This is a genomic window from Paenibacillus sp. FSL E2-0190 (genome assembly GCF_037992965.1).
Classification (GTDB): domain Bacteria; phylum Bacillota; class Bacilli; order Paenibacillales; family Paenibacillaceae; genus Paenibacillus_AQ; species Paenibacillus_AQ odorifer.
The window spans coordinates 6,574,052-6,631,722 of the sequence record NZ_CP150306.1 but is presented as its reverse complement, the minus strand read 5'-3'; the positions used below and the strand labels follow the sequence as shown (position 1 = coordinate 6,631,722).

The 57,671-nt window shown below is 45.8% G+C and carries 53 protein-coding genes and 1 riboswitch (2 of these 54 running past the window's edge); of the genes, 47 read left to right on the top strand and 6 right to left on the bottom strand.

Annotation, left to right across the window (positions count from 1 at the left end):
• Together NST25_RS29190 and NST25_RS29185 are read left to right on the top strand one after the other, a co-directional pair.
• Positions 1 to 123, top strand: the final stretch of a protein-coding gene (locus tag NST25_RS29190) for a GNAT family N-acetyltransferase (protein WP_339813027.1). Its footprint begins 408 nt before the window's first position; only the last 123 of its 531 coding nucleotides appear in the window; the start codon falls outside the window, past its left edge; its stop codon occupies positions 121 to 123.
• Complete coding sequence (locus tag NST25_RS29185) at positions 104 to 748, top strand: MOSC domain-containing protein (protein ID WP_340393025.1); 645 nt, start codon at positions 104 to 106, stop codon at positions 746 to 748. Before NST25_RS29190 ends, NST25_RS29185 begins: the two co-directional genes overlap by 20 nt.
• A gap of 94 nt (positions 749 to 842) precedes the next feature.
• Here NST25_RS29185 and NST25_RS29180 read toward each other — a convergent pair whose 3' ends face one another.
• Positions 843 to 1,391: a GNAT family protein gene (locus tag NST25_RS29180; protein ID WP_036681941.1), complete on the bottom strand. Its 549-nt coding sequence runs from the start codon at positions 1,389 to 1,391 to the stop codon at positions 843 to 845.
• A gap of 230 nt (positions 1,392 to 1,621) precedes the next feature.
• Here NST25_RS29180 and NST25_RS29175 point away from each other — a divergent pair, with 230 nt between their 5' ends.
• Complete coding sequence (locus tag NST25_RS29175) at positions 1,622 to 3,328, top strand: glutamine--tRNA ligase/YqeY domain fusion protein (protein WP_340394478.1); 1,707 nt, start codon at positions 1,622 to 1,624, stop codon at positions 3,326 to 3,328.
• A gap of 85 nt (positions 3,329 to 3,413) precedes the next feature.
• Here the strand turns inward: NST25_RS29175 and NST25_RS29170 are convergent, their stop codons facing one another.
• Positions 3,414 to 4,649 (bottom strand): MFS transporter, encoded by a 1,236-nt coding sequence (locus NST25_RS29170; RefSeq protein ID WP_305953522.1) that lies wholly within the window; start codon positions 4,647 to 4,649, stop codon positions 3,414 to 3,416.
• A 362-nt stretch (positions 4,650 to 5,011) separates the two neighbouring features.
• Here NST25_RS29170 and NST25_RS29165 point away from each other — a divergent pair, with 362 nt between their 5' ends.
• The 3 genes from NST25_RS29165 to NST25_RS29155 are packed head-to-tail and all read left to right on the top strand — an operon-like array spanning position 5,012 to position 8,524.
• Positions 5,012 to 6,868 (top strand): ABC transporter ATP-binding protein, encoded by a 1,857-nt coding sequence (locus NST25_RS29165; protein WP_076192341.1) that lies wholly within the window; start codon positions 5,012 to 5,014, stop codon positions 6,866 to 6,868.
• Positions 6,798 to 7,475, top strand: coding sequence for a response regulator transcription factor (locus NST25_RS29160; protein WP_036681932.1), 678 nt, complete (start codon positions 6,798 to 6,800; stop codon positions 7,473 to 7,475). Before NST25_RS29165 ends, NST25_RS29160 begins: the two co-directional genes overlap by 71 nt.
• The gene (locus tag NST25_RS29155; protein WP_340393023.1) at positions 7,472 to 8,524 is read left to right on the top strand and encodes a HAMP domain-containing sensor histidine kinase; all 1,053 of its coding nucleotides are present in this window, start codon (positions 7,472 to 7,474) and stop codon (positions 8,522 to 8,524) included. Before NST25_RS29160 ends, NST25_RS29155 begins: the two co-directional genes overlap by 4 nt.
• A 263-nt stretch (positions 8,525 to 8,787) precedes the next feature.
• Here NST25_RS29155 and moaA read toward each other — a convergent pair whose 3' ends face one another.
• Positions 8,788 to 9,789: a GTP 3',8-cyclase MoaA gene (gene moaA / locus NST25_RS29150; RefSeq protein WP_076192346.1), complete on the bottom strand. Its 1,002-nt coding sequence runs from the start codon at positions 9,787 to 9,789 to the stop codon at positions 8,788 to 8,790.
• A 416-nt stretch (positions 9,790 to 10,205) separates the two neighbouring features.
• On the opposite strand from moaA, the gene NST25_RS29145 reads away from it, so the two are divergent.
• Positions 10,206 to 10,898, top strand: coding sequence for a molecular chaperone TorD family protein (locus NST25_RS29145; RefSeq protein WP_076123947.1), 693 nt, complete (start codon positions 10,206 to 10,208; stop codon positions 10,896 to 10,898).
• 666 nt (positions 10,899 to 11,564) lie between these two features.
• Here the strand turns inward: NST25_RS29145 and NST25_RS29140 are convergent.
• Both NST25_RS29140 and NST25_RS29135 read right to left on the bottom strand, forming a co-directional pair.
• Positions 11,565 to 14,747: an efflux RND transporter permease subunit gene (locus NST25_RS29140; protein ID WP_340393021.1), complete on the bottom strand. Its 3,183-nt coding sequence runs from the start codon at positions 14,745 to 14,747 to the stop codon at positions 11,565 to 11,567.
• Between the two features lie 115 nt (positions 14,748 to 14,862).
• Positions 14,863 to 15,780, bottom strand: coding sequence for a TetR/AcrR family transcriptional regulator (locus NST25_RS29135; RefSeq protein WP_076276923.1), 918 nt, complete (start codon positions 15,778 to 15,780; stop codon positions 14,863 to 14,865).
• Between the two features lie 226 nt (positions 15,781 to 16,006).
• Here NST25_RS29135 and cls point away from each other — a divergent pair, with 226 nt between their 5' ends.
• Positions 16,007 to 17,515 carry a cardiolipin synthase gene (gene cls / locus NST25_RS29130; protein WP_076123942.1) on the top strand — a complete coding sequence of 503 codons (1,509 nt, stop codon included), beginning with the start codon at positions 16,007 to 16,009 and terminating at the stop codon, positions 17,513 to 17,515.
• 51 nt (positions 17,516 to 17,566) lie between these two features.
• Here the strand turns inward: cls and NST25_RS29125 are convergent, their stop codons facing one another.
• Positions 17,567 to 19,102: a phospholipase D family protein gene (locus NST25_RS29125; RefSeq protein WP_340393020.1), complete on the bottom strand. Its 1,536-nt coding sequence runs from the start codon at positions 19,100 to 19,102 to the stop codon at positions 17,567 to 17,569.
• Positions 19,103 to 19,386: 284 nt separating this feature from the next.
• Here NST25_RS29125 and fni point away from each other — a divergent pair, with 284 nt between their 5' ends.
• The 39 genes from fni to csaB all read left to right on the top strand — a co-directional run.
• Positions 19,387 to 20,526 (top strand): type 2 isopentenyl-diphosphate Delta-isomerase, encoded by a 1,140-nt coding sequence (gene fni, locus NST25_RS29120; RefSeq protein ID WP_081391782.1) that lies wholly within the window; start codon positions 19,387 to 19,389, stop codon positions 20,524 to 20,526.
• A 36-nt stretch (positions 20,527 to 20,562) separates the two neighbouring features.
• A complete protein-coding gene (locus NST25_RS29115) occupies positions 20,563 to 21,033 on the top strand; it encodes a GNAT family N-acetyltransferase (RefSeq protein WP_232061473.1) in 471 nt (156 codons plus the stop codon).
• A 167-nt stretch (positions 21,034 to 21,200) separates the two neighbouring features.
• On the top strand, positions 21,201 to 22,568 hold the full coding sequence (locus tag NST25_RS29110) for a S41 family peptidase (RefSeq protein WP_139329814.1): 1,368 nt from the start codon (positions 21,201 to 21,203) through the stop codon (positions 22,566 to 22,568).
• A 100-nt stretch (positions 22,569 to 22,668) separates the two neighbouring features.
• On the top strand, positions 22,669 to 23,769 hold the full coding sequence (ychF, locus tag NST25_RS29105) for a redox-regulated ATPase YchF (RefSeq protein ID WP_036681604.1): 1,101 nt from the start codon (positions 22,669 to 22,671) through the stop codon (positions 23,767 to 23,769).
• A gap of 233 nt (positions 23,770 to 24,002) precedes the next feature.
• Positions 24,003 to 25,079: a peptide chain release factor 1 gene (gene prfA, locus NST25_RS29100; RefSeq protein ID WP_036681601.1), complete on the top strand. Its 1,077-nt coding sequence runs from the start codon at positions 24,003 to 24,005 to the stop codon at positions 25,077 to 25,079.
• A 25-nt stretch (positions 25,080 to 25,104) separates the two neighbouring features.
• A complete protein-coding gene (gene prmC / locus NST25_RS29095) occupies positions 25,105 to 26,034 on the top strand; it encodes a peptide chain release factor N(5)-glutamine methyltransferase (RefSeq protein ID WP_340394476.1) in 930 nt (309 codons plus the stop codon).
• Positions 26,035 to 26,174: 140 nt separating this feature from the next.
• Complete coding sequence (locus NST25_RS29090; protein ID WP_076123938.1) at positions 26,175 to 27,359, top strand: FtsW/RodA/SpoVE family cell cycle protein; 1,185 nt, start codon at positions 26,175 to 26,177, stop codon at positions 27,357 to 27,359.
• A gap of 531 nt (positions 27,360 to 27,890) precedes the next feature.
• Positions 27,891 to 29,078, top strand: coding sequence for an FtsW/RodA/SpoVE family cell cycle protein (locus tag NST25_RS29085; protein WP_076123936.1), 1,188 nt, complete (start codon positions 27,891 to 27,893; stop codon positions 29,076 to 29,078).
• 83 nt (positions 29,079 to 29,161) lie between these two features.
• On the top strand, positions 29,162 to 29,920 hold the full coding sequence (gene spoIIR / locus NST25_RS29080) for a stage II sporulation protein R (protein ID WP_081382511.1): 759 nt from the start codon (positions 29,162 to 29,164) through the stop codon (positions 29,918 to 29,920).
• A gap of 105 nt (positions 29,921 to 30,025) precedes the next feature.
• Positions 30,026 to 31,387: an L-threonylcarbamoyladenylate synthase gene (locus NST25_RS29075; RefSeq protein WP_076301562.1), complete on the top strand. Its 1,362-nt coding sequence runs from the start codon at positions 30,026 to 30,028 to the stop codon at positions 31,385 to 31,387.
• 104 nt (positions 31,388 to 31,491) lie between these two features.
• Positions 31,492 to 32,064, top strand: a complete 573-nt coding sequence (locus NST25_RS29070) for a manganese efflux pump MntP family protein (protein WP_076182070.1) — start codon at positions 31,492 to 31,494, stop codon at positions 32,062 to 32,064.
• Between the two features lie 45 nt (positions 32,065 to 32,109).
• Complete coding sequence (locus tag NST25_RS29065) at positions 32,110 to 32,697, top strand: low molecular weight protein arginine phosphatase (RefSeq protein WP_036681588.1); 588 nt, start codon at positions 32,110 to 32,112, stop codon at positions 32,695 to 32,697.
• A gap of 48 nt (positions 32,698 to 32,745) precedes the next feature.
• Positions 32,746 to 32,828: riboswitch (ZMP/ZTP riboswitch) on the top strand.
• A gap of 74 nt (positions 32,829 to 32,902) precedes the next feature.
• Entirely contained in the window at positions 32,903 to 33,487 is a 585-nt protein-coding gene (locus NST25_RS29060) for a TIGR01440 family protein (RefSeq protein ID WP_076099682.1), read from the top strand.
• A 115-nt stretch (positions 33,488 to 33,602) separates the two neighbouring features.
• A complete protein-coding gene (gene glyA, locus NST25_RS29055) occupies positions 33,603 to 34,850 on the top strand; it encodes a serine hydroxymethyltransferase (RefSeq protein ID WP_038573642.1) in 1,248 nt (415 codons plus the stop codon).
• 422 nt (positions 34,851 to 35,272) lie between these two features.
• Positions 35,273 to 35,902: a uracil phosphoribosyltransferase gene (upp, locus tag NST25_RS29050; RefSeq protein ID WP_036681583.1), complete on the top strand. Its 630-nt coding sequence runs from the start codon at positions 35,273 to 35,275 to the stop codon at positions 35,900 to 35,902.
• Between the two features lie 58 nt (positions 35,903 to 35,960).
• Positions 35,961 to 37,118: a UDP-N-acetylglucosamine 2-epimerase (non-hydrolyzing) gene (wecB, locus tag NST25_RS29045; protein ID WP_340393017.1), complete on the top strand. Its 1,158-nt coding sequence runs from the start codon at positions 35,961 to 35,963 to the stop codon at positions 37,116 to 37,118.
• A 182-nt stretch (positions 37,119 to 37,300) separates the two neighbouring features.
• The gene (locus tag NST25_RS29040) at positions 37,301 to 37,534 is read left to right on the top strand and encodes an AtpZ/AtpI family protein (protein ID WP_036681579.1); all 234 of its coding nucleotides are present in this window, start codon (positions 37,301 to 37,303) and stop codon (positions 37,532 to 37,534) included.
• On the top strand, positions 37,527 to 37,904 hold the full coding sequence (locus NST25_RS29035; RefSeq protein ID WP_036681578.1) for an ATP synthase subunit I: 378 nt from the start codon (positions 37,527 to 37,529) through the stop codon (positions 37,902 to 37,904). Before NST25_RS29040 ends, NST25_RS29035 begins: the two co-directional genes overlap by 8 nt.
• A gap of 29 nt (positions 37,905 to 37,933) precedes the next feature.
• A complete protein-coding gene (gene atpB, locus NST25_RS29030) occupies positions 37,934 to 38,701 on the top strand; it encodes a F0F1 ATP synthase subunit A (protein WP_036681575.1) in 768 nt (255 codons plus the stop codon).
• Positions 38,702 to 38,806: 105 nt separating this feature from the next.
• Complete coding sequence (gene atpE / locus NST25_RS29025; protein WP_036681574.1) at positions 38,807 to 39,019, top strand: F0F1 ATP synthase subunit C; 213 nt, start codon at positions 38,807 to 38,809, stop codon at positions 39,017 to 39,019.
• 97 nt (positions 39,020 to 39,116) lie between these two features.
• Positions 39,117 to 39,605, top strand: coding sequence for a F0F1 ATP synthase subunit B (gene atpF / locus NST25_RS29020; protein ID WP_076123930.1), 489 nt, complete (start codon positions 39,117 to 39,119; stop codon positions 39,603 to 39,605).
• Entirely contained in the window at positions 39,602 to 40,153 is a 552-nt protein-coding gene (locus NST25_RS29015) for a F0F1 ATP synthase subunit delta (protein ID WP_076123928.1), read from the top strand. Before atpF ends, NST25_RS29015 begins: the two co-directional genes overlap by 4 nt.
• Before the next feature lie 11 nt (positions 40,154 to 40,164).
• Positions 40,165 to 41,676, top strand: coding sequence for a F0F1 ATP synthase subunit alpha (gene atpA / locus NST25_RS29010; RefSeq protein ID WP_036681566.1), 1,512 nt, complete (start codon positions 40,165 to 40,167; stop codon positions 41,674 to 41,676).
• A gap of 191 nt (positions 41,677 to 41,867) precedes the next feature.
• Positions 41,868 to 42,737, top strand: a complete 870-nt coding sequence (gene atpG / locus NST25_RS29005; protein WP_036681564.1) for an ATP synthase F1 subunit gamma — start codon at positions 41,868 to 41,870, stop codon at positions 42,735 to 42,737.
• A 238-nt stretch (positions 42,738 to 42,975) separates the two neighbouring features.
• Positions 42,976 to 44,376, top strand: a complete 1,401-nt coding sequence (gene atpD / locus NST25_RS29000; RefSeq protein ID WP_036681562.1) for a F0F1 ATP synthase subunit beta — start codon at positions 42,976 to 42,978, stop codon at positions 44,374 to 44,376.
• A gap of 102 nt (positions 44,377 to 44,478) precedes the next feature.
• Positions 44,479 to 44,895 carry a F0F1 ATP synthase subunit epsilon gene (locus tag NST25_RS28995; protein WP_036681559.1) on the top strand — a complete coding sequence of 139 codons (417 nt, stop codon included), beginning with the start codon at positions 44,479 to 44,481 and terminating at the stop codon, positions 44,893 to 44,895.
• A gap of 195 nt (positions 44,896 to 45,090) precedes the next feature.
• The gene (locus NST25_RS28990; RefSeq protein ID WP_036681556.1) at positions 45,091 to 45,348 is read left to right on the top strand and encodes a DUF1146 family protein; all 258 of its coding nucleotides are present in this window, start codon (positions 45,091 to 45,093) and stop codon (positions 45,346 to 45,348) included.
• Positions 45,349 to 45,547: 199 nt separating this feature from the next.
• Positions 45,548 to 46,924: a UDP-N-acetylglucosamine 1-carboxyvinyltransferase gene (gene murA / locus NST25_RS28985; protein ID WP_076123926.1), complete on the top strand. Its 1,377-nt coding sequence runs from the start codon at positions 45,548 to 45,550 to the stop codon at positions 46,922 to 46,924.
• Between the two features lie 216 nt (positions 46,925 to 47,140).
• Complete coding sequence (gene spoIID / locus NST25_RS28980) at positions 47,141 to 48,283, top strand: stage II sporulation protein D (protein ID WP_076307535.1); 1,143 nt, start codon at positions 47,141 to 47,143, stop codon at positions 48,281 to 48,283.
• Between the two features lie 61 nt (positions 48,284 to 48,344).
• Entirely contained in the window at positions 48,345 to 49,088 is a 744-nt protein-coding gene (locus NST25_RS28975) for a M23 family metallopeptidase (RefSeq protein WP_076123922.1), read from the top strand.
• A 272-nt stretch (positions 49,089 to 49,360) separates the two neighbouring features.
• A complete protein-coding gene (gene spoIIID, locus NST25_RS28970) occupies positions 49,361 to 49,648 on the top strand; it encodes a sporulation transcriptional regulator SpoIIID (protein WP_036681548.1) in 288 nt (95 codons plus the stop codon).
• 129 nt (positions 49,649 to 49,777) lie between these two features.
• Complete coding sequence (locus NST25_RS28965) at positions 49,778 to 50,776, top strand: rod shape-determining protein (protein ID WP_036681546.1); 999 nt, start codon at positions 49,778 to 49,780, stop codon at positions 50,774 to 50,776.
• Positions 50,777 to 50,823: 47 nt separating this feature from the next.
• A complete protein-coding gene (locus tag NST25_RS28960) occupies positions 50,824 to 51,702 on the top strand; it encodes a flagellar hook-basal body protein (protein ID WP_038573634.1) in 879 nt (292 codons plus the stop codon).
• Positions 51,703 to 51,753: 51 nt separating this feature from the next.
• Positions 51,754 to 52,575 carry a flagellar hook-basal body protein gene (locus NST25_RS28955; RefSeq protein WP_076099680.1) on the top strand — a complete coding sequence of 274 codons (822 nt, stop codon included), beginning with the start codon at positions 51,754 to 51,756 and terminating at the stop codon, positions 52,573 to 52,575.
• 10 nt (positions 52,576 to 52,585) lie between these two features.
• Positions 52,586 to 52,810: a DNA-directed RNA polymerase subunit beta gene (locus NST25_RS28950; RefSeq protein WP_036681538.1), complete on the top strand. Its 225-nt coding sequence runs from the start codon at positions 52,586 to 52,588 to the stop codon at positions 52,808 to 52,810.
• A 263-nt stretch (positions 52,811 to 53,073) separates the two neighbouring features.
• Positions 53,074 to 53,496 (top strand): 3-hydroxyacyl-ACP dehydratase FabZ, encoded by a 423-nt coding sequence (gene fabZ, locus NST25_RS28945; RefSeq protein ID WP_036681536.1) that lies wholly within the window; start codon positions 53,074 to 53,076, stop codon positions 53,494 to 53,496.
• A 42-nt stretch (positions 53,497 to 53,538) separates the two neighbouring features.
• Positions 53,539 to 55,260 carry a phospho-sugar mutase gene (locus tag NST25_RS28940; protein WP_076219973.1) on the top strand — a complete coding sequence of 574 codons (1,722 nt, stop codon included), beginning with the start codon at positions 53,539 to 53,541 and terminating at the stop codon, positions 55,258 to 55,260.
• A 128-nt stretch (positions 55,261 to 55,388) separates the two neighbouring features.
• Positions 55,389 to 57,425, top strand: a complete 2,037-nt coding sequence (locus tag NST25_RS28935; RefSeq protein ID WP_076307534.1) for a DUF5693 family protein — start codon at positions 55,389 to 55,391, stop codon at positions 57,423 to 57,425.
• Positions 57,401 to 57,671 carry the beginning of a polysaccharide pyruvyl transferase CsaB gene (gene csaB, locus NST25_RS28930; RefSeq protein ID WP_340393010.1) on the top strand. 863 nt of this gene lie beyond the right edge of the window, so only the first 271 of its 1,134 coding nucleotides appear in the window; its start codon is at positions 57,401 to 57,403; its stop codon lies off the right edge, out of view. Before NST25_RS28935 ends, csaB begins: the two co-directional genes overlap by 25 nt.

The window sequence follows — 57,671 nt, the reverse complement described above, 5'->3', positions numbered from 1 at the left end:
TGCGGTTTTGTGGAAGAGGGACGTCTGCGGGAGGAGTTTTATCTTGGCGGCCGTTATGTGGATGAGATATTTATGAGCTGTATGCTGACAGGAGGAACTGGATATGGAGATCGTCTCGCTTAATGTCGGTCGGCCGGTGACGGTGGATTATCGGGGAAAACCTTTGGAGACCGGAATTTATAAAACGCCTGTAGAAGGATCGGTTCAGCTTCATACCAATGGATTTGTTGGAGATGGTCAGGCAGATCTTATACATCATGGAGGTCCTGACAAGGCGGTGTGCGCCTATCCCATTGAGCACTATCCTTATTGGGAACAGCAGCTGGGAAAGAAACTGGAGTACTCGGCTTTCGGAGAAAATATCACCACAACGGGTCTGCTGGAGACAGAGGTGTGTATTGGCGATGTATATGAAATAGGCACCACTCTGCTTCAGGTTAGCCAGCCAAGATATCCTTGCTTCAAAATCTCACAAAAGCATGGACCCGCAGATCTTCCGGCTCAAGTTCTGGATACAAGGTATAGCGGATTTTACTTGCGTGTACTTCGTGAAGGAATGATTTCAACCGGCGATGCAATTGTCAAAAAAGAAAACGGAGACAGCAATGCTTCCGTGGCGCATGTACTGCATTTAATGCAGGTTGGGCTGCAAGAGGAAGCTGCTCTGGCAGAGCTTGTGGAGCTGGAAGCCCTCTCAGCCGTAGTACGGAACAAGTTTCGAAAACAGCTGGGTATGCCAGAGATCTAATCTTGGTCTGCTCAATAAAATAAACCTGGGGGCGTATGCCAGCCAGGTTTATTTCTGCTTGCGTGTTTGTTCAACTTTGCTTTGCTTAAGTAACTTAGCCGAGCAGCTGCCACTCACTACGTAATAAACCATATACGGCGTGATTCACGTAGCCATCGGGCAGCTTTTCTGCCTGTCTGATCACACCTTCGAGCACAAAACCAAGCCGTTCAGGAATTGCCCGGCTAGTTACGTTGGCGGTCGCGCAGCGAATTTCTACCCGCTGCAGCTCCATTTCCAGCAGTGCGTAGTCTACTAGAACTCGGCAGGCACTGGTCATATAACCTTTGCCTTCATAGCCATCACCAAGCCAATAGCCAATCCCTACCGAACGGTTATGCCAGTCAATCTGGTGATACCCAATGACGCCAGCGAGCTCGCCGCGGACCCAAAGTCCAGCAGTGAAGGCGCCATTGTCAGTGCCTTGTTTTATAGCATTTTTAATGAAATTAAGGGTGTGATCCTGTTCCGTAACGGCATCAACCCAAGGAAGCCATTGCCTAAGTCGTTCCCGCGAGCGCTCTACTAACGCGAATATGTGCCTAGCATGCTCAGGCATGAGTGGCTTTAAGATAAGCTCTTCGTCGATGACATAATTAAACAAGCGGTTGCCTCCTTTTCGGCACAAGGCCTTATGTATGATTATGGATTTTTTCTTATGATTATCATGCTACTCTATCGCCCGCAGAGAAGTCAAAAGGTCTAAAGATGCTAAAAATTGATCCAGGCCATGTGCCCCCTTTTATTGAACAATCTACAGTTAACGGGTATATTAGTAGGAAACATGTTTATACAAGAAGTAGTGTAACACTACAGAACGAAAGGTTGATAGCTGTGGAGAACCGTACTACCCCCTCCAATTTTATTAAAAATGTCATTACCGAAGACCTCCGTACGGGTAAAGTAAAAGAAGTTGTCACACGCTTTCCGCCGGAGCCGAACGGTTACTTACATATCGGACATGCCAAGGCGATTTGGATTAACTTTACACTGGCGGACGAGTTCGGTGGCAAGACTAACCTAAGATTTGACGACACGAATCCTGCCAAAGAAGATACGGAATATGTGAACTCCATTCAGGAAGATGTAAAGTGGCTGGGCTATGAATGGGAAGAGCTGCGTTTTGCATCGGATTATTTTGAGGAAATGTACAAACGTGCCGAATTATTAATTACTAAAGGTAAAGCTTATGTAGATGACCTCAGCGCGGATGAAATTCGCCAATTGCGGGGAACGCTGACGGAGCCAGGACAGAACAGCCCACATCGTGAGCGCAGCATCGAAGAGAATTTGGATCTGTTCCGCCGTATGCGGGCAGGGGAATTCAAAGATGGTGAGAAGGTTCTTCGTGCCAAGATCGATATGGCTTCACCAAATATTAATCTGCGTGATCCTGTCATCTATCGGATTACTCATGCGCATCACCATAATACAGGGGATAAATGGTGCATCTACCCGATGTACACGTTCGCTCATCCACTTGAGGACGCCATTGAAGGTGTAACTCACTCCCTTTGTTCGCTTGAGTTTGAAGATCAACGCCCATTTTATGATTGGGTCGTAGCGGAATGTGAGATGCCTTCTGTTCCGCATCAATATGAATTCGGCCGTCTGAATCTCGCTCAAACCATGACTAGTAAACGTAAGCTGAAGCTGCTGGTAGACGAAAAACATGTGGATGGCTGGGACGATCCGCGGATGCCAACGATCTCCGGCCTGCGCCGCAGAGGATATACGCCGGAAGCGATTCGTAAATTCGTGTACGAAGCAGGGATCTCCAAGAGTCAGGGTCTAGTGGACCTGCAAATGCTGGAGCACTTTATCCGGGAAGACCTTAAGTTAACTGTGCCTCGCACCATGGCTATACTTCGTCCGCTTAAGGTTGTTATCACCAATTATCCGGAAGGCCAAACAGAATGGCTTGAAGCGGAGAATAATACAGAGAATGAAGAAATGGGTGTACGCCAAATTCCGTTCTCTCGTGAGATTTATGTTGAGCGCGACGACTTTATGGAGAATCCGCCCAATAAATATTTCCGCTTGTTCCCCGGCAATGAAGTACGTCTGAAGCATGCTTATTTCATCAAATGTAATGAAGTCATTAAAGATGAGAATGGCGAGGTTGTTGAACTGCATTGTACGTATGATCCGGAAACAAAGAGTGGCAGTGGATTTACAGGCCGTAAGGTAAAAGGTACTCTGCACTGGGTAGAAGCTAGTCAAGCTGTGCCTGCAGAATTCCGTTTATACGAGCCACTGATTTCTGCTGAAGAAGTAGATGAAGCTGCAGAAGTTGAAGGTCTGGATTCCACGGTAGAGAAAGCGGAGCCTAGCTTCTTGAATCAGCTTAATCCTAAATCCATTGAAATCTTACAAGGTTTTGTGGAACCCGCGCTTAAGGACAGTGTGGCTCAGGATAAATTCCAGTTCTTCCGTCATGGCTATTTTAATGTAGATAGCAAATATTCGGCGCCTGGGCATCTCGTATTCAATCTTATCGTTTCACTGAAGAGTTCATTTCAGCCTCCAAAACAAGGCTAACACTTGATTCGTTCAGGTTCTTTATAATAAAACAGGCACAAACGTCCCGTTTAGGTACGTTTGTGCCTGTTTTTTATATTTTCGCTTATAATATTTCGATGTGAGAGAGTTCTTCCTCATCCTCTGTAGGGGGCCGGTAGCCTCCACGGTTTACAAAGAGCCACATGAAAGTAAAGCCTAGCGTTCCAAACAGTGTCAAGAAGACACCCGCTTGATACATGCTCTGTGCCCCTAGATTTTGATACATCCACCCGCCGAGAACTCCTCCAACAATACCGGCTATACCGCTCCAAGTCAGTGTGTAGAGCGCTTGTCCTGAAGCACGGTAAGGTCTTGGAATAAGAAGCATGGTCAGTTGAGTGCCTACATAGAAGAAACCCCCAAATGTTATGCAGTGTAAAATTTGAATGAGCACTACTTGGAGGGCTGTAGTCGCGTCCGCCATGAACCACCATCGTAGTACGAATAAAGCGCTAACCAGCGCAAGCCAGCCGAGCAGAACAGATATTTTACGTTTAAGGAATCGGTCGCAGAGAACAAATACACCCACTTCCAAAATAGAGGAGAGGAATACTGCGAGACCAATCATTCCCTTGGAGCCGCCTAGGTCCGTAATATACAAAGACATGAATGTAGTGTTCATGGTGTTCGGTATGGAAACTAGGATACCAAACAATATGAAACACAAGAAAAAGGGATTATAAATTAGTTTGCTGAAGCCTCTATACGGCATAGGAGCCATGCCAATGGTATGGTTAAGTTTCGGTAATGCAAGAATGGATAACATTGATGCACATAGTAAGCCTGCAAACAGATAGGACAAGATAGATACACCAGCCCAATCAAGGACCAATCCGGCGGCAATTGCAATTAGTGCCCACCCCAATGAACCCCAAAGCCGAAAAGAACGGAAGCGATAGTTAGTTCCGTCAATATAGCTGAGAATCATCGTATTGCTCTGAGCAAATAACGGTCCTTGGAAGAAATAGAACAAAAGAATGGAGATGTAGATCATCTCATATGTATTTGCCCGAAACATAAGCTGGGATAACACTAACGTTCCGATTAACATAAGCAAAACGATTCTCCGGATATTCTGGTATCGGTCAGTCCAGATTGCCCAGAATGGATTTGCAAAGATGGATACTAGCGCACCCATAGAAAATACGGCACCGATCTCTAATTTGTTCATCCCTACATCCAGCAGGTATAGTTGAAAGAAGCTGGAGAAGAGGACCATGGTTCCGTATACAAAAAAATTGAACCATTTTAAAGACGTGAAAGAAGATGGATAGTTAACGCCTTTCCGCAAATGCGTCACTCCTTTCCCACTAGATGTCTTGCATGGATATACTGACCAATATTAGGCCCTTCTATCACTGTAACACGTGTTGAAAAGGGATACAAACTTCCTTTTTTACTTTTTTACATTTTTTTAACGTTTATTTAAATTTGATCCGCTAAGTGACAAAAAACGCATATAACAAGTTTGCAGGTGGTAGAAATGTTAAGAGTTCGCTCCTCCTTATTAGGAATATGCCTGAGGATTATCTTATCTACGTTTGTATAAAAGAGAATCAATGGGTTTAACTTCAGTTTACAATTCAGGGCTAGGATGGGGTTAAGCGAAACAGAGAAGATACATTCTTCTCGCAGATTCACCAAGAAAAGGGGAGTTTTTGCATGAAAAAATCCGAAGCTAAGGGGAAAACGGCGCTGAAGCCATTCCTCACATTATTAAAAGAAACCAAGCCTTCATACGGCTTATTGGCAATAGCCATTGCACTAAGCATGATCTCGACATTGGTTAGTCTGGTGATCCCAATGTTTACCAAAAATCTGGTGGATGGCTTTTCTTTGGCTTCTGTCAGCAAGCTGCAAATTGCAGGCATAGCGGGTGCTTTTATCGCGCAGACGATCGCCGGGGGAATCTCTATCTATCTGCTGAATTATGTAGGCCAGAAGATGGTTGCAGGTCTTCGTGACCGGTTATGGCGTAAATTTTTAGTGTTGCCAGTAGCTTATTACAATGATAATCGGACAGGAGAAAGCGTCAGCCGGATGACGAATGATACAGGGATCATCAAAACGCTGATCTCTGAACATCTGGCCAGCTTATTTACCGGAGTGATTTCCATTGTGGGCTCCATTGCTGTGCTGTTATTTTTAAACTGGAAGATGACCCTTGTTCTGTTCACCGTTCTTCCACTATCTGCGTTGATTTTGGTGCCACTTGGACGGCAGATGTACAAAATCTCCAAAGGCATGCAGGACGAAACAGCTTCTTTTACCGCCACACTTAGTGGTGTATTGTCAGAGATCCGTCTGGTGAAATCCTCGGGTGCAGAGAAAAAAGAGTACGAAGCAGGCAAAACCGGAATTATGAACCTGCTCTCCTTTGGTATTCGTGAAGGCAAAATCAGCGCTATGATCAGCCCACTGGTCTCTTTTGTCTTTATGATGTTACTTGTGGTCATTATCGGTTATGGCGGAATGCAGGTATCTTCCGGGGCTTTGACAGCTGGAGAGCTGGTAGCCTTTATCCTGTATCTTATTCAGATTATTATGCCGCTTACTCAATTGACCACGTTCTTTACACAGATTCAGAAAGCTAAAGGGGCATCAGAGCGCATTATTGAAACCCTGGCAGCAGAAGAGGAGGTATATGAGGGCCAGGAAGAGGCGAACGGTGCAGAGGGTCCTATCTCGGTAGAAGATCTAAGCTTTGGATATAAAAATGGTGAGAATGTGCTAACCGATGTAAGCTTCCGGATGCTTCCGGGTCAGGTGACGGCTATTGTTGGACCGAGCGGGGGAGGCAAGACTACATTATTTTCACTGCTCGAACGATTCTATGAGCCTCAGAAAGGTATGGTTAAGCTAGGCGATAAACCAGTGTCAACCTTCTCATTACGCTCATGGCGGAAACTGATCGGGTACGTCTCACAGGAAAGCCCATTGTTGGCAGGTACGATTGCTGAGAATTTAACCTATGGATTGGATCGAGACGTTAGCATGGAGGAGATGCGCGCAGCAGCAGCAATGGCTTATGCAGATGGCTTTATCGATGAGCTTCCTGAAGGATATAATACGGATGTCGGTGAGAGAGGTGTGAAGCTCTCGGGTGGACAGCGGCAACGGATTGCTATTGCTAGAGCGCTGCTGCGGAATCCAAAGATTCTTATGCTTGATGAGGCGACCTCCAGTCTGGATAGCCAATCAGAGGCCGTAGTGCAGAAGGCACTGTCCAATTTGATGAAGGGCCGGACTACGATTGTAATTGCGCACCGTTTGGCTACTGTTGTAAATGCTGAGCAGATTATTTTTATGGAAAAGGGCCAGATTACCGGGATGGGAAGACATGAAGAACTGCTGGAAAACCATGAGCTATATCGTGAATTTGCCACCCAGCAGCTGCAGATGAATAACCTTGAGATTCAAGACAATAAAGAGGAGGCTCCAGTGATACATGACAAAAATACTAGTAGCGGACGACGATCCGCACATCCGCGAATTGGTAGAAGTATTTCTGAGAGCTGAGGGGATGGATGACATCTATGGAGCTTCTGATGGACTGGAGGCTCTTCAGATTCTGGAGAGCCATAACATAGACTTAGCCATTATTGATGTGATGATGCCCAATTTGGATGGCTGGGAGCTGTGCCGGAAGATGCGCCAAACCTATGATTTTCCGATATTGATGCTGACGGCTAAGGGAGAGACCTCACAAATTGTGAAGGGCTTTGAGCTGGGAAGTGATGACTATCTCGTCAAACCCTTTGAGCCAGTGGTGCTTATTGCGCGAGTAAAGGCGCTGCTCAAACGCTACCAAATCTCTGCTGCACAAAGTGTGGGGATTGGCCGGCTGCGAATGAATCGTAAAACCTACGAGGTATCCTCAGAGTATGGAGAAGTCACTTTGCCGCTTAAGGAATTTGAGCTGTTATTTAAGCTGGGCAGCTATCCGGGGCAGACATTGACTAGAGACAGGCTAATCGAAGAGATATGGGGTTATGATTTTGAAGGGAATGAGCGGACGCTCGATGTGCATATCAACCGTTTGCGCGAACGGTTCGCTCCTGATAAATACGGGTTTGTTATTCGTACCATCCGCGGATTAGGCTATCGGCTGGAGGCAGAGGCATGAACCGGTTTAAGGAGCTTCTTAAGCGGATTGGGATGACTTTTATTTACTTCGGTGGTGTTGGGATTAGCTGGAGTGCAGCTTATTTCTTGATGAACTGGATATATGGCAGGGTTGGACGCCCCTCTTCGGAGTATTTGACCCAGTTAATCGGCGTGATGGTCGGAATTGTGATTTTGTTTTTGATGGCATTGGTAACCTCCAAGTTATTCCGGGGCTGGGAACGTGTTTTTTATAAATCAATTATCGAAGGTTTAGGGCGGATTGCTAAGGGTGATTTCAATGTGGTACTTGATAATACAAAGGACTACGGTGATTTCGGTGAGATTGTAGAGAGTATCAACGTAATGGCCAGCGAACTGAGCCAGATGGAGACCATGCGTCAGGATTTTATCTCTAATGTATCGCATGAAATTCAATCTCCGCTAACCTCTATTCGGGGGTTTGCTCTTGCGCTGCAGGATGAAACTCTGAGTGTGAAGAGCAGGAGGCACTACCTTAATATTATAGTGGCTGAGAGTACCCGCGTATCTGGGCTCAGTGATAATTTATTGAAGCTGTCCGCGCTTGAATCGGGCAATTTTCCGTTTGAAAATCAGATTTACCGCCTGGATAAGCAGCTTAGAGATACGATTCTGGCTTCTGAACCACAGTGGTTGGAGAAAAAAATAGAGGTAGAGGCTGAACTGGAAGAAGTGAATGTATCTGCTGTAAAAGATTTAATGAGTCAGGTTTGGACTAATCTGCTGCATAACAGTATCAAGTTTACTCCGCAGAACGGTTGCATCCATATTAGCCTTCGCATGGTGGATGAGCAGGTAGAGGTGGAGATTCAAGATAGCGGGATTGGCATCTCGGAGGAAGATCTGCCTCGGATTTTCGAGCGTTTCTATAAGGCAGATAAAGCTAGAACCGCAAGTGGTGGCGGTAGTGGACTAGGTCTGTCATTGGTTAAAAAAATCGTTGAGCTGCATGAAGGTAAGGTAACTGCAAATAGTCGCCCGGGGGAAGGGACAGCGTTCAAGGTGAGCTTGCCAGTACGAATGAAATAAACTTGCTGTATGTGAAAAACAGCTGAAGCCGGTATTCTGGGTGGATTCGAAGACAATACCTTCCGTCCTGAGAAAAAGGCTACAAGAGCCGAGGCGGCGGCGACTATTTCTAAGCTGCTCGAAGCTCTATCTCTCTAATAGTGATTGAATAGCTCATCGCTAAGCTTTAAGCACAACGCCGCTTTCCCAGATCGTTCAGTGGGAAAGCGGCGTTTTTTGTATTTATGCAATTAAAAGAGGAACTATAATACCGGGATGGACGTTTATCCACCAATTTGAGACATGCGCCGAGCTGTCGGCGTGTGGCTCTGTGCTTTTTTCTCCAGAGCTAAGGCCATTTCATGGTTATGGGGTTTGTTGCCCAGCGCTTTCCGGAATAAGGCCTGCACAGCAGCAGGATCGCTTATTAAAGGACGGACATTGTATTCATCTGCCCAATACAGGCAAGCTTTGATGTGCCCATCTGCGGTAAGTCTCAGGCGGTTGCAATTATCGCAGAAGTGCTCGCTCACCGGATGAATCAGGCCGAATGTACCAAGGGCTCCGACAACCCGCCGATTCTGGGAAGGGCCATTCCCGGAGGGCATTTCTGCCGCTTCCGTTTCCCAACCAGCCTCAGTACAAGCTTCTACAACCCTTTCCAGAGGCAGATAAGTTTGGCGCCAAGCATCAGTAGCACTGCCAATCGGCATGTATTCTATAAAGCGTACATTTAGAGGACTCTCCAGCGTAAGGGAGATGAAGTCTTTGATTTCGTCGTCATTAATTCCTTTCATCAATACAACGTTAAGCTTTATCGGTTGAAGTCCGGCGGCTTGTGCGGCCTCGATCCCCTTTAATACCTTGGCGACTTCGCCGCCACGAGTAATCATAGAAAATCGATCCTGCCGTAAGGAGTCTAGGCTGATGTTTACCCGTGACAGACCGGCTTCTTTTAGCTGTGCTGCTTTGGCTGGAAGCATTAAACCATTTGTAGTCAGCGAAATATCTTCTATACCTGGGATCGCAGATATCATAGCAACAAGCTTTTCCAGATCTTTGCGGACAAGAGGTTCTCCACCAGTTAGTCGTACTTTACGTAATCCAAGAGGGGCTAGCGACTTAACGACTGCGGTAATTTCCTCGTAACTCAGAATCTCGTCCTGCGGTTGGAATTGCATCCCTTCCGCTGGCATACAATAGATGCAACGCAGGTTGCAGCGGTCGGTAACCGAAATGCGGATGTAATCGTGTAAACGTCCAAAAGGGTCCGTCAGCGGCTCCATGGCGTTGCTCCCTTCCTTTAAATCTGGCTGATAAATTGCTCTTATACTTTCTCGTATACACGCATAACGTCCCTAATAGGACAGAACGCAAAGTTGTTTATACTTGTTTAGAATTTTAAAGATCGCTTGGATTCACGTCAATGAGCAAAGTTCTGGACGACAGGGTTTCATTACATAAAACTGGACAAACTAGATAAGAAGATAACGCATATTGAACAACGGAAAGTGTGACAAAAGTACGACAAATAAAGTTTTTAGACATAGAATGCTCACGGAAAGCGCTTTTAATATCCGATATAATCTAGGTGCGGATTAGTTTTAACGTTCACTTTTGCGAAAACAGATAGGATACCGGAAACCGCACGTCGGTAATGTGACGGAGAGTGACCGGGAAACCATTGAGGAGGATTTGCAAAATGAGTACACATACTGTTCCATCGCTCACCGTTCCGGAGGCTTTTAGCCGTTGGTTGGAAAGTCGGGGATTAATATATCAGCTTTTAGTGGATTTTTTGGGTAGAAAACCATCACTCTCTCTAGTGGCTCAATGGAGCCGCAATCGCCAGATGAGTGTAGCGGCTGAGATGACGGAAGGCGGTCGGGAGCTGAAGCGCTATTTGAGTCAGGAACCGAACAAGCTGCCAATGATATGCGAGAAAGAGAGCAAAGAATATAAACGGCTTATGCAAGAACAGTCCGTTAGTTCTTTTAAATTGCGCGAAGCAGCGATTTTAGGACGCTCGGAGGATTTCTGTAACGTGCTTGCGGATGTGTACACCTCCGCTGGAATTGTATTCAATAAGTGTAATGGTGAAGCCGATGATCATATTGCTATTGAGCTCGAATTTATGGCAGTCATGCATGAGCGTATGCTTTACAATAGCTTTTCAATAAGAAGTGCTATGGAGCTGCTTGATATTCAGGAGTCCTTTTTGGAAAAGCATCTACTGCAATGGACACCGCAGTTCTGTCAGAAACTGAATGCAGCAACGGATAGTCCGCTATATCTAGGCCTCTCACATATGCTTGAGGAATTTCTGCCACTTGATCTGCAAATGCTTCGTTCCTGGAGAGCTTCACTGGAGAGCAGTGCAGCTACAAGCATTTAATATTAGAAAGCCCGGCCTAATTGATAGGTCGGGCTTTTGCGTGCTGGTCAAGTGGAAAAGAAGCGTTGTGTGAAGCACTAAATGATGATTAAATGAAGCACCAACTGAAGTAGTAATTGAAGTACCAACCGAAGCGCCTTATTGTTGCCTAACTCAAGCGCCGATAGAATAATTGGGCAATTTCTCCCTGAAATTCTAGAGTTTCTGGTCATTAGACTAATAATTAGGGAAAACCTCCCTAAAATATAGCTGATTCGGCGGTAATTAAAGAAATCCCCCTTATTATCAGGGAGGAATTCCCTAATTTCGTTCATTTAGAGCGAATATTGGCTTTTTTCAGGGATTTTTGCCCTAATTAGTTTAAGATCCACTCCGCACATCGCCCACGGTACTTCGTCCACCGTTCATAGCCCACTGCATATCGCATATCATACAGCACCCACAGTACATCAGCTATCACTCATCACTTATTTTTCACCGCTCAACTCTCCCTACTCACCACCCAACCTAATGGCGTTGAACATTGGCACAGCACACAGTCTATTGGCTAAAGCAAGAATCCGCTGTGCAGCCTTTTACTAAAAAAAGAAGCTGCCTCATAAGTAGAATTCACTACTTTGGAGACAGCCTCTCGTGTGAGCCTATTTACTTGTTCACATCATAGTTCTAATCAATTACCTTTTTGCTGCGGAATTTCATCAGGAATTCATACACGACTGGCACTACTACAAGTGTCAGAAGCGTGGAACTGACCAAACCACCGATTACGGTCACGCCGAGGCCCTTGGAGATAATTCCTGCACTGTTTTCAAGTCCAGTAACCAATGGCAGCAATGCACCGATCGTTGCAAGTGCAGTCATCAGGATTGGACGTAAACGTGTGCCACCTGCTTCAAGCAAGGCTTGACGCGTAGTGAGTCCTTCTTTTTCCTTATGAATAACGCGGTCGATAAGGACAATCGCATTCGTTACTACGATACCAATCAACATCAGCGCACCCATGAGCGAGGACACGTTTAAGGTTTCTCCAGCGATCAGAAGGGCAACGAGTACCCCGATCACTGTGAAAGGAAGTGAGAACAGGATAGCGAATGGTGCTAATCCACCGCCAAATGTAACCACAAGCACGAAGTATACGATGGCAATAGCAGCCGCCATAGCAATTCCTAATTGACCAAACGTATCATTGATCTGCTCGGTTACACCGCCGAAGGTAACAGTTACACCATCAGGCAATTCCATAGCGTCTATTTTTTCTTTCACGCTGTTCGAAGCGCTATTCACGTCACTCGAAATAATTTCGGCAGTAACATCTACCTTCATTTTACCGTCCATACGAGTAATCGAGTCAGGGGAGGAGCCATTTTCAATTTTAGCGACTTGCCCGATTGGCACGGAGATGCCTAGTGGGGAAGTCAAAGTAGCCTCTTCCATTTCTTTAATACTCTTGTACGTTTCTTTATCTGTTTCGATATAGACTTTGTAGTTCTTGCCGTCCAATTCTACTTCTGTGAGCACTGGACGTGTGCCTGCTGGACTCAGCTTCATCGCAATTTGTCCGGCTGTAAGTCCAAGGGAGCTAAGCTTCTGTTGATCCGCTACAATCGTATATTGATCGTAAGCTTCCTTGAGACTTGTTTCTGCGTCTTTGAAATTAGTGGTGTCAGCCTGTACGATTGAGGCAATCTCATCCGCGACTGGCTTCAGCTGATCCAGTTCATCTCCGAATACATTCACGGTCAGAGTGCTTCCACCCATGCCTCCACTCATCAGAGCGGACATGTCACCCCATACACCATCTGGCACTTCTGCGGTCAAACCTTCAATAAGCTTCTCTTTAACAGCTTCAAAATCAGGAGTGTCACTATCATAAACGATGAAAAATAGTCCTGAATTGCTGGATCCACCCATACCCATCGGGCTTCCGCCGCCAATGGAATATTGCATTTTGTCTATATGCTTCTGCGCTAAAATGTATTTTTCAGCTTTCAGACCTTGCTCTTGAACTTCCTCAATCCGTTGTCCAGCCTTTGGTGAATAAGTAAGCATTACGGTTTTATCCTCTTGGGATGGCATAAAGCTTACACCAATAGGTTTGATTAAGAACAAGCTGCCTGCAAGGAGAAGAACGGCAACTCCAAAAGTAACGAGCTTATGAGAAAGACACCAGTTCAGAATCTTTTGATAACCAGCAGAAAGTTTGTCTGGTTTCTCGCTGTGAGTTTTTTTACCTTTCAATCCATTACGGAACAACGAGTGAGCCATTGCAGGAACTAGGGTAATCGCAACTACTAATGAAGCGAGCAGGGCGAAGACCATGGTTAGAGCGAAAGGCAAGAACAGCTCACCAACCATACCACTAACCAAAGCAAGTGGTAAGAACACCGCGATGGTTACAATTGTAGAGGACATGATAGGCACGAACATTTCACGTGTGGCCGCACTGATTAATTCTCTACCCTTCAGTTTCTCACCAGATAAGGAGAGCCGTCGATATATGTTCTCTATGACTACAATCGAGTCATCGACTACCCGCCCAATCGCGACCGTCATCGCTCCCAGTGTCATCATATTAAGCGTAATGTCCATCTGCCGCAGACACAGCACTGCGATCAGCAGGGATAATGGAATAGAGATGATAGAAATAATCGTCGAACGAATATTCCGCAGGAACACCAAAATGATAATTACTGCGAATAAGGCACCAAATACCGCTTTGGACAACATCGTATTTACGGAGTCCTCAATGGGCTTACCTTGGTCAAGTAGAACAGTAAGGTCAATGCCTTTATATTGTGCTTTTAATTCTTCAGTTTTGTCTTTAACGCCATTTACAACATCAACAGTGTTGGCATCATTGGCTTTGACAATCTGAATACCGATCGATTCTTTACCATTTGTACGGGAGATGGATTCGGAATTGCCCACAACCTCAATCGTGGCCAGCTCTCCGAGCTTCACGGTTGGAAGTCCCATACTTGCAGCTCCGCCAGGAACAGCATTTCCAGCACCAGCACCAGCAGCTCCGTTAGCAGCACCAGCATCAACGCCGGCAGCTCCAGTAGCTCCAGTAGCTCCAGCACCAGCAGCGTTAGCGCCAGTTGGCATTACCGGAATGGTCACATTTTTAAGATCCTCAACGGTAGTGATGTTGCCATCCACGACAACTGCCTTTTGAGCCTTGTCCATCTCGAATAGTCCGAGTGGAACACGGAGGGAAGAGCCTTGAATGATACCTTTAACGGTATCTTCGGTCAGTCCATATTGATTAAGCTTATCTTGATTGAATTTGAGTGATACTTCTTTGACGTATTGACCAGAGATTTGGATAGAAGCGACACCCTCAACATCCTCCAGGGCCGGGCGAATATCGTTCTCAGCAATACGGGTCAGTTCCTCAAGATCCTGGGTATCCCCGTTAGAAAGACTGAGGGAGACAACAGGCATTGAGCTAAGACTAAAGCGGGAAATGGAAGGCTTCTGCACATTGTCTGGCAATGAGACTTCATTTAGTGATTCGCGCACTGCTGCTGTAGCATTATCCAGATTTGTTCCATAATCGAATTCAATTTGGATACTGGAGGCATTCTCCAAAGAAGTGGAGGTGATCGTCTTTACACCATCCACATTGCGGAGCTTTTGCTCCAACGGTTTGCTGACATCATTAACGACGCCTTCTGGTGCGGCCCCCGGATAAATGGTTGTTACGCTAAGATAGGGTATACTAATATTAGGCAAGGTTTCTTGCTTCATCGTCAGTCCGCTATATAAACCGGCAAACACAATAATTATCGTCAGAAGCCAAATGGCAAATTTGTTCCTGAGCGAGAAATTAATTAAGCTTTTCATAAGTTTCGTTTCTGCTCCTCTCGGCCCTCTTCTTTACGAAATAGGGCGCCATTATAAAAAATCATAATACTCACTATCCATGACTTTCTCTCTACCGAACTCTTCTTAGAGTCAATTAACGAAATACACATGAATTGTGCGGAATTGAGGCAATTAGCTTCCTCAGCTCTTCCAATTCTGCTGTGAGCTCAGAGCAGGATTGGAGGTTGGACAGCATCCCCTGAATGATTGCTTTTCGCGGGTGAGGGATAAGCACTTCACCTTCCAGAATGTTGAGCGATTCCAGCAGATCGGCTGCTTCTTCGGATGCTATACTATCTAGTTTACTGATCGCAGTCTTCATTTCTTTAATGAGCTGTAATGGATTTTTTCGTTTGTTCTCCTCATTCTCCGCCATCCAGTTTGCTAAAGTAGCAGAGTTGATTAGTGGAGCCTGTTTACTAGTAAGCAAGCCAGACACGATCATATCCATTAAATTCATTAGATGATCCGCCATATCGGCAATAGGTACCTGCGTATCCTTACGAAAAATAACCGCAATATAAGATTTGATGAGACCATGTCCGATCATACATAAATCTCCGGTATAGGGAACGACGTCTTTTCCGTAGAGCAACTCCATTTTTACCTGGAACCATCTTAAGAAGGAAGCGTTGTTTCTACGCAGCCAGTCCGGGACTTCAGTATCAAATCCTTTGCCCGCAACCTCCTGAATTTGACGCTGCAAGAACTCACGTAATTCGTACACATGACTTAGCAGAATTTCTATCTGATTCCTAAGCTTCTCACGTGGTGTTCGTCGGGTTTCCTGTTCTTCACGTAACAAGGGATCCCGAATCATCCGATAACAATAAAGGAAGATACTGCGCTCCAGTTCTTCTTTTGATTTAAATACCAGATATAAACTGCCCTTCGAAATCCCGCATAATTCAGCTATCTCTTGCATGGATGTGGACGAGGAGCCTTTTACAGCGAATAACTGCATAGCAATCTTAATAATCTGCTCCTGCTTATCAACAGTTTTATCATTCATTAAAGGATTAACCTCCTTTCTGACTACCCGGTTCTATAATTGACTAGTTGGTCAGAATAATTATATTCTATACAACCAGGCATTACAAATATCGGAACAGAAGGGTTACAGTTTTGTCGTAAATAGACTTTAAACAGTAATTTGCTAGGAAGAAATGTGTTCTTCATGTAATATATAAAATGTGTCAATTTCGTGTTGCTTGTATGAATAAGAAGGTAGGTAGAGTATGAGAAGAGGACTTCAATCTATAATTATCATTGGGGCATTCATAGCATTTTATTATTTTGGTTTCGGCATTTTTGGGAGTACTGCGGGAACGATTATTAGTATCTTCTCCACTCTGACAGTCATTTCGATTAGCTTGGCTATTTTTATGGAGAACCGTAATCCTTCTACAACAATGTCATGGATCTTATTGCTTGCGTTGATCCCGGTGCTGGGACTGGTCTTCTATTTTCTATTTGGGCAAAATGTGTTCAAACGCCGTAAATATGATAAAAAGGCACAAAGAGACCTTATGGCCTACGAAAGAATTGAGAATGACGCTTTACGTACGCACCAAGATTGGTCAGTCTTTGATCCCTCGCGCCAAAAACTGCTGCTGTTATCCAAAACTTTAGCACGTACTCCTATTTCCTTTGCATCAGAAACACGTATCCTCACTAATGGTGAAGAGACGTTTGGTACGTTATTGTTGGAGCTCCGTCAAGCTAAACATCACATTCATATGGAGTATTACATCTTCCGGGCGGACCACATTGGAACACGCATTAAACAAATTCTGATCGATAAAGCTCGCGCCGGTGTTGCAGTCAGATTTATGTATGATGCCGTTGGCAGTTTTCAGCTTTCCAAAGCTTTTTTGAAGGAAATGAGTGATGCCGGGGTTCAGGTGGCTTCGTACGGAAATTCAACATCCTTTTTTTCCAGTCGTGTGAATTACCGGAATCACCGTAAGATTGTTGTGATCGACGGCGATGTCGGATTCATGGGGGGTCTCAATGTAGGCGATGAATATTTAAGCCGCAGTAAGACTTATGGGTTTTGGCGTGACACACATATGTTGGTTAGAGGCGAAGCGGTACGGACGATGCAAATTATTTTTCTGCAAGATTGGATGCACACTACGGGTGAAAAAATACTGGAGCAAGACTATCTCACTCCGCAGCTTCGCTTTATGACAGGTGATGGTGCCGTACAGATTATTGCTAGTGGGCCGGATAACGAACGTCGTGCGCTCAAAAACATTTTCTTCTCCATGATCACTTCTGCCGAGAAATCGGTGTGGATTGCCAGTCCATATTTTATTCCTGATGAGGACATCTTAACTGCACTGCGTGTAGCTGCTGTTTCTGGTTTAGATGTGCGATTGTTATTCCCGGCTAAGCCGGATAAATGGATTCCGTTTCTGGCTTCACACTCTTATTTTCCGGCGTTGCTGGAAGCTGGCGTGAAGATCTATGAATATGAAAAGGGATTTATCCACTCGAAGCTGCTTATCGTTGATGGTGAAATAGCGACCATTGGCACGGCCAATATGGATATGCGCAGCTTCCACCTTAACTTTGAAGTGAATGCACTACTGATTCAGACGGAGAGCGTTGCTCGTATTGTTGCTGATTTTGAACGGGATTTATTATCTACCAGCTTAATTGAGCATGAGGAATTTATGAATAAGCGTATGGTGATCCGTATACTGGAATCTGCTGCTCGGCTTATGTCACCGTTACTATAACCCAAAAACCACCGCAGAGGGTGTTATCCCTCATCTGCGGTGGTTTTTGCTTTAAAAAGTGGTTAAACCCAAGGTGGTCTGCAACCGGAACAGAATGTACTTGAACCAAGTTACTTCCCCCTGATAAGCTTCAAGAGGCAGAGTATACTCATGGTCCTCGTTATTCCATAGTCGATTGAAGTAGGTTTCCATCTCGATATAAAGAGGCTGATCTTGTTTTACAGATACCCACAGATTATTCTCCAGGTTGTAGTCATCCAGATTGCGTGTCGTAAAATTGGTGGAACCGCCAAGAATGATGGAACTTCCAGTCTGTTTGGCAATGAAGAGCAACTTTGGATGATATTGCTCTTTGGTCGTATTGTACCAGCGAATAGAGATCTCTCCGTTTGTGCGCTTGTTCAAGTTCATGGCAACTGGACGGTTAGGAATGCCGATTTTATCACGGCCGAAGGCGTTCTGATTGGGGTCCAGTATCAATTTTACCGTAGCCCCTCGTTCGGTAGCCTCTACCAATTCATCGAGAATGGCATCATCGGCAAGGTAGAACATACCCATCCAAATGGTGTCACCCTTCTGCGCAGATTGGAGGGCTTGCCGTGCATATTTATATACCTTTCCTTCCGTTAAATAGCGGACCTCCATAGATTCTTCAGAGTGCTGATCCTTCTCTTTGGTGAAGTCTGGCTCATAAGTGAGTAGTGGCCCTGCATCCGAAAGATTGGCCGCGGCTTGTTCCGTCTGGAGAATATCAGCAATAATTGGGCCTTGTACTTCCAGAGCGATATTGGAATGATAGGCGCTGGCATCATGGATATTTCCTGAGGAGACTAGAGCGGTATTCTCACTAACAACCACCTTACGGTGGTTAGCCTTCACATTAAGTAGCTTCAAATAAGAACGTGCGGTAATATCCGGTCCTCCGCTGGCCATAAGATTAGGAATCCGGCCTTCGCCCGACTGTCCGAACCATTGAATAAAGGTACGCCAGACAGCGGAATAAGCAGGCGTAGAATCGCGTAGAGCATTTACATCGGTCAAAATCACTTTAATCCCCGCAGCCTTCAATTCTTCCAGAAGATGATTGGGTGCAGAGTTGTAATTGGTATTAACCTCATCTGTAATGAAGACGATCTCCATCTCAGGATAAGTTGTTTTTTGTAAAATAAGCTTGTCCGTCAACATTCGGCTGACCGGAGGAAAGGACTGATCTTTATGGGTATAATCATTGAAAAGAAAGAGGTCAATCACCAAAAATTCTTTGGACTCCTCGATAATTTGTAGAATCCTCGAAAGAATCTGACTCTCTTGAGTGCCCGTGGCTGTACCGTCCGAATAGGTCAGGTCGTGCCAGAAGGATACATGATTGGTTTTGTATATAGGGCTTTCATAGGAAATGCCGCGGGGTAAAGGTTTGTGGGTCTGGTAAGTCATTACGCCGATTAGCCAGAGAATTAGAATGAAGACAGCCCATAACACCATTGTACGGCGGCGTGAACCGGAACGTTTCTTCGTAGTTAAACCGGGAGAGTAGTTTATTTCTTTAGGTTTATAGGGGTGAACGGGTTGCTGACGATCTGAATTCATGGAAGTTCCTCCTGAAATTATTGCAGAGCACTTCCTTGTGATTGTTATGCTCCGGTGTATTACCAACCTATTAACACCTAGTGGAGCGAAATGAAGCAGCCCAAATATCCTTAACAGTAATGAAATAACATTCGGCTAGCTATAATGAGTTTGAGCAATTAGTACGATGTTTATGAAATTAATGATTACGAAACCGGAGAATTGTAATCGCTAACCTCATATTGTAAATTCATCTGTAGGGATATGTTATAATAAATCGAGTTTGGAAATAGGAGGAACGCAGCATGAATCATACGCCAGAAGAGGCCGTGCCATATGATGCGACTAGGCAGTCTGGCGCAGATCATGGCAAGGACCTACCGGCTGCAGAGGCTTCTGACAAAAGATCTTTATTGCCTACATCGAAGACAGGCGAACGCAAAATTGAACATGTACGGCTTTGCCTAAATGAAGAAGTAGGTGGCGTCGGTGTGACTACAGGGTTTGAACATTACAGATTTCAGCATAATGCTCTGCCAGAGCTGAATTTCGACGATATATCATTGCAGACTACGTTTTTGGATCGTAAGCTGCGTACACCGCTGCTCATCAGCTCGATGACAGGTGGCAGTGCAGCTACAGGAGCGATTAATGCCCGGTTAGCCGCAGCTGCGCAGCGTCGTGGTTGGGCGCTGGGTGTAGGTTCGGTTCGGGCGGCAGTGGAGCGTTCTGAGCTTACGGCAACCTTTTATGTGCGGGATCAAGCGCCTGATATTCCGGTTATCGCCAATATTGGTGCTGTACAGCTGTCCTATGGTTTTGGGATTGAGGAATGTCGCCGGGCTGTGGATATCGCAGGTGCTGATTTTCTTGTACTGCATCTGAATGGCCTGCAAGAGGTCTTTCAACCGGAAGGGAACACTGGTTTTGCCTCTTTGCTATCGCAGATAGAGAAGGTATGCCGGGCACTTGAGGTCCCTGTAGGTGTGAAAGAAGTAGGCTGGGGCATTGATGGAGATGCAGCTGCACGTCTTTATGATGCAGGAGCGGCTTTTATTGATGTTGCGGGTGCAGGCGGGACATCTTGGAGTCAGGTGGAGAAGTTCCGCAGTGTAGATCCTATACGGCGGGCAGCGGCGGAGGCTTTCGCAGATTGGGGCACTCCAACAGCTGATTGTATCACAGAGGTGCGCGCAGTTTCTCCGCAGGGCGCTTTGATTGGCAGCGGCGGACTGAAACATGGCGTGGATGCAGCGAAAGCATTGGCACTTGGAGCTGATCTGGCAGGCTTTGGCCGCAATCTGTTAGGGCCGGCTGTCGATTCTGAAGAGGCGCTGGATGCTGCATTAGCACAGGTAGAACTGGAGCTAAAAATAGCAATGTTTGGTATTGGCGCTCCAGATTTAGCAACTTTACGTGGAACTTCCCGTTTAATACGTAAATAGGATGGTAAATATTGAAGCGAGGAAGTGAGTAAGATTATGATTAAACTGATCCATATGGATGAGTCGGCCTTTCAATTTTTCTTAGGTCAAGCTACCCGGGATTATGCGGAAGATAAGATCAGCGCCGGTGCTTGGGATCCAGAGATCGCGATGAAGCTGTCTGAGGAAGCTATAACGCGCTCTTTGCCAAAAGGGCTGCACACAGATGGTGCTTATCTATATTCTATAGTAGAAATAAGCAGTGATGAACAGGTGGGTTATATCTGGTTTAACGTAAGTGAAGGCCGTGGTGGCCGCGAGGCTTTCATTTATGATTTTTATGTTTTTGAACCGTTCCAGAGTAAGGGTTATGGCAAGCAGGCTATGATCGCACTCGATGAAGAAGCCCGGGAGATGAATGTTACCAAAATCGGGTTGCACGTCTTCGGCCAGAACAATCGCGCATTTGAGCTATACAAAAAAATGGGGTATATCGTAACTGACATCACGATGTCTAAAGATCTATAGTCCATAAGTGTGAGGACCTCGAAAGAGGTCTTTTTTTGTTTTTCTACTGAATTATTATGTAAATAATTGTGATAAATATATTTGATTTAGGATGATTAGGAAAATATGATTAAAAATAAATTCCTGAAAATAGATTGAGTCATAAAGAGAGAAAAGGGGGGATTAAGGTGAGGCCAAGGACTGTATCGTGGGTGGTTGTTTCCGCAGTAGTATTACTATTACTGGTTAGCTGCAACAGTGGCGATTTACCAGGAAAGAAGAAATCTGAGTCTGAGCAAGTCCAGGCAAGTCCGGTTGCACCGCTAGCCTCTCCAGCTGTAGTTGAAGAACAATCGAAAGTAACGTTGCCTTCATTGACAGTGGAAAAAAGGCTAGAGGATTTTGATTACATGTGGAAGATTATTGAGGAGAACTATCCTTTCCTAGAGGTGAATAAACGTCTCAATGGAGAGGATTGGCTTGCTAAAAAAGAGGAATACCGCAATAAAATAGCAGCCGTGAAATCGGATGATGAGTTTTTGAGACGAATGAGATTTGTCCTTAGCAGATTAAACAATGGGCATACGAATTTTATATCCAAGGAGGAATATCCTTGGTACCTACATACCTATGTTCAGGCAGGTTTTGGTTATGAACCTTGGATCGACGTGGTTCAACAGCCTAACGTATTGGCCCGTTACAACCAGAAACCTTTAACGGAGCAGCAAAACTCTAATGATATCAATAACGATATGCATAATGGTGGAGATGGAGTAGGAGATGTAACAAAAAAGACTTCTGGGAATGTAAAAAAAGTCATTATAGAGCCCGATCGAATCGCTTATCTCGGTATGCAAAGCTTTGACGGGAGTCTCATGGAGATGGACAGCTCCGAGATCCATGATTTTTTAATAGAGGTAAAGGACTATAAGACATTAATATTAGATATCCGCGGAAATGGGGGAGGAAACAGTAATTATTGGAGAATTCATATTGTTCCTCTGTTGATTAATAAACCTATCGAATATAATACATACTTCCTTTATACAAGAGGCAAATATGCGGAGACTTTTATGCAGGCACGTCAGATCACAGCCGGGCAACAACCTATTTCCGGCATCAAAGATGAGCAACTGCCTAATCTGCCATCTGAGGCTTTAAAGATGTTCAAGACATATAGAAAAATAAATGATGTAGTAACTCCTAATAAATCTGTTGGATTTGAAGGGAAAATCTATTTGCTGGTTGATAGCTCTGTGTATTCATCAGCGGAAGGTCTTGCAGCCTTTGCAAAAGGCACCGGGTTTGCAACGGTTGTAGGCGGCAGGACAGGTGGGGATGGACTAGGGATAGATCCGCTTGTTGTTGCATTGCCAAATAGCGGTTATGTATTCAGGTTTTCCTTTGAAATGGGTCTGAATTCTGATGGAAGTTGTAATGAAGAGGTAAAGACTGTGCCTGATGTGGAGGTTGATCCAGATAAATCTAAGCCATTACTGGACCAGCCGGCGATAAAAAAGGTATTAGAGCTTGCGCGTTCGGACACATCTGCTTGACATCCGGTGTTGCTGGCGAATATGTTCTAATATATAATGGTTTAGATCGTATAGCTTATTCGGATGATCAATTTAGCTGAAAATAGGAGTTGTCATATAAATGGCTTTGAAAGCTGGAATCGTCGGTCTTCCTAACGTAGGAAAATCCACATTGTTTAATGCGATAACGCAAGCGGGAGCAGAATCCGCTAACTACCCTTTTTGTACCATTGACCCTAACGTTGGTGTTGTTGAAGTTCCAGACGAACGTCTTGATAAACTGACTGAGCTGGTACAGCCGAACAAGACCGTACCTACTGCTTTTGAATTTGTTGATATTGCTGGTCTCGTGCGTGGTGCGAGTAAAGGCGAAGGACTAGGCAACAAGTTCCTGGCCCATATCCGTGAAGTAGATGCTATCGTGCATGTGGTTCGTTGTTTTGAAGATGAGAACGTTACCCACGTTGATGGAAAAGTAAATCCGATCAGCGACATCCAGACCATTAATCTGGAGCTGATCCTTGCTGATATTGAGAGCATTGAGAAGCGGATTGAGCGTTCCCGTAAGAATATCAAAGGCGGCGACAAGAAATACGCTCAAGAAGTTGAACTGCTAGAACGCGTCAAAGAAGTACTCTACGAAGATAAACCTGCACGCAGTATAGAATTGTCTGATGACGAGAAGCTTATTATCCGTGATCTTCATTTGTTAACATTGAAGCCAGTGCTGTATGCGGCGAATGTAAGTGAAGATGAAGTGGCAAGTGCTGAGGACAATCCTTATGTACAGCAAGTTCGTGATTTCGCAGCTACTGAAGGTGCAGAAGTGGTTCCGATCAGTGCTAAGGTGGAAGCAGAAATTGCTGAGCTTGAAGGCGAGGATAAAGCTATGTTCCTGGAAGAGCTGGGACTGGAAGAATCCGGCCTTAACCGGTTGATTAAAGCGGCTTATAAACTGCTTGGCTTGTATACGTATTTCACAGCAGGCGTTCAGGAAGTTCGGGCGTGGACGATTCGCCGCGGCACCAAAGCACCTGGAGCTGCCGGTGTGATTCATACAGATTTCGAACGCGGATTTATCCGTGCTGAAGTAGTGGCTTACGCGGATCTTGTGGCAGCTGGTTCCATGAACGGTGCGAAGGAACGTGGTCAACTACGTCTTGAAGGTAAAGAATATTTGGTGCAAGACGGCGACGTAATGCATTTCCGTTTTAACGTTTAAGAAGTTTTAAGTGTACGAATGATAAAGGGGTCATCTCGAGCAGTGGGAGTTTCTATTGCTGGGATGATCCTTTTTAAAAATATAAGCTTTTTATTAAGGTATTGTGCGTACGGAACTGTAGCCATTTCACAATATCTTTGGTATAATATAAAGTCGTATATCTATTTTTATGACAGTACAAATTTGATGTTATATTTGCGAATTTGAAATTGAATCAGGAGAGGTGAATTCCCTTGTTGGACCGATTGCAATCCCTGGCGGACCGCTATGAGAAGCTCAGTGAACTGCTTTGTGATCCGGATGTTGCAAACGACAGTAAGAAACTGAGGGACTATTCCAAAGAACAATCAGACCTACAGCCCGCATTTGAGGCGTATACTGAATATAAGAGTGTAATGGAAGAGCTTGAAGCTGCTAAGCAGATGCAAGGCGAAAAGCTTGATGATGAGATGAAAGAAATGGTCAAGATGGAAATTGATGACCTTTCCAAACGTCAAGTGGAGCTGGAAGAGAGAATCCGCGTATTGCTGCTGCCTAAAGACCCGAATGATGATAAGAACGTAATCGTTGAAATTCGTGGTGCAGCGGGTGGTGATGAAGCAGCATTGTTCGCTTCAGACCTTTACCGGATGTACACTCGTTATGCTGATGCACAAGGATGGCGCGTTGAGTTAATGGATGTTAACGCGAGTGATCTTGGTGGATTCAAAGAGGTAATCTTCCTTATTAACGGCCGTGGTGCATACAGTAAGCTGAAATACGAAAGTGGTGCGCATCGCGTACAACGTATCCCAGCGACCGAATCCGGAGGTCGTATTCATACCTCTACTTCTACGGTGTCTGTGATGCCGGAAGCTGAGGCTTTTGAGATCGAGATCCATGATAAAGATATTCGTGTGGATACCTTCTGTTCAAGTGGTGCAGGCGGACAGTCTGTAAATACGACCAAGTCTGCAGTACGTGTAACCCATGTACCTACAGGCATCGTTGCTACCTGTCAGGACGGTAAGTCACAGAACTCCAATAAAGAAAAAGCGCTGCAAGTGCTTCGTGCCCGTATCTCTGATATGAAACGGCAGGAAGAAGAAGCGAAGTATGCTGGTGAACGGAAGAGCAAAGTAGGTACGGGTGACCGTAGTGAGCGCATTCGGACGTATAACTTCCCGCAGAGCCGGGTTACAGACCATCGTATTGGCCTGACACTGCACCGTTTGGAGCAGGTTATGAACGGAGAAATCACTGAAATTATCTCAGCCCTTTCAATCGCTGAACAAGCTGACTTGATGGATAATATGGATAATGGAGAATAATGCTTTGAACGATGGCGTATATGTCATGTCGGAAGTCAAAAGCATCCGGGAAGCCTTTGCGGAGGCTTCTTCTTTTTTGAGCCGGAGCGGCTGCAATGAACCGCAGCGCAGTGCACAATTGCTGCTGGAGCATGTGCTTGGAGTGTCTGGTGCAGCTTATTACATGGCGCTGGCAGATCCTTTTCCAGCTGCGGTTAAGGAAGCATTTGAGGCGGGAGTTACCCGCCGAGGCGCTGGTGAGCCGGTGCAGTATATCATCGGTGAGCAAGAATTCTACGGGCGGCCTTTTGAGGTGACGCCTGACGTGCTTATTCCGCGGCCGGAGACGGAGCTGCTTGTCGAGGCGATTTTACGTTACGGCGCGGAGCTTTGGCCGGACGGCGTCGTAACGCCGGGCGAAGCGGCGCTGGATAGCGCGGGCGGCGCGGGGGACGTGCGCGCCGCAAGACCGCTGGCCGCCGTCGATATCGGCGCCGGCAGCGGTGCGATCTCCGTCACGTTGGCGGCGGAAGCGCCGGCGTGGCGGGTCTGCGCCGGCGATATTTCGCCGGCGGCTCTGGCTGTGGCCGAGCGCAACGCTTTGCGCAATGGCACAGCTGTGGACTTTCGGCTCGGCGATCTGCTCGAGCCGTTCGCGGGGATGGAGACGGATATTCTCGTCTCCAACCCGCCATACATCCCCGGCGAGGATATCGCCGGGCTGCAGCGTGAGGTGCGCGACCATGAGCCGCGCACTGCGCTGGATGGCGGAGCGGACGGGCTGGACCCGTACCGCCGCATGATGGAGCAGCTGACGCTGCTCCCGGCACCGCCGCGCCTGATCGGCTTTGAGCTTGGCTTCGGTCAAGCTGAGCAAGTCGCTGCACTCCTTGCGGCAGCGGGCCATTGGACCGAGATTATCACCATTAATGATCTGGCTGGAATCCCGCGTCATGTGCTAGGCATAACGAGATAATATTGCCTGCTATGCAGAGGGTTCATTTTGTCCGGAGTAGAGAAATTGTATTTTCAATCCGACTTCCTTTACAATAGAATTTAGCAGGATTTCTTAGGGGATCATAAAGAAAGCCCAGATATAGAGTAGGGAGGCAGAGCGTGCTTCAGAAGATTAAAAAGATTGATGGTGCTATTGTAGTCGTTCTGTTATTACTCATGGTGGTCAGCATCTTCGCCATATATAGCGTTACTCATGGAAGAGAGAAGCTGGACGGACATCATATTCGTATGATGATGTATTATGCTATTGGTTTTGTAGCTTTTATTGGAATGACCTTTTTGGATTACAGAATATTAGTGAAATATGCGATATATATTTATCTGTTTGGGATAGGGATGCTGGTGCTCGTCAGCTTTTTGGGCGAGACCAAAAATAATGCGCAAGGCTGGTTGACCCTGCCGGGGGGCCTGAGTCTGCAGCCTGCAGAGCTGTTCAAGCTGATATTAATTCTTTTTCTGGCAGCCATGCTTGTCCGCAAGAATAAGAGTAAGCTTCTGTTCTGGCGGGATGTTGTGCCGCTCGGCCTTCTGACCTTGTTTCCGTTCCTTATTGTCCTTACCCAAAATGACCTTGGGAATGCCTTGTCTTACGTTGTGATTCTTGCGGGTCTGTTGTGGATTGGCAATATTAAATACACGCATGCATTAATCGGGCTGGTCATCGTGGCTAGTTCTGCGATTGCGGGAATTATGAGTTATATCCATTATCATGATGAAATTAAAACCTTTCTTACGGATATTGGACGATCTCACTGGATTGAACGTTTTGATCCTTGGCTTGTTCCAGACAAGGCAACAGCCAAAGCCCTTTATCATACTAAAAACGCCAAGCTGGCGATTGCATCAGGTGGAATGAGTGGCGAAGGCTACATGAACGGCAGCTCCGTTCAGACGGATCGGGTGCCATATACGTATTCAGATTCTATCTTTGTGCAGATTGCCGAAGAATTTGGGTTTGTAGGTTCGGCGTTTGTGTTGCTGCTGTACTTTATTTTGATTCACCGGATGATTCTGATTGCGCTGGAGTCTAGGGATAGAGCTGGCCCTTTCCTGATTGTCGGTGTTGTCGCGATGATGTTGTATCAGATTTTTGAGAATATCGGCGCATTTATCGGCTTGATGCCATTGACTGGTATTACGTTACCTTTCATCAGCTTCGGGGGTACATCACTGCTTATCAACATGGCCAGCATTGGTTTGGTAATGAGTGTACGTCTGCACGGGCAAGAAGTGGAAGAGGATTTTCCTAAACCTACTCCTTATGCAGCTGCCAAACAGGTGTAACTACGAAATAAAATAGAACCGTCAGGTCCTTATTGTTTAATAGGGGTGCTGGCGGTTCTTTTTGATGGAGGACGGCTTCGTCGGATTGGTGTAATATAATACGGACCGTTTCAGGTAAGCAGGCTGGAAGCAATTCGTATTTGTATTTGCATTTGTATCATATTCGTATTTGTATCCTGACTCGGACTCAGATGCGCTTATACTCGAATATTAACTACGTATTGGATAGTATCGGACCGCAAAGACGTTATTTGATCAAAAAGACTGGATTTACTGCAAAATGGCAAGTAATAACGACTCTGGAGTCCGCAAAAGTTCCCGTGAAGCAATAAATCCATAAATAAAGTCTACGGAGTCCGTTAGGTTTGGATCATAGAGTAAAATCACGTCAGAGTGTAATTTTAATAGAAAGATATTTTATAGATTGGCTACATAAATTTGGAATTATATTCACGAATGTTCTACAATAGAAAGGAACGACTTTCCCTGAGAGAGGAGAGTTGAAACCTTAACAGAGTAAGGGGCTTGCAGATGCTTCAAAAGTTCAAAAGGATTGATAAGGTAATCGTTACTGTTCTGATTATGCTGATGGTGATTAGTATTTTTTCAATATACAGTGTAACCAATGGAAGAATAACGCCTCCGATGAAATTGGATGGATTTCATTTACAAATGCTTAAATACTATATTTTAGGTTTTGTAGTTTTTATTGTGCTCGCTTTTGTGGACTTTAAGATATTTGTTAAACATGCACTTTATATTTATCTCTTGGGCTTAGTCTTGTTAGTGTCGGTTAGTTTTATTGGTAAAGTAGAGAACGGTGCTCAATTGGGACTTGAGATCGGTGGACTTAGGTTTCAGCCTGCCGAGCTGTTTAAATTGGTATTGATTCTTTTTTTATCATCGATCTTAATTCGAAAACAAGGGTCTACCTTAACCTTCTGGAAAGGGATTGTTCCTCTCACCATTCTTACGTTCATTCCATTTGGTATAGTCATTATGCAAAATGATTTGGGAAATGCCCTTAGCTACATCGTAATATTGATTGGGCTTCTATGGATCGGGAATATCAAATTGTCGCATGCACTCATCGGTTTGCTTATAGTGGGTGGGATCGGCCTTGCTGGGATTTTGAGCTACATAAACTATCATGATGAGGCAGTCAAATTTTTTGAAGGCATTGGTAAGGATCATTTAGTGGAGCGGTTTGACCCTTGGCTGGTACCTGATTTAGCGACAGATAAGGCAAGCTATCACACGAAAAATGCCAAAATAGCTATAGCCTCCGGGGGAATGAGTGGAGAGGGATATATGCAGGGCAGCTCTGTGCAGAATAATCGTGTCCCATATACCTATTCGGATGCGATATTCGTGCAGATTGCCGAGGAGTTTGGATTTGTGGGGTCTGCGCTACTGCTCTTGCTCTTTTTTATTTTGCTGCATCGGATGATATTGATTGCTCTCGAGAGTAAGGAGCGTAGCGGACCATTTCTAATCATTGGAATTACGGCTATGCTGTTGTATCAAATTCTTGAGAATGTTGGAGCTTTTATCGGCCTGATGCCGTTGACAGGAATAACACTTCCGTTTATCAGTTATGGAGGCACGTCTCTTCTGATTAATATGGCCAGCATGGGGGTCGTGATGAGCGTGCATCTTTATGGGCAGGATGTAGAGGAAGATTTGCAGCTGCATAAGGAGCTGGCATTGAAGTTATAATTTTAATAGATTCATAGGTTTGCAGTCTCTTATCTCCGGGCATACTACTAGCATGAGAGTTAAGAGGAGAGGGGCTGCAACAAATGAACGATAATCATATGGATAAAAGAGATTCCTTACGTGTAACTTTTAAGTATACTGCCATTTTAATTTGTTTTTTTATGGTCCTCATGATGGCTTGGGAAGGTCAAAAAACCGATGCTGCAGTAGCTGAAGTATCTATTCCCCAAGAATCTATCCGGTTACGTATTCTAGCTAATTCTGACGGAGCGCAAGATCAGCTGGTGAAACGGCAAATTCGCGATAAAATTGTGGAGCAAATGAACCAGTGGGTATCCGCTCTTGAGGATCCACAGAGCTTGGAGCAGGCACGTGCTCTGATTAGAAATCATCTGCCGGAGCTTAACGCGTTGGTTGGATCAGAGCTGGAGAAACGGGGCATTGAATATTCCTATAAAGTGGAGCTGGGCGTAGTCCCTTTTCCAACCAAATTATACGGTGGCACCGTCTATCCTGCTGGGGAGTATGAAGCTGTTCGGGTCACACTTGGTGCGGGCAAGGGGCAAAATTGGTGGTGTGTACTGTTTCCTCCGCTTTGCTTTATCGATGCAGGCTCTGGAGATGCGGCAGCACCTGCTGCTGACAAAGGTACAAAAACAGTGTCCGCTGCTGGTGCGGATAACAGTGCTAAGGTGAAATCAGCAGCTGCAAAAACAGTGCAGGCTGATTCCTCGGCAGGAAGTGCTTCATCAGGAGAAACTGCTGCTGAGCCAGAGGTACGGTTCTTCGTCTGGGAGCTGCTGCAAAACCTTTGGAACTGGATCAGTGGATTATGGTCGTAAGACCCCAGATGTGTTACTATTTTATAAGCAGATCTATCACGGCTCCCTACAGGGGCCGTTTTTTTGCTAAGCTAAATTATATCTTCTAGAAAGCCTGTGATGAGAATGAATGAACACAATAATCCTTTATTCGCCGTTCAGCGGCGGAGTGGAAATAGAGATGAGACTGTATACTGGAAGTTGAATTCCGCTGAGGGAACGAACTCTGAGGTATTTCAGCCGAATGAAGCTGACAAGCTGGCGATAGCGGAGGCAGCAACAATGCTTCGTGAAGGCGGAACCGTGGCTTTTACAACCGAAACCGTCTACGGGCTAGGGGCGGATGCCCGAAATACGGCGGCAGTTGAGGCTGTTTTTGCGGCAAAAGGACGGCCCTCTGACAATCCGTTAATTGTGCATATTGCGGATACGGCAGCTTTGGACGAGCTTGTTGTAGAGGTGCATCCTAAGGCGGCCGCGCTGATGGCAGCTTATTGGCCTGGTCCGCTGACAGTTGTGCTTCCTGTTCGTGAAGGTGTACTGTCGCCCTGTGTGACGGCGGGTTTGGATACGGTTGGTGTGCGGATGCCGGATCATCCGGTAGCTCTAGCACTGATAAGTGCCGCAGGTTGTCCAGTTGCGGCGCCCAGTGCTAATCGTTCGGGTCGCCCGAGCCCGACATTAGCTTCGCATGTGATGGAAGATTTGGCTGGATACATTGATGGCGTCCTTGATGGTGGTGCTGCTGGAGTTGGACTAGAGTCAACAGTCGTGCAGGTACAGCCTGACGGAAAAGTTGCTGTGCTGCGCCCCGGCGGGATTACTTCGGAACAATTGGCTGCAGTGGTGGGAGCAGAAGCTGTAAGCTCAGAGCCCGGTAATGCTGAGACAACTGCTACCGCTACCGCAACCGCTACTGTCTTGGCTGATTCGGGGACGACAAACTCTGTTATTGATTTCAGTACTGCTGAGCCAATCACAGCTAAAGCAACTACCGCGCAATCTTCAGCGGATTGCCTGAATGTTAACAATCGTGAGCCTTTCGAAAGGGCTTCCGCATCTATTGAGCAGCATGGTGCGGATGCTGCTGGCGATATTTCGGCGCCGCGCGCGCCGGGCATGAAGTACACGCACTACGCACCGCGCGGCTGGCTTGGTGTAGTGCGCGGCTCTTCCCCGCAGCGCGTGGCGGATGAAGCCGCAAGTCAACTTCAGGCGGCGCAGCTAAACGGCGAGGTCACGGGCTTGCTCCTCTTCGATGAGCATAAGGCCCTTTATCCCGCCGACCCTGCCGCCTGTGTTCTTTCCCTCGGCTCGTTATCCTCGCCGGAGGAAGGGGCTCGCTCCCTATATGCCGCCTTGCGGTGCTTCGATGAAGCGGGAGCGACTTACATCTTAGCCGAGGCTTGCCCGTATACCGGCCTCGGCGCTGCAATCATGAACCGGCTTATGAAAGCCGCCGGCGGATCTGTCATCGACGCCGGATAACCACGGCATTGCTTTTTCGTATATGACTCCCATATGAAGTCATGATTACCCCCTTGTCCGCATATCGTTGTTGTACAAGATATTTCGGACTTGGGGGGTTAAGCATGGGCTTAGGAGATGTATATACCGAATGGGGGCAGATTGTTACCATTACTATAATGGCGGTTGCATTAGGGATGGATGCTTTTTCGCTCGGTGTAGGGATCGGGATGAAAGGTATTCGTCTGCTGCATATTCTGCAAATGAGTCTGCTCATTGCTGTTTTTCATATGCTGATGCCTCTCCTGGGTTTATTGACAGGAAGTTATGTCGGACACCTGTTAGGTCAAGTAACGACTTATGCTGCTGGAGGTCTTCTAGTTCTTTTGGGCGGGCATATGGTGTACAACTCCTTTCGTCCGGACACAGGAAGCTCACGAGCTATGGATCATCGAACCTTGTGGGGGATGATACTTCTTTCGCTCAGTGTCAGTATTGACTCTTTCTCTGTGGGTGTATCACTGGGGATGTTTGTGAATGGAGTACTTTTGACCATCTTAGCCTTCGGTGCTTGCGGGGGACTAATGTCGATTCTAGGGTTGCTAATTGGACGGCATGTCAGTCGTGGTCTAGGGGATTATGGAGAAGCGCTAGGCGGTGCAATACTTCTGGGGTTTGGCTTGCTATTCATCTTTTGATACAATAACGGCATTAGAATATTTAATTTCATGGGGGTGCAAAACATGCTGCATATTTTATTCGTCTGCACCGGGAATACATGCCGAAGTCCTATGGCTGAGGGGCTTTTACGAAAGCTCGCGAAGGAACGTGGAATCGACCTGGAAGTGCGGTCTGCAGGTGTATCCGCCATTTCCGGTACTTCTATATCAAGACATGCTGCAGCTATACTGCAGGAAGAAGGAATTCATGATTCAATGGAGTCGTCACAATTGACAGGTCAAGCTGTCGCTTGGGCCGACCTTGTGCTGACCTTGACGGGTGGGCATAAGCAGCATTTGCTGCAGTATTTTCCAGATGCTGTAACGAAAACCTATACATTGAAGGAATACGTGCATGATGAAGATGCGGTGACGGAAGATATCAAGGAATTGGACAGCCTTTACGCAGATGCGGAGTTGAGCTTAGCACTTGGTGGTGAACCGAATGCAACGGATCTGCAGCGGATGATTGAGATTCGCCAGCGTATTCCGAGCTTCGATATTTCTGATCCATTTGGTGGCACGCGTGAGGACTATGAGCTAACTGCTGCTGAGATTCGCACTGCGCTATTCAGTTTGCTGGATAAGCTGGAAACCTTCCGCCATTTGTAAATGGTTGATTTTCAGTTCACTTTGCTTTAAGATGAAGTTACAAATAATCGGTTCCGATGTAACTGGCGACAAATGTGGATCAAACCACGATGGAGCATCGGAATAAACGGCCGGTCGCCTGGGCAAAAGAGCAAATCCGCAGCTACCTGCGGACTGCTCTTTTTTGTTTAAAATAAGCTTGTTTGAAGTTTGAGGAGGTAGAGTGATGGACGAAGTTGTGGAGCTATCATTAACTGAAGCCACCGTCACTGTGTTAAGGGAGTTGGCGGAGGCTGGTAACCTTGGGTCAGGCAAAATTGTTGTCGTCGGAGTGAGCACAAGTGAGGTTGCTGGTGTCCGGATTGGAACTGGTGGTGCACTTGAAGTTGCAGAACAACTGCTTGAAGGTGTTCGTTTAGTAGCAGCGGAAAAAGGATTTCATCCGGTGTATCAGTGCTGCGAGCATTTAAATCGTGCACTTGTAATGGAACGCTCTCTGCTAGAGTCACTTGGTCTGAAGGAAGTATCAGCTGTACCTATACGAGGTGCTGGAGGTTCGATGGCTACGGCTGCTTATCACGCTATGAAAGATCCTGTTTTGGCGGAAACGATAGAAGCTCATGCTGGTTTAGATATTGGCGAGACACTGATAGGAATGCATTTACGGCGGGTAGCCGTTCCTTTCCGTCCGACTCTACGATACATTGGAGCAGCCAGAGTGAATGCGGCATGGACCAGACCCCCACTAATTGGCGGGGAACGTGCGGTATATCGTGCTCCAGAACAAAGTGGTTCACAGTTTTGTGATTAACGAACTTTAGTTTTTATATTTTTTGCAGAAACGTAGACCTAAGTCTCTTTATGGCGGGCAAATCGTTTCTACTTAAATACAACATATCTACACACACTAGGGAGGAAATAAGAACATGGAACAATTGCGTAAGAGTGACCCGGCAGTACTGGAAGCGATGGAACTGGAACTGAAACGTCAGCGTGCCAACATTGAGCTTATTGCCTCAGAGAATATCGTTAGCGAAGCCGTAATGGAAGCTATGGGCTCCGTGCTTACGAACAAATATGCAGAAGGTTATCCAGGCAAACGTTATTATGGCGGCTGTGAAGATGTAGATATCGTTGAGAACCTTGCTCGTGATCGTGCAAAAGAATTGTTTGGCGCGGATCATGTCAACGTACAACCACATTCCGGCGCTCAAGCAAATATGGCAGTTTATCTGGCTGCACTTAAGCCTGGCGACACCGTTCTTGGAATGAATTTGGCGCACGGTGGTCATTTGACACATGGTAGCCCAGTTAATGCTTCTGGATTGCTTTATAACTTCGTTGCTTATGGAGTACAAGAAGATACTTTCCTAATTGATTATGATGAAGTACGTAAAGCAGCCTTCAAGCACCGTCCAAAAATGATTGTAGCTGGTGCTAGTGCCTATCCGCGTATTATTGATTTCGAAAAACTTGGCGCTATCGCCAATGATGTGGGTGCGCTATTTATGGTAGATATGGCCCATATCGCAGGATTGGTTGCTGCTGGTCTTCATCCGAGCCCGGTTCCTCATGCTCATTTCGTTACAACTACTACGCATAAGACTTTGCGCGGTCCCCGCGGAGGTATGATTATGTGCAGACAGCCTTGGGCAGCTGCTATTGATAAAGCGGTATTCCCTGGTTCCCAAGGTGGACCTCTGATGCATGTAATTGCTTCAAAAGCAGTCGCATTTGGTGAGGCATTGCAGCCATCCTTTAAGACTTATGCTCAAAATGTAGTGAAGAACGCTAATGTTCTTGCAGAAACGTTGATCAGCGAAGGGGTTAACATTGTATCCGGAGGTACAGATAACCACTTGATGCTGCTGGATACCCGTAATCTGAACATTACCGGAAAAGATGCGGAAAAAGTACTAGATTCCATCGGGATTACTGTGAATAAAAACGCAATTCCATTTGATCCTACAAGTCCTTTCGTAACAAGCGGTATTCGTATTGGTACACCTGCAGTCACATCCCGTGGTATGGACGAGCAGGCGATGGTCACTATTGGACGTATCATTGCTAATGTTCTAAAGAATCCGAAGGATGAGGCAAACTTGGCAGAATCTGCGCGTCAAGTGGCTGAGTTGACTGACCAATACCCTCTTTATCCAGAGTTGAAATACTAAATCTTTGCTTCTAATAAGAAATGATTCTGCCTCCATCCATACCCTCTTCCGGGTTTGATGGAGGCTTTTTTGTTGCATATTGTTCACAAATATCACTGTAGGTAATAGATGAAATTGAATGAAATTAATCATGAAAGTTCATGGAACTTTCAATAAAATTAGTGAAAATAATGTGAATAGTATGAAAAAGCCAAAGTTGCACAACATAATCTAGGTTTTATAAGTGATTGGTTTCCTAATTAAGCCAATCATTACCTTTAAAAACAAGGAAATACAAAGGAATATGTTCAATGTGAGTTCAAGTACCATTCTGAGGTGAAATGCAGCGGCGGGAGTGCTATAATAGACAGGATTTAGCCACTGAGAAGCAAAGCGCTTTCTATGGCTATAGACAAGACTTACAATTACCGGAGGGACAGTAAATGGGAAAATTGGTGATTTGCGATCATCCTTTAATTCAACACAAACTAACATTTATTCGCGACGTTAGAACAAACACGAAGGATTTCAGAGAACATGTTGACGAAGTTGCCACATTGATGGCTTATGAGATTACACGTGATATTCCACTAGAGACCATTACGGTACAAACACCGGTCACTGAGACGGAAAGCAAAGTGATTTCGGGAAGAATGCTGGGGCTTATTCCTATTCTTCGTGCGGGTTTAGGTATGCTTGAAGGTGTACTGAAGCTTCTACCTGCGGCTAAAGTAGGACATGTAGGGCTTTTCCGTGATCCAGACACTCTTCAACCAGTGGAGTATTATATCAAGCTTCCAACGGACGTACAGGAACGTGAATTGATAGTAATTGACCCGATGCTTGCTACAGGCGGATCCGCAATTGCTGCGATTACCTCACTGAAGAACCGTGGCTGTACACAGATCAAAATGATGAACTTGATTGCAGCGCCAGAAGGTGTTGCTGCAGTTCAGGAAGCTCATCCGGATGTTGATATTTATGTAGCAGCGCTTGATGATCATTTGAATGAACATGGTTACATCGTGCCAGGTCTTGGTGATGCTGGTGACCGTCTTTATGGAACCAAGTAATAAGTAATTAAGTATTAAGTATAGTAATGCGAGAATATTTGATGAGAGGGTAGGGGTTATGTCCAAAATCAAAGTAATGACTATTTTCGGAGTGCGCCCCGAGGCGATCAAGATGGCTCCTCTGGTTCTTGAACTGAAGAAGCATCCTGAGCATATCGAATCAATAGTATGTGTAACAGCACAGCATAGAGAACTGCTCGATCAAGTGTTGGAAGTGTTTAATATCACCCCTGATTACGATTTGGACGTGATGAAGGACCGTCAGACCTTGAATGAGATTACTATTCGTGTGCTTGAAGGTTTGGAACCTGTACTGAAAGAAGTTAAACCTGACCTCGTGCTGGTGCATGGGGACACCTTAACAACGTTTTTAGCTAGTTACGCTTCCTTCCTGCAGCAAATTCAGGTTGGGCACGTAGAAGCAGGACTTAGGACATGGAACAAATTGTCTCCGTATCCTGAAGAAATGAACCGTCAACTCACAGGTGTGTTAGCTGATCTGCATTTCGCTCCAACCGATTTGTCAGCTAACAATCTGAGACACGAGAACAAAAAAGAATCAAGTATTTATATCACAGGCAACACCGTAACTGATGTGTTTCAATATACCGTACAGCCGGATTACCGGCATCCTGTTTTGGATTTTGCTTCAGGAAAAAGACTTATTTTGATGACCGCTCACCGCAGAGAATCTCAAGGTGAACCGCATCGTAATATCTTCCGAGCTATTAAAAGAATCGCTGATGAATTCGAAGATGTCGCCATTGTTTACCCTGTGCATCCGAGTCCTGCCGTTAAGGAACCTGCGCATGAGATACTGGGAGGACATCCGAGAATTAAGCTGATTGATCCGCTGGATGTCGTGGACCTGCATAATTTTTATCCGCATACCCACTTGATATTGACCGATTCCGGCGGTCTGCAAGAGGAAGCTCCTTCTTATGGAGTGCCTGTTCTTGTGCTTCGTGATACAACGGAGCGTCCCGAAGGGATAGAGGCTGGAACGCTGGAACTTGTGGGCACGGACGAGGAGAAGGTGTATCAACGGACACATGCTCTTTTGACTGATAATGAGCTCTATCAGTCGATGAGTCGGGCCGCCAACCCGTATGGAGATGGCAAGGCTTCCCAACGGATTGTCAATGCGATTTTGCACCATTTTGGTGTTAATAAGGAACGTCCTGAAGAGTTTCACAGAATGTTCACAAAAAAATAAATAATTTCAATTAAACTAATATCTGATCTGATTAAAATCAACATACAGTGAAACTGTACGGTTTATATGGTTTTGGAACGTTTTGCTGTGATTATTTTCATGTTTTCAAGGGTTTTTAGGCAATGTTCAATGAATTGACAAAGACTCAGGAAATTCAGTAAAATTAGTTGGGATTGTAGCCCATGAAAGAACAAAATAGCAAGGACAGCTTGTTACAGACCGCGCTTGTCATTGGAAGTGCAGGCACTTTGCTTGCCGCTTACATTCTTATTGGTTTTTTTGCGGCAAGATGGCTGAAAGACCTGATGGAGGGGCCGAAATATTGGCTCGCCATTGGCACTATAACTGGAATGATTCTGGGAATTGTGAATGTCGCCTTGTTAATTAAAAAATTTTTGGGGGAGCAGAATGGATAATATGACTCCCATGATCAATACCGTCACTAGAGTTACGCTCGTCCTTATGGCAGGACTCTTAATGGGCTGGGTGCTTCATCATGAGACCCGGGCGATTACACTGGGCATGACTCTGGGTCTGGTGGCGGGATTGGTAAACTTTCGTTATCTGGCCGTCAAGGTTCGACGGGTTACGCAGTCGATTGCGAGCAACGAAGGGAATGCCTTCAGCCTCGGTTTTGTTACACGGATTAGCTTCGCAATTTTGGTCACCATGTTCTCGGTCAAGATTGAGCATTTCTCCCTGGTAGCAACTGTTTCGGGCGTATTCATTCCTCAGCTTCTCGCCATTCCTGCGGGGATATATCTGAGTGTGAAGAATAAGCTTTAACCAGATTAAAGAGAAAGGGGGATGATACTATGCATGACATGCCGAAAATATTTGTCGGGGGAATACCGATAGATTTATCCGCCGTGTTGATGCTTCTGATCAGTTGTACAGTGGTGTTTGTTCTGGTTATGCTTTCGGTTCGTAAGCTTTCCGTTGAAAATCCATCCAAGCTTCAGAACTTCATGGAATGGGTTGTGGAATTTGTAGAGGGTGTCATAAGCAGTGCCATGGATCTGAAGAAAGGAAAACCTTACATATCTTTAGGGTTGACATTGATTCTGTTTATCTTTGTTTCCAATCTACTTGGATTGCCTTTCTCCGTTGTAACTGAGGCGCATGGACCTGTAACAGTGTTTGGCCACGTGATTGAAGCAACTAAGAACTTGGCGAATGGTGAGCATGCAGAAATTTTATGGTACAAGTCGCCAACTGCTGACATTAACGTCACTGCAGGATTGGCAATCATAGTATTTGTACTGATGAACTTTCTGGGCATTAAGCTCAACGGCAAACATTATTTCAAACACTACATCGAGCCGTTTCCAATCTTTTTGCCACTGAACATTATCGAAAACCTGGCAAAACCTGTAGCGTTGGCTATTCGTCTATTCGCTAACATTTTCGCCGGAGAAGTACTGATTACAGTCATTTTGAAGCTGGGGATTCTCAGTATTCCGTTCCTGGCTGTATGGCAGGGCTTCAGTATTTTCGTCGGGGCACTACAAGCGTTTATCTTTACGATTCTGACGATGGTTTATATCGCACAGATGACGATTCACGAAGAAGAAGCACATTAATGAACTGCTGCGAAGAGAACGGCTATCGTCTGATTTTCCTTCGTGGGAGATATCTTATATCATTAAACACAAATATGAACCGAAATTAAAGGAGGATATTTACAAATGGAATTTTTAGCAGCAGCAATAGCGGTTGGATTGGGTGCACTTGGCGCAGGTCTTGGTAACGGTATGATCGTTAGTAGAACAGTTGAGTCCATCGCTCGTCAACCAGAAGCGAAAAATGCTTTGCAAACAACAATGTTTATTGGTGTAGGTATCGTCGAAGTTATTCCGTTGGCAGCAACAGTTATCGCATTCCTGATTATGTTTACTTAATAAACCGTAGTTACGGTTTGGCGGGGACGGCCGATGCCATCCGCGCCTTACTTTTGTATACGTCCGCATGACGCGGTAACGGAAGGGAGTGACCTCAGTGGATATTGTTTGGACAAACATAGTATTTTCAATTGTCGCCTTTGGGATTTTATATTTCTTGCTTAGCAAGTATGCGTTCAGCAAACTTTTTGCAGTTATGGAGAAACGCCGTGAGCTGGTAATGCAGCAAATGGACGAAGCTGCGAAGACTAGAGAACAAGCGGTCGCGTATGTGGAAGAGCAGAAGCAAGCGCTGAACAGTGCACGCCAGGAAGCTCAACAGATTATTCAACAATCGCAAATCACAAGCAATCTACAGGTAGAACAAACTTTGGCACAAGCCAAAGCAGATGCAGCACGTGTCAAAGAAGAGGCCGTGCGCGATATCGAGAACGAAAAGAACAAAGCAGTGGAAGAGTTGCGCAGCGAAATTGGAACGGCATCTGTTCGTATTGCTTCTAAACTTCTTAAGAAAGAAGTTAGTGCTAACGGCGAGCAGGAGCAACTTGTGAACCAATACCTCAAAGAGGTAGGAGGCCAATCATGAGCCGCGATACGGTAGTTGCCAAGCGCTACGCTAGAGCATTGTACAGTGCAGCGGTAGAGAAAGGGATTACCCTTGAAGTAGAAGAAGAGCTCAAGGCAGTGGTTGGATTATTACATTCCGACCAAGAGATAAAGCGGTTTATTCTTGCACCGCGCATCTCGGAGTCCGACAAGCTGAAAGTGCTGCGCACAGCGCTTCAAGATAAGCTCTCTCCCATCGTGATGAACATTGTAGAATTGTTAGTAGAGCGAGGCAGAACCGATATTTTTGCCGATCTGCTGGATACGTATATCAAGATTGAAGGAGACGCTCTTGGCATTGGTGATGCTAAGGTATACTCTGTTTATTCTTTAAGTGAAGAAGAAAAAGCAGCTGTAGCTGCAGAATTCGGCCAACTCGTAAACCGTAAAATCCGGATTACGAATGTGGTGGACCCAAGCCTGTTGGGAGGACTGAAAGTTTATATCGGCGATACGCTGTATGACGGCAGTCTGTCTAACAAATTGGAGCGTCTCGAGAAATCCTTTAATGATAAGCATAGAAGATAGGGGTGAGGATATTGGGCATCAGACCTGAAGAGATCAGCACTTTGATCAAAAGTCAAATTGAGGAATATAAAGCCGATATCGAAGTTGCCGAAGTCGGCACCGTCATTCAAGTCGGCGACGGTATCGCCCGTGTCTACGGTCTGGAAAACGCAATGGCTGGCGAATTGCTAGAGTTCTCCAACGGAGTAGTGGGCATGGCGCTCAATCTGGAAGAAAGCAACGTCGGTGTTGTTATTCTGGGTGAGTACAAGGAAATTCGTGAAGGCGATCAAGTAAAACGTACAGGACAAATTATGCAAGTTCCTGTTGGTGAAGCTCTGCTCGGTCGTGTAGTTAACGCACTTGGTATGCCGCTTGACGGCAAAGGCCCAATTGCTACAACTGAATTCCGTCCTGTAGAAAATAATGCACCAGGTGTTATCGATCGTAAATCGGTACATGAACCGATGCAAACAGGTCTTAAAGCCATTGATGCGATGGTACCAATCGGTCGTGGACAACGCGAACTTATCATTGGTGACCGTCAAACAGGTAAGACTGCAATCGCAATTGACGCGATTATCAACCAAAAAGGCAACGGTATGAAATGTATTTATGTTGCCATTGGTCAAAAGCAATCCACAGTAGCACAGGTTGTAGAAACTCTTCGCCGTCATGGCGCTTTGGAATATACAATCGTTGTAACTGCATCGGCTTCCGAGCCGTCCCCATTGTTGTACATTGCTCCATACGCAGGTTGCGCAATGGGCGAATACTTCATGTACAAGGGCGAGCACGTACTGATCATTTACGATGACCTTTCGAAACAAGCTTCGGCTTATCGCGAATTGTCCCTGTTGCTTCGTCGTCCACCGGGTCGTGAAGCATTCCCGGGTGACGTATTCTACTTGCACTCCCGTCTTTTGGAGCGTGCAGCTAAGCTTAGTGATGAGCTCGGTGGTGGTTCATTAACCGCACTTCCATTTATCGAAACACAGGCATCTGACGTATCAGCTTACATTCCTACGAACGTAATCTCGATTACAGATGGTCAAATCTTCCTTGAATCCGATCTGTTCTACTCTGGTCAACGTCCGGCGATCAACGTCGGTATCTCCGTTTCCCGTGTAGGGGGCTCCGCTCAAATCAAAGCGATGAAGAAGGTAGCCGGCTCGCTCCGTCTGGATCTTGCCCAATATCGCGAACTTCAAGCCTTCTCACAGTTCGGCTCAGATCTTGATAAATCTACACTTGCCCGTCTGAATCGCGGGGCACGTATGATGGAAGTTCTGAAACAAGGTGTGAATCAGCCGTTGTCTGTTGAGCATCAAGTGCTTAGCTTGTACACAGCTGTAAAAGGATATTTGGATGATATTCCAGTTAAAGACGTAAAACGTTTTGAAAAGGAATTCCTTGCTTACATGGATAGCAGTGCTGCTGATGTAGCTCAATCCATCAGGGATACAAAAGATTTGACAGCTGATAACGAAGCCGCTCTTAAAGCAGCGATTGATACCTTTAAAAGAGGTTTCGCTACTAGCTAATATAGATAGACTTTAACGGATTTTACTAAGTGAGCTTTGGCTCTGCCGAAGCTCAGGCTGTGCTTATGAAGTAGCTTTGACTTCGTCAAAGTTAAGAGAATGCTTACGAAGTTAGCTTTGACTCCGTTAAAGCTAAGATGATGCTTACGAAGTTAGCTTTGACTCCGTCAAAGCTCTAAGGTGGTGAAATCATGGCAAGAAGCATGCGTGATATTAAACGTCAAATTAAGAGTGTTCAAAACACAAGACAGATCACAAAAGCGATGGAAATGGTAGCCGCATCCAAGCTGAGAAAAGCTCAGGAGAAGGCAATTGCCGCCCGTCCTTATGCTGAGAAGCTAAAAGAGGTTGTATCGAGCATTGCTGCTGGCACAGAAGGTGTTCAACACCCTATGCTGGTTAGCCGCCCTGTGAAGAAGACTGGTTATCTAATCGTTACCTCTGATAGAGGGCTTGCAGGTGGTTACAACGCTAATATTTTGCGTAAGGTGACGATGCTCATCGCGGAGAAGCATAAGTCCAAAGATGAGTACGCATTGTTTGTTATTGGTCGTAAGGGCCGTGACTTTCTACGTCGCCGTGAATATCCGATTGTACAGGAAGTTACTGAGCTATCGGATGCGCCGAAGTTTGCTGACATCAAGTCTATCGCGAATTCGGCAGTACAGCAGTTTGTAGATGGTACGTATGATGAGTTGTATGTTTGTTACAATCAATTCGTCAATGCTATCACCCAGATCCCAACCGTTGAGCGACTGTTGCCTATGGATGGAGTAGGGAATCAAGAGCATCATGAAGCTTCTGCAAACTACGAATATGAACCTTCACCGGAAGGCGTGCTAGAAGTATTGCTTCCAAAGTACGCTGAAACTTTGATTTATAGCGCTATTCTGGATGGCAAGGCCAGTGAGCTGGGTGCGAAAATGACAGCTATGGGCAGTGCAACGAAGAACGCGTCGAAAATGATCGGAGAACTTACCCTTACGTACAACCGTGCCCGTCAGGCGGCAATTACGCAGGAAATTACCGAGATCGTGGCCGGAGCGAACGCGCAGTCTTAAAATACAAGAAAAGTTAAACTAAGTGCTTAACTTGTCTTGTGTTTTACGAGAAACAGTGTCGCTTGCTTAGGGTGCATAGCTCCTTAAGAACGGCACTGTAAGTTCTTCTTAAAATATAAGAAAGTATGGTTTTACACTATACAAAATGCTTATATTTCTACGAGAAACGGTTGTCATCTTTATATGACGACAACGTCGTTTCTTCTTGATGTAACAGCTTTCGAGGAGGGAAAAGAAGATGAACAAAGGACGCGTTGTAAGCATTATGGGTCCGGTTGTCGATATTGAATTTGAACGCGGCCAGTTGCCCGAGATTTTCAACGCTATCAAAATTGAAACCGTCTTGGACAATGGTCGTCAGCTTAACCTAACACTTGAGGTTTCCAATCACTTGGGAGACAATCTGGTACGTTGTATCGCGATGTCTTCTACTGATGGTCTGGTTCGTGGACTGGATGCGATCGATCAAGGAGGTCCAATTTCGGTTCCTGTAGGGGAAGCGACATTAGGCCGTGTATTTAACGTACTTGGCAATCCAATTGATAACGCTGGTGAAGTTCTTGCTGAGAAAAAGAACCCGATTCACCGTCTCGCACCAACATTTGACGAATTGTCAACACAAGCGGAAATCTTGGAAACAGGTATTAAAGTTATCGACTTGCTCGCACCTTATGCTAAGGGTGGTAAAGTCGGCCTCTTCGGCGGTGCCGGCGTTGGTAAAACAGTAACAATCCAAGAATTGATTAATAACATTGCCCAAGAGCACGGTGGTATTTCCGTATTCGCAGGTGTCGGTGAACGTACTCGTGAAGGTAATGACCTTTATCACGAAATGACGGATTCCGGCGTTATTAAGAAGACAGCAATGGTCTTCGGACAAATGAACGAGCCTCCAGGTGCACGTCTTCGTGTAGCTTTGACCGGTTTGACCATGGCGGAATATTTCCGTGATGTGGAAGGCCGCGATACGCTGCTCTTTATCGATAATATATTCCGCTTTACCCAAGCGGGTTCCGAAGTATCCGCTCTTCTCGGCCGTATGCCATCCGCGGTTGGTTATCAGCCGACTCTGGCTACTGAAATGGGCCAGCTGCAAGAGCGTATCACATCGACTAAAAAAGGTTCCGTTACATCGATTCAAGCAATCTACGTACCGGCGGATGACTACACTGACCCTGCTCCGGCTACAGCGTTTGCTCACTTGGATGCAACAACTAACCTTGAGCGCAAAATTTCCGAGAAGGGGATTTTCCCAGCGGTTGACCCACTGGCTTCCAGCTCGCGTTTGCTAGCTCCAGAAATTGTTGGTGAAGAACATTACAACGTGGCACAAGGTGTTAAACAATTGCTGCAACGTTATACCGAGCTTCAAGACATCATTGCCATCTTGGGTATGGATGAATTGAGTGAGGATGATAAGGTTATCGTAGCTCGTGCTCGTAAAGTTGAACGCTTCCTGTCGCAGCCATTCCACGTGGCTGAACAGTTCACTGGCTTTAAGGGTAAATATGTACCAATCAAAGAAACTGTACGCAGCTTTAAGGAAATCCTGGATGGTAAGCATGATGATCTTCCAGAAGCAGCTTTCTTATTTGTAGGTACGATTGAAGAAGCAGTAGAAAAAGCGAAATCGATGTAACCTGAGCTTAGCTAATGCTTTCGATGCAAGCTTTACTTCGTAAAGCTTAGTGCATGCTTTCGAAGCGAGCTTTACAATGTAAAGCTTTAAGGAGGAATGGAAGTGAATACCTTTTTGTTGGAAATTGTCACGCCGGAGCATCTCGTTTACTCCAAGCAAGTGAATAGCTTGATTGTAAGAGGGGTCGAAGGCGAGTTGGGTATTTTGCCGGGACACATTCCGCTTGTGACTCCACTTCAGGTTGCTCCGTTATCCGTCAAATCGGACGGTGTTACGATCTCCATCGCTGTTCATGGCGGGTTCGTTGAAGTGCATAAGGACAAAGTAACCGTGCTGGCTGAAAGTGCCGAGCTGCCAACAGATATCGATGTTGAGCGCGCCGAAGCGGCTAGAGAACGGGCTCAACGCCGTCTCCAGACTCGGAGCAAACAAGATGATATCGATCACCGCCGTGCGGAATTGGCGCTGCAACGCGCTGTTACACGGATTAAAGTGTCCACTGGAAAAGGACAACAGTAGGATAAAAGCAGTCAAGCCTTAGGGTTTGACTGCTTTTTATTATAGTAATCTATTGAAAAAAGGTTAAAATTTCTTCATTATTTTGGATAATGGCGTTGAATTGTTTAAAAATTTGTAAAAGTACTGGATTCTTTTGCCCTTCACAAGTATGATATAAGAGTCGATTTCCGAGTAATACGAACACGGAGGGTTAGCATGGAGGATATATTGTCGGGTGGGTTGTCTAGCGCAGTTGGAACCAGCAGTATGGTCTCAATGATTGTATCTTTGCTCAGTGTTGTATTATCTTGGTGGGCATTGCAGAACCTTAAGCTCGATTTGGTCATAAGATATCCCAAGAGTCCTCAGGGAAGGCTGCTGCACTTGCTGTTGGCCATTGTACTTGGTCGTTTTGTAGCGGGGTTCTTCCTGGATTACCTGAGCTGGAGTGGGATGATCCGATATATGTTTTAAGGGGATGTAGTTTGGTTATAAGTGTCTTAGGTCGCAGTGGTCAAAAGGTGTCGAATAATAAGGTTTTATTATGTCAACACTGAACTTTAAGGAACATGCCCGAGTAAATGGGCGTATTGATGGAGTAGAGAACTTTTTTGCAATTACTTTAATCTAAAAAAATAATTTAAGAAATAATGGACGCGGAGGGAAACCGAAAATGAGCAAATTTATCGTCCGCGGTGGCAACAGATTGACCGGGAGCGTGAAAGTTAGCGGCGCAAAAAATTCCGTATTACCGATCATAGCCGCCTCTCTATTGGCAGAAGAAGGAGTAAGCGTCATTGTAGACGCACCTCCGCTTGATGATGTGATGACGATATCAAAAATGCTGGAATCTCTGGGTGCAGGGGTTACATATCAGAACGATATTATCCAGGTGGATGCTACAAATATCACATCCTGTGAAGCACCTTATGAATGGGTTCGAAAAATGCGGGCGTCTTTTTTAGTCATGGGCCCACTGTTATCTAGACTTGGTCAGACAAGAATTTCCCTGCCAGGCGGCTGTGCCATTGGTACACGACCGATTGATCAGCATTTGAAAGGGTTTGAAGCACTGGGTGCGGAGATTAGTCTCGGCCAGGGCTACATTGAAGCGAAAAGCAACGGACGCCTGCGCGGTGCCAAAGTGTATTTGGATGTAGCAAGCGTAGGTGCGACCGAAAATATAATGATGGCAGCTACACTAGCCGAAGGCGTGACCGTTATCGAGAATGCGGCTAAGGAGCCTGAGATTGTCGACCTGGCCAATTACTTGAATGGTATGGGCGCAATCGTACGCGGTGCGGGAACAGGCGTTATCCGTATTGAAGGGGTAGAACGTCTGCATGGGGTCAAACATCATGTAATCCCTGACCGTATCGAAGCAGGTACGTACATGGCGGCTGCAGCAATTACCGGTGGCGATGTATATGTGGAAGGCGCAATTGCTGATCACTTAGGTCCTGTTATTGCTAAGATGGAAGAAATGGGCGTAACCATTATTCCTGACGAGAACGGTATTCGTGTAATCAGTGACAAGCCTCTCAAAGCTGTTGATTTGAAGACTTTGCCGTATCCAGGTTTTCCTACGGATATGCAGTCGCAAATGATGGCATTATTGCTGCGTTCTGAAGGTACCAGTGTCGTTACAGAAACTGTATTTGAGAACCGGTTTATGCATGTGGATGAATTCCACAACATGAACGCTGAGATTAAAATCGAAGGTCGCTCGGCGATCGTTACAGGTAATGCACAATTGGTCGGAGCTAAGGTTTGTGCTACGGATCTGCGTGCGGGAGCTGCGCTTATTTTGGCAGGTCTGGTTGCTGAGGGCACTACTGAAGTAAGCGGAACTCATCATATTGACCGCGGGTATGTTCATTTGGCTGAGAAACTGTCCGGACTGGGTGCGGAAATTTGGCGCATCTCCATGGAAGATACTTCAGCGCAAACCGTGAAGGATGAAGTTCTTAAACCGGAAGTATCCAAGAGTGAATCGACTAAAAACGAAGAGGTTAAACCACGCTTTCAGGTTCAACCAACTTGGGTATAATATCAATCATTAGGAGAGACCAGGCTGCAGTTTGCAGCTTGGTCTTTTTTTATGGAATCCTCATTTGATGGGGATTTTTTTGTATGCAATTTAATAGCCTGTGGTCTAGTAATAGATTGAGGACAGGAACTCTCTTTCTCTCAAATTGTGTTCTAGCAGTTGCTGCAAATTCATATCTATAAGAATCACCAGTGATTCACGGAAGGAGCCATAGAGATGAAAGATTTCCGCTACTTGCGAAGAAACAAGACAACGCGCTGGCACTCGCGTCCCCTTGCTCCCCGGCGCAGGCGACTCATCCCCGTCGCCTGGCTCGCAGCGCCTTTCCTGGCGGCGCTGCTGATTCCGCTGGCGGTTGTCCCACTACACCGGGGACAACCGGCGCCTGTGGCCGTGCCGGCGGTCACGGCCCCTCCGGCGGCGCCGGAGACGGCTGCGCAGGAAGCGCCGCAGCCGGACGTCTCTGTCTATTTGTCGCACAGCGGACAAATAGAGACATTGCCGCTGGAGGACTACGTCCGCGGCGTGCTAGCGGCCGAGATGCCGGCCGACTTTGAGCTTGAAGCGCTCAAAGCGCAGGCCGTAGCGGCCCGCACCTTTATCATGCGCCGCCTGATGGCTGGCGACAGAAGCGGCGTACCCGTTCCGGAGGCGGATGTAACCGATACGGTAAGCCATCAGGCTTACATATCTAAGGACACGCTGGAACGGCAATGGAAGCTCGGCGGAAGAAGCGCCGACCTCGCAAAGCTGCAGCGCGCGGTCCTTGAGACGCGCGGAGTGATCATGACTTATAAAGGGCAGCCGATAACGGCCTCCTTTTTCGCCTCCAGTGGAGGATATACTGAGAACTCAGAAGAGTATTGGAATGCAGCAATTCCCTATCTGCGCAGTGTGACGAGTCCTTGGGAGAAAGAGATTACCCCAAACTATGCAGTGACTAACACCTTTACTGTTGCTGAAATACTTACTAGATTGGGTCTGAACGATAAAGTCATTCCAGCCTCCAAAGAAACTACCAATTCAGGAACTACAACGAAGATTTCATCATCTTCGAGATTACCTATGGAAGTGTTGTCTCTTACCACTGGACATCGGATTAAAGAGGTCTCAATTGGAGGCTCTATATTTACTGGACGTGAAGTGAGAGAGAAGCTGGGCCTACGATCCAGCCAATTCAGTTGGAGTCGTAAGGGGAATAAGATCTTAATCACGACCTTCGGAAATGGGCATGGAGTAGGGATGAGCCAGTGGGGGGCAAATGGGATGGCTAAAGAGGGTGGAACTGCTACCCAAATTCTCAAACACTATTATAGTGGTATCTCATTTACACAAATCTCAACTCTTCTGAAAAAATAACTTGAAAGATACGTATAAAAGAGAAAACCCCGGTAACACTGGTTACTGAGGTGATAACCATATGAATGAACAAGACAAAAACAAAACAAACCAAGATGAATCTCTCAAAAAAACTCAGGGAGATTTACCTGGTGCAAAACCTTCTTCATGGAACAGACTGGTATCTAAACGTTGGGTATTCCCAGCAGTCTACACGGCGGCAGCGGCAATTATACTAACCTTGGTGTGGGTCTATCAGGATGCCGGCCAGAAGCCGCTCAACCAGGACACCGCCGCCACTTCGCAGCAAGTAGGAACTTCCGCTAACGAAGCTGGTACAACAACCGGAGGTCCAGATGCACTTGAAGTTGTTGCTTCAACGGAAAGTATGACTTGGCCAGTAGCTAATCCAGGTGAAGTAGAAGTAGTTAAGCCGTATTATGATGAGAATGGTACAGAGGACAATCACGTTGCCGCTATGGTGCAATATAACGACAAATTTATTCCTAATGTCGGAATCGATATTGCCCGTGAAGACAACAATACGTTCGATGTTAAAGCAGCGCTCAGCGGTGAAGTGACCAGAGTGGAAGATGTTGCGGTATTAGGTAAAGTGATTGAAATTACCCATCAAGGTAATTTGAAGACTGTATACCAAAGTCTTGGTGAAACAAAAGTTAAACAAGGCGATGTAGTGAAGCAAGGAGATACTCTTGCCACAGCTGGTCGCAGTGAGATCGAAAAGGACCTTGGAAATCATGTACACTTTGAAGTGTACGAAGATGGCAAAGTAGTCAATCCATCGGATTTACTGCCACAGCGATAAAAATTTCTATAGCAGGGGGCGAAAGCCCCCTATTTTTTTGTGTATATAAGGATTTTTAAGGTTGTGTTTGTGATGAGCCTTTTGTTTACGCGGGAAACGGTTGTTGACCTAAAGGGAGAACGACGGCTTTTCATCATGCTAATAACACGGGTTATTAGGTTGTCCATTAAATAAAATGAGCCCTCCATAGCTTGTCATGTCTTGAAAGCGCGAATATATAAGCCCGCCCCTCATATAATGTACCAAACTATCCACAGTTGGGAGGCGGGAGCGTGCACGATTACATCAAGGAACGTACGATCAAAATCGGACGCTGCATCGTGGAAACCAGGCATACGGTCCGGACCATAGCCAAGGAATTTGGCGTTTCAAAGAGCACGGTGCATAAAGATTTAACTGAGCGTCTGCCAGAGATCAACCCTGATCTGGCCGATCAGGTGAAGCACATTCTCGAATATCACAAGTCCATCCGACATCTTCGGGGGGGAGAAGCCACAAAAATCAAATATAAAAAATCGACGGGGAAAAAACGTGAGGTTGCTGTAGCATCAAAGCCATGAGATTTTCGGAAATTTAAGGAAATATTCAGCTTTAATACATTGTGTACTTCCCCTAAAGTATGGTATTTTTAAATTTAGTACTAACTGCTGTTTTTTCAATTAAAATAACACTTTGGGGGCTCTTTCATTATGTTTAGCAAGGATATCGGAATCGACCTCGGCACGGCCAATGTGCTCATACATGTTAAGGGAAGGGGAGTCGTTCTGGATGAACCTTCCGTGGTCACACTTGAAAGTGATACGAAGAGAGTCCTTGCGGTGGGAGAACAGGCACGTCGCATGGTTGGACGTACACCTGGAAATATTATAACAATCCGTCCTCTCCGGGATGGTGTCATTGCAGATTTTGAAATCACAGAAATGATGCTCAAGTATTTTATCGACCGCGTTGGCGGCCGGTCCTGGTACGCACGGCCCCGTATTCTGATTTGCGCCCCTACAAATATTACATCTGTGGAACAGAAGTCCATACGGGAAGCGGCAGAGCGGAGCGGGGCTAAGGAAGTTTTTATGGAGGAAGAGCCAAAAGCCGCTGCAATCGGAGCGGGAATGGATATTTATCAGCCTAGTGGGAACATGGTCGTCGATATCGGTGGCGGAACGACGGATGTAGCCGTACTTTCTATGGGCGACGTCGTTACCGCTTCTTCGATTAAAGTCGCAGGAGACAAGTTCGATGAGGCCATTTTAAGATATATTAAACAAAAGTATAAGCTGTTAATCGGTGAACGTACGGCAGAGGATATTAAGGTTACAATTGGCACCGTGCGTCCAGGCCTGATGCAGGCTGAAATGGATATTCGTGGTCGTGATATGGTAAGTGGACTCCCTCAGACGCTCACTATTACTTCAGGCGAGGTAAAAGAAGCACTATGGGATCCGGTTTCTTCTATTGTGGCAGCTGCTAAGTCCGTTCTGGAACGTACACCGCCTGAGCTATCAGCAGATATTATTGACCGGGGTGTTGTTCTAACTGGTGGTGGCGCTTTACTTAATGGATTGGACGAGCTCCTCTCAGAAGAATTACATGTTCCGGTGTGGATAGCGGAAGACCCGATGCATTGTGTAGTTAAGGGAACCGGAATAATGCTAGATAATTTGGACAAGGTCGTTAAGAAAAAGTTCTAAGCAGCCGATATAAAAGGTAGCAAAAGATTCGGAAGGGGACTACCTTCATGATAAGAGGATTATATACAGCCGCTGCAGGTATGGTTACACAGCAGCGTAGACATGATACGGCAACACAGAACATCGCTAACTTGAATACAACGGGGTACAAGCAGGTTGACAGTGTCAATCATGCTTTTCCGGATGTACTGATCTCTGCTATGAGTAATGGCAATACAAAGCCAGTGGGGCGCCTTAACACTGGGGTTTTTGCAGAACAATCGATATCCCAATATTTACAGGGTGATTTAAGGGAGAGCGGCAAGACCATGGATTTTGCTTTATCTACGGATTTGCAAGTAGCTGATCCAGTGACAGGTCAAAATATCTCCTTTGATGGTTCAGGCAAATATGTAAGCCCTGAGGGTGAGGTTGTTTATCGTCCACAGGCCTTCTTTACTGTACAGGATGCTGAAGGGAATAATCTGTATACGCGAAATGGGAGCTTCTCAATAAACGCGGCTACAGGAGAGGTACTGAGCAGTGGTGGCTTCAAGGTTCTTGATTCCACAGGCAAGCCCCTTGTCTTGACAGGAAATCAGGACACCCTTAAAGTGGACGGGCAGGGTAATTTGCTTAATCCAGTAACAGGACTTCCGACAGGGACCAAGCTTGGTGTGAGTGTAGTAACAAAGCCACAGGAGCTTGTACGTGATGGTAATGGTGTATTTCACGCTGATGATGTAGAGGCGGCAGATATCCGTTTCTCTAACGGAACAGATAACATGCAAGTACGCCAAGGTTACCTGGAAAGCTCCAATGTAGATCCTACTCAGGTTACTGTGGATTTGAATGCCGCCTATCGGGCTTATGAAGCGAACCAGAAGATTGTTCAATATTATGATGGCAGCTTGCAGAAGGCTGTAAGTGAAGTTGGCAGGGTATAGGCAGTGCTTAGGAATGAGCTTTACAGGTAGAGCTTATAGGAGGTTTGATCTATGAACAACTCAACGATTAGTGCAGCAGTCTCCATGTCGAGCCTTCAGCAGCGGCTTGATATTATAGCGGATAATCTAGCCAACATGGATACCAATGGTTATAAGAGCAAGCAGGGCTCTTTTGAGGACGTGCTGACTCGTGTACAACAGCAATCAGATGATTATGACCAACCGGGCCGTTCTACACCCCTAGGCTTTAATATGGGTTTTGGGACTTATGTGCCTTCGATCTCAACGAATTGGGAAGAGGGACCCCTTAAAGAAACAGGGAGTCCGACCGACTTAGCCATTCAGGGCAACGGGCTTTTTGGTGTTCAGGTCAATGGTACTACGGCGTATACACGTCAGGGTGATTTTCACTTTATTCCTGACACGACTGATGCCAAAAAGATGGTATTGGTTGATAACACAGGAAACTCCGTTTTAAATACAGAGGGCAAACCTCTAACGGTTCCTGTAGGTGTGAATGCTGCTATCGATGAATCTGGTCGTGTGTTAACAAAAAAGACAGAGAATGGACCTGTTCAGGTAGCGGGTACTATAATGATAGTAGAACCTAAGACACAGAATGCCTTAAAGGCTGTCGACGGGAATTTCTATATGCTTGCAGATGGAGTTACAGCACAGCAGGCTTTTGTACAAAGAGCGGCAGGCGAGGCATCTGGAATTGGAGTGCGCTCAGGATGGCTGGAGCAGTCGAATGTCGATATGACCTCAGAAATGACAGAAATGATGCAGATTCAACGCACGTATCAACTCGTAGCTCGGGCACTTTCGTCCAGTGATCAGATGTTTGGTCTAGCCAATAACATGCGCGCGTAGAGGTGAAGGAATGGATCGACAGGAAAAAGTTAAATCGGAAGAGAAGAAAGAACCCTCTCCACGAGGGATCTCCAAATGGACCATGATACAATGGGTTCTTATTCCCTTGCTTCTCGTAGCTGCACTTGGAGGCGGCCTGGCCGTCGGTTACGTTGTCCTGGGTAAGAAAGAGTTAAGCGATGCTCTGCAGTGGAGCACGTGGAGACATGTATATGATTTGGTTTTTGCTCCATAAATGAAGATGATTTAACCACTCCCTTGTTATACAAGGGAGTTTTCTTTTTTATGCTGAAAAATGTATAATGGTGGGGGGCCTCGGGCAGCAAAAAGGGCCCTCTCCGCCATGCTGCCGCATCCGGTGGAGAAAGCCCCTTATCTCAACCTCCACTTCTGCAGTTGGTGAAGGATAAATATAGTTTTTACCGAACCTGCCTAATTTTATGCATTTCGGCAAAGAATAAAAGAAAATGTGCAACATCCGAAAGGAGTTTTGTCATAATGCTGGATATCAACCAAATTCAAGAAATCATCCCCCATCGGCCTCCATTTCTGCTGGTGGACAAAATTATCGAGATTGAAATGGGCAAAAAAGCTGTAGGAATCAAAAATGTAACGATCAATGAACCGTTCTTTGTAGGTCACTTTCCGGGCTATCCGGTAATGCCGGGTGTACTGATTACTGAAGCCCTTGCACAAGTGGGTGCGGTTGCTATCCTGGGAGTAGAGGCTAATCGCGGCCGAATCGGTTTTTTAGCTGGGCTGGACGGATTCCGTTTCCGTGGTCAAGTGGTACCAGGCGATACACTTACTCTTGAAGTAGAGATCACCCGCCTTAAGGGCAGCATCGGAAAAGGACAAGCTACTGCTTCCGTTGAAGGTAAGGTTGTAGCCTCTGGAGAAATTATGTTTGCTCTGAGCTAAATATTTTATTTTTCTATAAATATATCTAAAGGAGAGATTCATATGACTCAATTAAGTGCGAAAGCGGCAGACACATTATCCCGCTGGTTGCAGGACCCTTCTGTTGACGAGGCTACAAAGGCAGAGCTTCGCGCTCTGGAGAATGAGCCACAGGAGCTTGAAGAGCGTTTTTACAGAGACTTAGAGTTTGGTACAGGCGGCTTGCGTGGGGTTATTGGTGCGGGCAGCAATCGTATCAATCGTTATACTGTTGGCAGAGCTACACAAGGCTTCGCTAATTATATTCTAGAAAAGCATACTGGAGAAGGCAGACCTTCGGTTGTTATCGCGCATGACTCTCGCCGTTTCTCGCCTGAATTCACACTTGAGGCTGCTCTCGTACTGGCTGCTAATGGTATCGAGGCGCATTTGTTTACTTCCCTTCGTTCAACACCACAGCTGTCATTCAGCGTGCGTTATTTGAAAGCAACGGGTGGTATTGTAATCACTGCGAGCCATAACCCTCCTGAATACAATGGTTATAAGGTCTATAATTCGGAAGGCGGACAGCTTGTACCACACGAAGCCGAAAAGGTCATTTCTTACATACTAGAGGTTGACACTTTTGATGGTGTAAAGCGGATTTCGCAAGAAGAAGCTGAAGCTCAAGGGCTGTTGCACTGGCTAGGAGAGAAGGATGACGAAGCGTTTACTGATACTGTTGCTGCGGTCAGTCTTGCAAGTGAAGAGATTGCCTCTACGCTTGGAAAAGACTTTAAAATCGTATACACTCCGCTGCATGGTACAGGTAATTTGCCAGTCCGCCGTGTACTTGAGAAAATCGGGTTCACCCAGGTGCATGTTGTACCTGAGCAAGAGCAGCCGGATTCTGAATTCTCTACAGTGAAATCGCCGAACCCGGAGGAACGTGAAGCTTTTACGCTGGCTATGAAGCTGGGCGAAGAGTTGAATGCTGACCTTTTGATTGGTACAGATCCTGATGCAGACCGTATGGGTGCGGTAGTTCGCGACAATGAAGGTAAATTCGTTGTTCTGTCCGGCAATCAATCCGGAGCACTGATGATTCATTACTATTTGAGTCGTTTGCAGGAACAAGGAAAGCTGCCTAGCAATGGTGCGGTTGTAAAGACTATCGTTACTAGTGAAATGGGGGCTGCTGTAGCTTCTCATTATGGTGCAACTGTATTTAATACGCTAACTGGCTTCAAATATATTGGAGAAAAGATGACCCAGTTCGAACAATCCGGAGAATACACATATCTTTTCGGATATGAAGAAAGCTATGGTTATCTTGCAGGCAATTATGCTCGTGATAAGGATGCTGTTCTTGCTGCTATGCTTATCGCTGAAGCAGGTGCTTATTATAAAGCTCAAGGCAAAACATTATATGATGTTCTTCAGGAATTGTACAAGCAGTTCGGATACTTCTTGGAAAGCTTGGAGTCCCGTACGCTGAAAGGCAAAGATGGCGTTGCGCAAATTCAAGGAATCATGAATGATTGGCGTTCTAATGCACCACAAGAAATTGCTGGATCTGCCGTAACAGAAATTCAGGATTATTCCCTGGGCTTAAATGGACTGCCGAAGGAAAATGTACTGAAGTATTTGCTGGCTGACGGATCTTGGTTCTGCCTGCGCCCTTCCGGCACAGAACCTAAGATTAAAGTTTATTTTGCAGTAGTGGGTGACTCCCTGCAGAATGCTAAGGACAAGGTTGCTGCACTGTCGAAACAGGTTATGGCTCGCGTTGACGGGGGACAATAATAAATATAGAGTGCCTTCTATATTGTGAATTATATTTTATGTAGAAACGGGTACCGTCTCTAAAAGGATGACGATCCGTTTCTACTTTTGTTAAAAGAGTTTTTAAAGCGAAAGAGGAGGTACTTTTGGTGCGGCAAAAATGGCAACGTTGGAATATTACTTCCCGAAAGTGGCTGTGGATCATAGTTGTGGTTGGCGTTATAGCAGCCTTGCCTGTGGTCTATGATCGACTGCAGACGGAGAAGTCTTCCAAGACAGTAGAATTTGTATTTGATTATCGTGATCTGGTTGATGTAGCCAGCTATCGTGCAAATCCACAAGATTATATTTCCGAACAGTTAGATCGCCTTAAAGACGCTGGTGTACAGAGCATGGCGATTTACGAAAGCACATTGGAAGATTACCGTAAGGCGCGTCGTCTAATGATATGGGGTGCGGCTGATATAGCTAATCTTACGGACACGATCATTCCTGAAAATGAGAACTATACCTATATTCTTTTTACCAGTGCTGATTACAGCGATACTTTAGCGCCTGTAATTAAAGAAGCATTTAGTAATCTTGGGATTAATTCAAGAGACTGGAGTTTCCGCGGACAGCAGGGGCTTATCATTGAGACTCCGCTAGAAGACGCTACATTGAAGCCGCTCCAGCCCGATCCATTTACACTGGACATGCTGCATAACAAGGGATTCAGTATTGTACCTCGTCTTGTGGATTCTCTGACTTATAATGAAGCCACGGTAAAGAAGCTGTTGGATCGTTATGAGGAATTGGGTGTTAAACGGATTCTATTTGAAGGTGAGTCTGTTAAAGGGTTTAATGATGATGCCGATACTGGCAGTATCACTGACTTTGCTAATCTCCTTAAGGAACGTGGAATGGGGATTGCAGCAATTGAGAATATTAAGAAACAGCAAAAGGGCTTTAACAGGCTCGCTTATTTGCTGGATTATAATGTGACACGTTTATATTCCCTTAGTGAGGGAGATTCTGCCTTAGATCCAAAAGTAATTTCGGACCGTTTCGCTCTGGCAACAAAGGATCGGAATATCCGCATGATCTACTTAAACACGATTCCTGCAAGAAATACTGCTAAGGCACAGGTTACAGATACATTAGATAACCTTATTACCAGCCTAAGCGAACCAGGCGGAGCAGTTGAGCAGATTAAAGACAATGGATTTAAACTGGGACAAGCTACGGCATTTGAGGTTGTAGATTCCTCTTATCAACGTTACTTTAAGCTAGTTGCGGTGGTTGGAGCAGTGTCTTTAGTGGCTCTGCTGGTCTCTTACTTCATTCCACAGCTCACGCTTGCTGCCTGGGTGTTAGGTCTGATTGGAAGTGCAGCCCTGATGCTAGTGAAGCCTGAAATGTTTGAACAAGCGCTCGCGCTTGCCGCTGCGATAAGTGCACCAACGCTTGCCGTTGTGCTTGCCATTCGTAAGGTTAATGAAATGGGGCCACCTCTACGGAGCAATCCCCTTACCTATAAGGCTATGAGCCCGCAACGCCGGTTTACACATAGCTTAGTGCTTTATTTTAAGACTTCACTGATCTCTTTGAGCGCTGTGCCGTTTATGATAGCACTGCTTAATAATGTTACTTATAGCCTGGTTCTCAACCAGTTCCGTGGTGTCAGTCTGCTTCATATGGCGCCTATCGGTCTTGTGGCACTTTACGTGCTTTTGTATCGCGGGGATTTTGTTTTTAACAAGACAGGTAAGCTGCTGCGGACACCAATCACCTTTGCGATGATTATTATTGCCTTTGTTTTGGCGGTTGTTGGCTATTATTACATGACCCGTACAGGTAACGGTGGCAGTGTGAGTCCGTTGGAAATGGTTTTACGTACATTCTTGGAAAATACGGTTGGCGTTCGACCGCGTAATAAAGAGTTTTTGCTAGCGCATCCGTTATTAATTCTTGGCGCATTCTTGGCCTTTAGATATCGGAATGCAGCGTTTATCATGATTATTGCTGTAATCGGTCAGCTCTCGATGGTAGATACCTTTGCTCATATTCACTCGCCAGTTCTGATCTCGCTCATTCGTGGCTTGCTCGGTCTTGGATTAGGACTGATCATTGGTGTGATTGCCGTAATCGTATGGCAAATTGCAGAAGGGTGTTGGAAACGATGGTCGCCACTCCTAAAAAGATAGTTATTTCCGGTTATTACGGTTTCCATAACAGCGGGGATGAGGCGGTACTGCAATCTATATTGATTGCACTGCAACAACATGCTCAAGCTGCAGGTATAGAGATCGAACCCATTGTCTTGTCCATCGATCCTGAGTGGACTAGCGCCACATATGGAGTGAAATCTGTGCACCGGATGAAGCTGGTTGAAGTCCGTCAAGCTATTTATGAGAGTTCTGGTCTGATTAGCGGTGGAGGCAGCTTGCTGC

Excerpts from the sequence above, each read along its gene's own strand:
- NST25_RS29185 (WP_340393025.1), top strand. The coding sequence starts at position 104 with ATGGAGATCGTCTCGCTTAATGTCGGTCGGCCGGTGACGGTGGATTAT.
- NST25_RS29165 (WP_076192341.1), top strand. The coding sequence starts at position 5,012 with ATGAAAAAATCCGAAGCTAAGGGGAAAACGGCGCTGAAGCCATTCCTC.
- NST25_RS29160 (WP_036681932.1), top strand. The coding sequence starts at position 6,798 with ATGACAAAAATACTAGTAGCGGACGACGATCCGCACATCCGCGAATTG.
- NST25_RS29155 (WP_340393023.1), top strand. The coding sequence starts at position 7,472 with ATGAACCGGTTTAAGGAGCTTCTTAAGCGGATTGGGATGACTTTTATT.
- moaA (WP_076192346.1), bottom strand. The coding sequence starts at position 9,789 with ATGGAGCCGCTGACGGACCCTTTTGGACGTTTACACGATTACATCCGC.
- NST25_RS29145 (WP_076123947.1), top strand. The coding sequence starts at position 10,206 with ATGAGTACACATACTGTTCCATCGCTCACCGTTCCGGAGGCTTTTAGC.
- NST25_RS29140 (WP_340393021.1), bottom strand. The coding sequence starts at position 14,747 with ATGAAAAGCTTAATTAATTTCTCGCTCAGGAACAAATTTGCCATTTGG.
- NST25_RS29135 (WP_076276923.1), bottom strand. The coding sequence starts at position 15,780 with ATGAATGATAAAACTGTTGATAAGCAGGAGCAGATTATTAAGATTGCT.
- cls (WP_076123942.1), top strand. The coding sequence starts at position 16,007 with ATGAGAAGAGGACTTCAATCTATAATTATCATTGGGGCATTCATAGCA.
- NST25_RS29125 (WP_340393020.1), bottom strand. The coding sequence starts at position 19,102 with ATGAATTCAGATCGTCAGCAACCCGTTCACCCCTATAAACCTAAAGAA.
- fni (WP_081391782.1), top strand. The coding sequence starts at position 19,387 with ATGAATCATACGCCAGAAGAGGCCGTGCCATATGATGCGACTAGGCAG.
- NST25_RS29115 (WP_232061473.1), top strand. The coding sequence starts at position 20,563 with ATGATTAAACTGATCCATATGGATGAGTCGGCCTTTCAATTTTTCTTA.
- ychF (WP_036681604.1), top strand. The coding sequence starts at position 22,669 with ATGGCTTTGAAAGCTGGAATCGTCGGTCTTCCTAACGTAGGAAAATCC.
- prmC (WP_340394476.1), top strand. The coding sequence starts at position 25,105 with ATGTCGGAAGTCAAAAGCATCCGGGAAGCCTTTGCGGAGGCTTCTTCT.
- NST25_RS29085 (WP_076123936.1), top strand. The coding sequence starts at position 27,891 with ATGCTTCAAAAGTTCAAAAGGATTGATAAGGTAATCGTTACTGTTCTG.
- spoIIR (WP_081382511.1), top strand. The coding sequence starts at position 29,162 with ATGAACGATAATCATATGGATAAAAGAGATTCCTTACGTGTAACTTTT.
- NST25_RS29075 (WP_076301562.1), top strand. The coding sequence starts at position 30,026 with ATGAATGAACACAATAATCCTTTATTCGCCGTTCAGCGGCGGAGTGGA.
- NST25_RS29070 (WP_076182070.1), top strand. The coding sequence starts at position 31,492 with ATGGGCTTAGGAGATGTATATACCGAATGGGGGCAGATTGTTACCATT.
- NST25_RS29065 (WP_036681588.1), top strand. The coding sequence starts at position 32,110 with ATGCTGCATATTTTATTCGTCTGCACCGGGAATACATGCCGAAGTCCT.
- NST25_RS29060 (WP_076099682.1), top strand. The coding sequence starts at position 32,903 with ATGGACGAAGTTGTGGAGCTATCATTAACTGAAGCCACCGTCACTGTG.
- glyA (WP_038573642.1), top strand. The coding sequence starts at position 33,603 with ATGGAACAATTGCGTAAGAGTGACCCGGCAGTACTGGAAGCGATGGAA.
- upp (WP_036681583.1), top strand. The coding sequence starts at position 35,273 with ATGGGAAAATTGGTGATTTGCGATCATCCTTTAATTCAACACAAACTA.
- wecB (WP_340393017.1), top strand. The coding sequence starts at position 35,961 with ATGTCCAAAATCAAAGTAATGACTATTTTCGGAGTGCGCCCCGAGGCG.
- NST25_RS29040 (WP_036681579.1), top strand. The coding sequence starts at position 37,301 with ATGAAAGAACAAAATAGCAAGGACAGCTTGTTACAGACCGCGCTTGTC.
- NST25_RS29035 (WP_036681578.1), top strand. The coding sequence starts at position 37,527 with ATGGATAATATGACTCCCATGATCAATACCGTCACTAGAGTTACGCTC.
- atpB (WP_036681575.1), top strand. The coding sequence starts at position 37,934 with ATGCATGACATGCCGAAAATATTTGTCGGGGGAATACCGATAGATTTA.
- atpE (WP_036681574.1), top strand. The coding sequence starts at position 38,807 with ATGGAATTTTTAGCAGCAGCAATAGCGGTTGGATTGGGTGCACTTGGC.
- NST25_RS29015 (WP_076123928.1), top strand. The coding sequence starts at position 39,602 with ATGAGCCGCGATACGGTAGTTGCCAAGCGCTACGCTAGAGCATTGTAC.
- atpG (WP_036681564.1), top strand. The coding sequence starts at position 41,868 with ATGGCAAGAAGCATGCGTGATATTAAACGTCAAATTAAGAGTGTTCAA.
- atpD (WP_036681562.1), top strand. The coding sequence starts at position 42,976 with ATGAACAAAGGACGCGTTGTAAGCATTATGGGTCCGGTTGTCGATATT.
- NST25_RS28990 (WP_036681556.1), top strand. The coding sequence starts at position 45,091 with ATGGAGGATATATTGTCGGGTGGGTTGTCTAGCGCAGTTGGAACCAGC.
- murA (WP_076123926.1), top strand. The coding sequence starts at position 45,548 with ATGAGCAAATTTATCGTCCGCGGTGGCAACAGATTGACCGGGAGCGTG.
- spoIID (WP_076307535.1), top strand. The coding sequence starts at position 47,141 with ATGAAAGATTTCCGCTACTTGCGAAGAAACAAGACAACGCGCTGGCAC.
- NST25_RS28975 (WP_076123922.1), top strand. The coding sequence starts at position 48,345 with ATGAATGAACAAGACAAAAACAAAACAAACCAAGATGAATCTCTCAAA.
- NST25_RS28965 (WP_036681546.1), top strand. The coding sequence starts at position 49,778 with ATGTTTAGCAAGGATATCGGAATCGACCTCGGCACGGCCAATGTGCTC.
- NST25_RS28960 (WP_038573634.1), top strand. The coding sequence starts at position 50,824 with ATGATAAGAGGATTATATACAGCCGCTGCAGGTATGGTTACACAGCAG.
- NST25_RS28955 (WP_076099680.1), top strand. The coding sequence starts at position 51,754 with ATGAACAACTCAACGATTAGTGCAGCAGTCTCCATGTCGAGCCTTCAG.
- NST25_RS28950 (WP_036681538.1), top strand. The coding sequence starts at position 52,586 with ATGGATCGACAGGAAAAAGTTAAATCGGAAGAGAAGAAAGAACCCTCT.
- fabZ (WP_036681536.1), top strand. The coding sequence starts at position 53,074 with ATGCTGGATATCAACCAAATTCAAGAAATCATCCCCCATCGGCCTCCA.
- NST25_RS28940 (WP_076219973.1), top strand. The coding sequence starts at position 53,539 with ATGACTCAATTAAGTGCGAAAGCGGCAGACACATTATCCCGCTGGTTG.